Origin of the sequence: Anaeromyxobacter sp. SG17, from assembly GCF_022690695.1 — a bacterium.
Classification (GTDB): Bacteria; Myxococcota; Myxococcia; order Myxococcales; family Anaeromyxobacteraceae; genus Anaeromyxobacter; species Anaeromyxobacter soli.
Genome location: NZ_JALCYX010000019.1, coordinates 1 through 54,520, shown reverse-complemented (window position 1 = coordinate 54,520; position 54,520 = coordinate 1). Strand labels below are relative to the sequence as shown.

50 protein-coding genes, 2 tRNA genes and 1 pseudogene (1 of these 53 cut by a window edge) are annotated in these 54,520 nt (G+C 72.9%); 22 read left to right on the top strand and 31 right to left on the bottom strand.

Annotated elements, in window-relative coordinates:
- From MNY60_RS09855 to MNY60_RS09800, 12 genes are all read right to left on the bottom strand, one after another.
- Positions 1-844, bottom strand: partial view of a putative RNA methyltransferase gene (locus MNY60_RS09855; RefSeq protein WP_242334726.1) — the 5' portion only. Its footprint begins 14 nt before the window's first position; only the first 844 of its 858 coding nucleotides appear in the window; its start codon is at positions 842-844; its stop codon lies beyond the left edge, outside the window.
- 91 nt (positions 845-935) lie between these two features.
- Complete coding sequence (locus MNY60_RS09850) at positions 936-1,988, bottom strand: nitronate monooxygenase family protein (RefSeq protein ID WP_242360536.1); 1,053 nt, start codon at positions 1,986-1,988, stop codon at positions 936-938.
- A gap of 372 nt (positions 1,989-2,360) precedes the next feature.
- The gene (locus MNY60_RS09845) at positions 2,361-3,209 is read right to left on the bottom strand and encodes an ABC transporter permease (protein ID WP_242360535.1); all 849 of its coding nucleotides are present in this window, start codon (positions 3,207-3,209) and stop codon (positions 2,361-2,363) included.
- Complete coding sequence (locus MNY60_RS09840; protein WP_242334710.1) at positions 3,206-3,664, bottom strand: nitrous oxide reductase accessory protein NosL; 459 nt, start codon at positions 3,662-3,664, stop codon at positions 3,206-3,208. Before MNY60_RS09840 ends, MNY60_RS09845 begins: the two co-directional genes overlap by 4 nt.
- The gene (locus tag MNY60_RS09835; protein ID WP_242360534.1) at positions 3,661-4,584 is read right to left on the bottom strand and encodes an ABC transporter ATP-binding protein; all 924 of its coding nucleotides are present in this window, start codon (positions 4,582-4,584) and stop codon (positions 3,661-3,663) included. Before MNY60_RS09835 ends, MNY60_RS09840 begins: the two co-directional genes overlap by 4 nt.
- Positions 4,581-5,963, bottom strand: a complete 1,383-nt coding sequence (nosD, locus tag MNY60_RS09830) for a nitrous oxide reductase family maturation protein NosD (RefSeq protein ID WP_242360533.1) — start codon at positions 5,961-5,963, stop codon at positions 4,581-4,583. Before nosD ends, MNY60_RS09835 begins: the two co-directional genes overlap by 4 nt.
- Positions 5,960-6,640, bottom strand: coding sequence for a hypothetical protein (locus MNY60_RS09825; RefSeq protein WP_242360532.1), 681 nt, complete (start codon positions 6,638-6,640; stop codon positions 5,960-5,962). The genes nosD and MNY60_RS09825 overlap by 4 nt, the downstream gene beginning before the upstream one ends.
- A gap of 16 nt (positions 6,641-6,656) precedes the next feature.
- Complete coding sequence (gene nosZ / locus MNY60_RS09820) at positions 6,657-8,561, bottom strand: Sec-dependent nitrous-oxide reductase (protein ID WP_242360531.1); 1,905 nt, start codon at positions 8,559-8,561, stop codon at positions 6,657-6,659.
- Complete coding sequence (locus MNY60_RS09815; RefSeq protein ID WP_242360530.1) at positions 8,558-9,829, bottom strand: cytochrome c family protein; 1,272 nt, start codon at positions 9,827-9,829, stop codon at positions 8,558-8,560. Before MNY60_RS09815 ends, nosZ begins: the two co-directional genes overlap by 4 nt.
- A gap of 2 nt (positions 9,830-9,831) precedes the next feature.
- Positions 9,832-11,187: a cytochrome bc complex cytochrome b subunit gene (locus tag MNY60_RS09810; RefSeq protein WP_242360529.1), complete on the bottom strand. Its 1,356-nt coding sequence runs from the start codon at positions 11,185-11,187 to the stop codon at positions 9,832-9,834.
- A 9-nt stretch (positions 11,188-11,196) separates the two neighbouring features.
- Positions 11,197-11,697, bottom strand: coding sequence for a ubiquinol-cytochrome c reductase iron-sulfur subunit (locus tag MNY60_RS09805; protein WP_242334688.1), 501 nt, complete (start codon positions 11,695-11,697; stop codon positions 11,197-11,199).
- Positions 11,694-13,646 (bottom strand): FAD-dependent oxidoreductase, encoded by a 1,953-nt coding sequence (locus MNY60_RS09800; RefSeq protein ID WP_242360528.1) that lies wholly within the window; start codon positions 13,644-13,646, stop codon positions 11,694-11,696. The genes MNY60_RS09805 and MNY60_RS09800 overlap by 4 nt, the downstream gene beginning before the upstream one ends.
- A 274-nt stretch (positions 13,647-13,920) precedes the next feature.
- Between MNY60_RS09800 and MNY60_RS09795 the strand changes: the two genes are divergently transcribed.
- The gene (locus MNY60_RS09795) at positions 13,921-15,129 is read left to right on the top strand and encodes a glutathione-independent formaldehyde dehydrogenase (RefSeq protein WP_242353015.1); all 1,209 of its coding nucleotides are present in this window, start codon (positions 13,921-13,923) and stop codon (positions 15,127-15,129) included.
- Between the two features lie 218 nt (positions 15,130-15,347).
- Here the strand turns inward: MNY60_RS09795 and MNY60_RS09790 are convergent, their stop codons facing one another.
- Positions 15,348-15,890 (bottom strand): hypothetical protein, encoded by a 543-nt coding sequence (locus tag MNY60_RS09790; protein ID WP_242360527.1) that lies wholly within the window; start codon positions 15,888-15,890, stop codon positions 15,348-15,350.
- A gap of 393 nt (positions 15,891-16,283) precedes the next feature.
- Between MNY60_RS09790 and MNY60_RS09785 the strand changes: the two genes are divergently transcribed.
- Positions 16,284-17,219: a hypothetical protein gene (locus tag MNY60_RS09785; RefSeq protein WP_242360526.1), complete on the top strand. Its 936-nt coding sequence runs from the start codon at positions 16,284-16,286 to the stop codon at positions 17,217-17,219.
- A 46-nt stretch (positions 17,220-17,265) separates the two neighbouring features.
- Here the strand turns inward: MNY60_RS09785 and MNY60_RS09780 are convergent, their stop codons facing one another.
- The 4 genes from MNY60_RS09780 to MNY60_RS09765 all read right to left on the bottom strand — a co-directional run bounded on the left by MNY60_RS09780 (position 17,266) and on the right by MNY60_RS09765 (position 20,567).
- Positions 17,266-18,633 carry a sodium-dependent transporter gene (locus tag MNY60_RS09780; RefSeq protein WP_242360525.1) on the bottom strand — a complete coding sequence of 456 codons (1,368 nt, stop codon included), beginning with the start codon at positions 18,631-18,633 and terminating at the stop codon, positions 17,266-17,268.
- A gap of 200 nt (positions 18,634-18,833) precedes the next feature.
- Positions 18,834-19,199: a VOC family protein gene (locus MNY60_RS09775; protein ID WP_242360524.1), complete on the bottom strand. Its 366-nt coding sequence runs from the start codon at positions 19,197-19,199 to the stop codon at positions 18,834-18,836.
- Between the two features lie 105 nt (positions 19,200-19,304).
- Positions 19,305-19,937 carry an outer membrane beta-barrel protein gene (locus tag MNY60_RS09770; RefSeq protein WP_242360523.1) on the bottom strand — a complete coding sequence of 211 codons (633 nt, stop codon included), beginning with the start codon at positions 19,935-19,937 and terminating at the stop codon, positions 19,305-19,307.
- Positions 19,938-20,141: 204 nt separating this feature from the next.
- Positions 20,142-20,567: a DoxX family protein gene (locus tag MNY60_RS09765; protein WP_242334664.1), complete on the bottom strand. Its 426-nt coding sequence runs from the start codon at positions 20,565-20,567 to the stop codon at positions 20,142-20,144.
- A 137-nt stretch (positions 20,568-20,704) separates the two neighbouring features.
- Here MNY60_RS09765 and MNY60_RS09760 point away from each other — a divergent pair, with 137 nt between their 5' ends.
- From MNY60_RS09760 to MNY60_RS09745, 4 genes are all read left to right on the top strand, one after another.
- Entirely contained in the window at positions 20,705-21,040 is a 336-nt protein-coding gene (locus MNY60_RS09760) for a helix-turn-helix transcriptional regulator (RefSeq protein WP_242334661.1), read from the top strand.
- 83 nt (positions 21,041-21,123) lie between these two features.
- Positions 21,124-21,357 (top strand): hypothetical protein, encoded by a 234-nt coding sequence (locus MNY60_RS09755; RefSeq protein ID WP_242360522.1) that lies wholly within the window; start codon positions 21,124-21,126, stop codon positions 21,355-21,357.
- A gap of 135 nt (positions 21,358-21,492) precedes the next feature.
- A complete protein-coding gene (locus MNY60_RS09750; RefSeq protein WP_242360521.1) occupies positions 21,493-22,089 on the top strand; it encodes a TMEM175 family protein in 597 nt (198 codons plus the stop codon).
- A 132-nt stretch (positions 22,090-22,221) separates the two neighbouring features.
- Positions 22,222-23,103: a hypothetical protein gene (locus MNY60_RS09745; RefSeq protein WP_242360520.1), complete on the top strand. Its 882-nt coding sequence runs from the start codon at positions 22,222-22,224 to the stop codon at positions 23,101-23,103.
- A gap of 62 nt (positions 23,104-23,165) precedes the next feature.
- Here MNY60_RS09745 and MNY60_RS09740 read toward each other — a convergent pair whose 3' ends face one another.
- Positions 23,166-24,359: an MFS transporter gene (locus MNY60_RS09740; RefSeq protein ID WP_242360519.1), complete on the bottom strand. Its 1,194-nt coding sequence runs from the start codon at positions 24,357-24,359 to the stop codon at positions 23,166-23,168.
- Between the two features lie 230 nt (positions 24,360-24,589).
- On the opposite strand from MNY60_RS09740, the gene MNY60_RS09735 reads away from it, so the two are divergent.
- Positions 24,590-24,877 (top strand): hypothetical protein, encoded by a 288-nt coding sequence (locus tag MNY60_RS09735; RefSeq protein WP_242334648.1) that lies wholly within the window; start codon positions 24,590-24,592, stop codon positions 24,875-24,877.
- 20 nt (positions 24,878-24,897) lie between these two features.
- Here the strand turns inward: MNY60_RS09735 and MNY60_RS09730 are convergent, their stop codons facing one another.
- Positions 24,898-25,440, bottom strand: coding sequence for a YgjV family protein (locus MNY60_RS09730; RefSeq protein ID WP_242334646.1), 543 nt, complete (start codon positions 25,438-25,440; stop codon positions 24,898-24,900).
- Between the two features lie 211 nt (positions 25,441-25,651).
- On the opposite strand from MNY60_RS09730, the gene MNY60_RS09725 reads away from it, so the two are divergent.
- The 6 genes from MNY60_RS09725 to MNY60_RS09700 all read left to right on the top strand — a co-directional run bounded on the left by MNY60_RS09725 (position 25,652) and on the right by MNY60_RS09700 (position 30,873).
- Positions 25,652-26,512 carry an aldo/keto reductase gene (locus MNY60_RS09725; RefSeq protein ID WP_242334643.1) on the top strand — a complete coding sequence of 287 codons (861 nt, stop codon included), beginning with the start codon at positions 25,652-25,654 and terminating at the stop codon, positions 26,510-26,512.
- Between the two features lie 107 nt (positions 26,513-26,619).
- Positions 26,620-28,008: an aminotransferase class V-fold PLP-dependent enzyme gene (locus tag MNY60_RS09720; RefSeq protein WP_242334640.1), complete on the top strand. Its 1,389-nt coding sequence runs from the start codon at positions 26,620-26,622 to the stop codon at positions 28,006-28,008.
- A gap of 119 nt (positions 28,009-28,127) precedes the next feature.
- On the top strand, positions 28,128-28,922 hold the full coding sequence (locus MNY60_RS09715; RefSeq protein WP_242334637.1) for an SDR family NAD(P)-dependent oxidoreductase: 795 nt from the start codon (positions 28,128-28,130) through the stop codon (positions 28,920-28,922).
- Positions 28,923-29,623: 701 nt separating this feature from the next.
- A complete protein-coding gene (locus MNY60_RS09710; RefSeq protein WP_242334631.1) occupies positions 29,624-29,950 on the top strand; it encodes a helix-turn-helix transcriptional regulator in 327 nt (108 codons plus the stop codon).
- The gene (locus MNY60_RS09705; RefSeq protein ID WP_242334628.1) at positions 29,947-30,372 is read left to right on the top strand and encodes an SRPBCC domain-containing protein; all 426 of its coding nucleotides are present in this window, start codon (positions 29,947-29,949) and stop codon (positions 30,370-30,372) included. The genes MNY60_RS09710 and MNY60_RS09705 overlap by 4 nt, the downstream gene beginning before the upstream one ends.
- Before the next feature lie 30 nt (positions 30,373-30,402).
- Positions 30,403-30,873: an SRPBCC family protein gene (locus MNY60_RS09700; protein ID WP_242334625.1), complete on the top strand. Its 471-nt coding sequence runs from the start codon at positions 30,403-30,405 to the stop codon at positions 30,871-30,873.
- A gap of 121 nt (positions 30,874-30,994) precedes the next feature.
- On the opposite strand, the gene MNY60_RS09695 is transcribed toward MNY60_RS09700, so the two are convergent.
- A complete protein-coding gene (locus MNY60_RS09695) occupies positions 30,995-31,345 on the bottom strand; it encodes an antibiotic biosynthesis monooxygenase family protein (RefSeq protein WP_242334622.1) in 351 nt (116 codons plus the stop codon).
- Positions 31,346-31,503: 158 nt separating this feature from the next.
- On the opposite strand from MNY60_RS09695, the gene MNY60_RS09690 reads away from it, so the two are divergent.
- The gene (locus MNY60_RS09690; protein ID WP_242360518.1) at positions 31,504-31,911 is read left to right on the top strand and encodes a DUF6597 domain-containing transcriptional factor; all 408 of its coding nucleotides are present in this window, start codon (positions 31,504-31,506) and stop codon (positions 31,909-31,911) included.
- Positions 31,912-32,006: 95 nt separating this feature from the next.
- On the opposite strand, the gene MNY60_RS09685 is transcribed toward MNY60_RS09690, so the two are convergent.
- Positions 32,007-35,771 carry an NACHT domain-containing NTPase gene (locus tag MNY60_RS09685; RefSeq protein ID WP_242360517.1) on the bottom strand — a complete coding sequence of 1,255 codons (3,765 nt, stop codon included), beginning with the start codon at positions 35,769-35,771 and terminating at the stop codon, positions 32,007-32,009.
- Positions 35,772-36,173: 402 nt separating this feature from the next.
- Positions 36,174-36,602, bottom strand: a complete 429-nt coding sequence (locus MNY60_RS24235) for a Fic/DOC family N-terminal domain-containing protein (RefSeq protein ID WP_242360516.1) — start codon at positions 36,600-36,602, stop codon at positions 36,174-36,176.
- On the opposite strand from MNY60_RS24235, the pseudogene MNY60_RS24460 reads away from it, so the two are divergent.
- Positions 36,530-36,841: pseudogene (locus MNY60_RS24460) on the top strand (tyrosine-type recombinase/integrase); the annotation flags it as partial. The gene MNY60_RS24235 and the pseudogene MNY60_RS24460 overlap by 73 nt on opposite strands.
- A gap of 265 nt (positions 36,842-37,106) precedes the next feature.
- On the opposite strand, the gene MNY60_RS09675 reads toward MNY60_RS24460, so the two are convergent.
- Positions 37,107-37,183 (bottom strand) — tRNA-Asp (locus MNY60_RS09675).
- 16 nt (positions 37,184-37,199) lie between these two features.
- Positions 37,200-37,271: transfer RNA gene (locus MNY60_RS09670), tRNA-Val, on the bottom strand.
- Positions 37,272-37,418: 147 nt separating this feature from the next.
- Between MNY60_RS09670 and MNY60_RS09665 the strand changes: the two genes are divergently transcribed.
- Positions 37,419-40,115 carry an SNF2-related protein gene (locus MNY60_RS09665; RefSeq protein WP_242360515.1) on the top strand — a complete coding sequence of 899 codons (2,697 nt, stop codon included), beginning with the start codon at positions 37,419-37,421 and terminating at the stop codon, positions 40,113-40,115.
- Between the two features lie 38 nt (positions 40,116-40,153).
- Here MNY60_RS09665 and argE read toward each other — a convergent pair whose 3' ends face one another.
- Together argE and MNY60_RS09655 are read right to left on the bottom strand one after the other, a co-directional pair.
- Positions 40,154-41,269, bottom strand: coding sequence for an acetylornithine deacetylase (gene argE, locus MNY60_RS09660; protein WP_242360514.1), 1,116 nt, complete (start codon positions 41,267-41,269; stop codon positions 40,154-40,156).
- A 52-nt stretch (positions 41,270-41,321) separates the two neighbouring features.
- On the bottom strand, positions 41,322-42,716 hold the full coding sequence (locus tag MNY60_RS09655; RefSeq protein WP_242353041.1) for a formimidoylglutamate deiminase: 1,395 nt from the start codon (positions 42,714-42,716) through the stop codon (positions 41,322-41,324).
- Between the two features lie 31 nt (positions 42,717-42,747).
- Here MNY60_RS09655 and dapF point away from each other — a divergent pair, with 31 nt between their 5' ends.
- Genes dapF through MNY60_RS09635 form a run of 4 tightly spaced genes read left to right on the top strand, consistent with a single transcriptional unit; the run spans position 42,748 to position 47,703 of the window.
- Positions 42,748-43,548 carry a diaminopimelate epimerase gene (dapF, locus tag MNY60_RS09650; RefSeq protein ID WP_242353043.1) on the top strand — a complete coding sequence of 267 codons (801 nt, stop codon included), beginning with the start codon at positions 42,748-42,750 and terminating at the stop codon, positions 43,546-43,548.
- A 2-nt stretch (positions 43,549-43,550) separates the two neighbouring features.
- Positions 43,551-45,419: a response regulator gene (locus MNY60_RS09645; RefSeq protein WP_242353045.1), complete on the top strand. Its 1,869-nt coding sequence runs from the start codon at positions 43,551-43,553 to the stop codon at positions 45,417-45,419.
- Positions 45,420-45,428: 9 nt separating this feature from the next.
- Entirely contained in the window at positions 45,429-46,886 is a 1,458-nt protein-coding gene (locus tag MNY60_RS09640; protein ID WP_242353047.1) for a DUF4388 domain-containing protein, read from the top strand.
- Between the two features lie 22 nt (positions 46,887-46,908).
- A complete protein-coding gene (locus MNY60_RS09635) occupies positions 46,909-47,703 on the top strand; it encodes a PhzF family phenazine biosynthesis protein (protein WP_242353049.1) in 795 nt (264 codons plus the stop codon).
- On the opposite strand, the gene MNY60_RS09630 is transcribed toward MNY60_RS09635, so the two are convergent.
- The 4 genes from MNY60_RS09630 to MNY60_RS09615 all read right to left on the bottom strand — a co-directional run bounded on the left by MNY60_RS09630 (position 47,700) and on the right by MNY60_RS09615 (position 51,623).
- Positions 47,700-48,011, bottom strand: coding sequence for a hypothetical protein (locus tag MNY60_RS09630; protein WP_242334534.1), 312 nt, complete (start codon positions 48,009-48,011; stop codon positions 47,700-47,702). The two genes, MNY60_RS09635 and MNY60_RS09630, sit on opposite strands and share 4 nt — an antisense overlap.
- Positions 48,012-48,056: 45 nt before the next feature.
- Positions 48,057-48,515, bottom strand: coding sequence for a bacteriohemerythrin (locus MNY60_RS09625; RefSeq protein WP_242353059.1), 459 nt, complete (start codon positions 48,513-48,515; stop codon positions 48,057-48,059).
- 136 nt (positions 48,516-48,651) lie between these two features.
- Complete coding sequence (locus tag MNY60_RS09620; protein ID WP_242334528.1) at positions 48,652-50,073, bottom strand: pitrilysin family protein; 1,422 nt, start codon at positions 50,071-50,073, stop codon at positions 48,652-48,654.
- Positions 50,070-51,623, bottom strand: coding sequence for a HAMP domain-containing sensor histidine kinase (locus MNY60_RS09615; protein WP_242334525.1), 1,554 nt, complete (start codon positions 51,621-51,623; stop codon positions 50,070-50,072). The genes MNY60_RS09620 and MNY60_RS09615 overlap by 4 nt, the downstream gene beginning before the upstream one ends.
- Positions 51,624-51,788: 165 nt before the next feature.
- On the opposite strand from MNY60_RS09615, the gene MNY60_RS09610 reads away from it, so the two are divergent.
- Positions 51,789-52,616, top strand: coding sequence for a hypothetical protein (locus MNY60_RS09610; protein WP_242334523.1), 828 nt, complete (start codon positions 51,789-51,791; stop codon positions 52,614-52,616).
- A gap of 28 nt (positions 52,617-52,644) precedes the next feature.
- Here the strand turns inward: MNY60_RS09610 and MNY60_RS09605 are convergent, their stop codons facing one another.
- Positions 52,645-53,310 (bottom strand): DUF1054 family protein, encoded by a 666-nt coding sequence (locus MNY60_RS09605; protein ID WP_242334520.1) that lies wholly within the window; start codon positions 53,308-53,310, stop codon positions 52,645-52,647.
- Between the two features lie 81 nt (positions 53,311-53,391).
- Between MNY60_RS09605 and MNY60_RS09600 the strand changes: the two genes are divergently transcribed.
- A complete protein-coding gene (locus tag MNY60_RS09600; protein WP_242334517.1) occupies positions 53,392-54,399 on the top strand; it encodes a YafY family protein in 1,008 nt (335 codons plus the stop codon).
- Positions 54,400-54,520 lie beyond the last annotated feature (121 nt).

Here is a 54,520-nt window from a genome sequence, read left to right as displayed (position 1 = left end):
AGGTCCCGACGCGGACGGCCGCGCGGACTCGCACCGGCTCCGGCAGCGCGGCGATCCGGGCGGCGAGCGCGGCGGCGTCGGCGTGCCACGCGCTCGGGCCCATGCCGACGAGCGTCCGCACCTCCGCATGCTCGAGGGCGAGCTCGCGCGAGGCGAGCACCTCGCCCTGGAGCACGAAGCGCTCCCCCAGGCTCGCCTCGACGCGCTCGGCCTTCTCGGGGTCCACCGCGAGGAGCCCGAGCGCGTCCACGAGCGCGGCGAGGTGCTCGGGCGCGGGCGTGACGACGACGAGCGCGCCGCCCTCGCCGAGCACGCGCCGGAACTCGGGACCGTTGCGCGGCGCGAAGACGTCGAGGACGAGCCGCGCCGCGCCGTCCGCGACGGGCAAACCGCGCCACGTGTCGCACAGCGCGGCCGCGGCCCGGGGGTGGGCGCGCGCCGCGCGGCGGAGCGCCGGCTTCGAGACGTCGAGCGCGAGCCCCGCGGCCTCGGGGAGGGCGTCGAGCACCGCCGCGAGGTGGTGCCCGGTGCCCGCGCCCGCGTCCACCACGAGCCGCGCGGGCCCGGCGCCGCCGGACCACGCCTCGCGCGCCGCCGCGACGAGCGCGTCCGTCACGAACGCGTAGTGTCCCGCGGCGAGGAACGCCGCGCGGGCGGCGATCATCTCGCCCGAGTCGCCTGCGTGCGGGCGGCTGCCGGTGTCGAGGCTCACGTAGCCCTGCCGGGCGAGGTCGAAGCTGTGCCCGGCGGGGCAGCGCAGCGCGCGGCCGCTCCCGGCGGCGACCTCGGCGAGCGGCCCCGCGCAGAGCGGGCAGCGCAGGGCGTTCAGGATCTCGGGGAGCATCGGAGCCCGGCTTAGCACGAACCGGGACCGCGGGTGCCCCGACTCGCCAGCAGGCACGCATCGCGCCGGCCCGCGCGAGCGAGCGACGCCCTCACCCCCCGAGCTCCTCGACCAGGCGCCGGACGAGCTCGCGCGCGGGCAGCGCGCGCGCCCGCGCGACGCCCTGCCCGGCCCAGAGCGACAGGTGCTCCGGGTCGCCCTGCTGCGCCGCCGCGGCGCGCATCGGACGGGTGAGGGCGTTCTGGAGCGGGTAGGGGAGGATCGCGCCCGGCTCTGCGTCGACGAGGCGCATGAAGGCGTTCTCGAGCCCGCGCGCCGGCCGCCCCGAGAACGCGCGCGTGAGCGCGGTGGTGTCGGCGCGCGCGGCGAGGATCGCCCGCTTGTAGGCGGCCGACGCGCCGCACTCCGGCGTCACGAGGAACGCGGTGCCGAGCTGCGCCGCGGCGGCGCCGAGGCGCAGCATCGCCGCGACGTCGCGCCCGTCCATGAGGCCCCCCGAGGCGATCACCGGGACGCGCACGGCGGAGACGCTCTCGGCCACGAGCCGCGCGGTGGGGACGAGCGCCGCCTCGAACGGCCCGGCGAAGGTGCCCCGATGGCCGCCGGCCTCGGCCCCCTGCGCGACGACGGCGTCCACGCCGGCCCGCTCGAGCAGCCGCGCCTCCTCCACCGTGGTGGCGGTCCCCATGGTGAAGACGTCGCGCTCCCGGAGACGCCCGAGGACCTCCGCGGACGGGACGCCGAACGTGAAGCTGAACGCCGCGGGGCGCGCGTCGAGCACCACCGCGAGCTGCGCCTCGAACGCGTCCGCGGCGAGCGTGGGGACCGTGGGCGGCGGGAGGCCGAGGCGCTCGTGGACGCCCGCGAGGAGCTCGAGCATCCGCCGCGCGTCGCCCCCGGCGCTCGCGTCCCACCCGCCGGCGAACAGGTTCACCGCGAAGGGCGTGGACGTCCGCGAGCGAATCTCGCCGATCGCGTCCTCGAGCTGCTCCGGAGAGAGGTACGCCGCGCCGAGGCTCCCGAGCGCGCCGGCCTCCGAGACCTCCGCCACGAGGGTGGTCGTGGGGATGCCTCCGAGCGGCGCCTGGATGATGGGGTGCTCGAAGCCGAGCCGCGCGAGGAGCGCGTTCGCCTGGGCTGCCATGCGGTCTCTCCCTTGCCGAGCGGCGGCCGCCCCTCCGGGCGCGAGCCGAGGTCTCGGGAGGCTCTAGGCCGGAGGAGACGCCGCGGCACAGGCGCGAGGGGGGCGCCCCCGGCGGAGAGCGCGGGACCCTCGTCACGAGACACCTCGCGTGCGGGGGAGAGAGTAGGGCCGCGCACGCGCGCCCACCTCATGGCGCCACCCGCTCGCATGGAGCCTGCTGCGACGCACGCTGCCTGCCTGCGCCGGGCGGCCTCGTCGTTGCGCTCCTCGACGTGCCTTACAGGCACGCCTGCGGTGCTCCCTCCTCGGAGCGCCCGGCTCGGCGACGGCATCGCGCGTCTCGCGACGGCTCCACGCAAGCGACGGGCGCCATCACAGGTCGATCCGCCGGAGCCGATGAACCGCCGCCACGATGGGCAGGACGATCCACGCGAGGACCGAGGCGCAGAGGAGGAGCGCCGCGCCCACCGGTCCGCCGGTGAGCCGCAGGAGCGCGAGGGACGCTGCGCCGAACGCGGCGGTGCCTTGGACGGCGAGGAGCGATCCGACCCGGATCGCGCTCGCGGGGTTCACGACGACCGAGGCCACGAGGAGGCGCGACGCGGCCGTGGAGCGGAGCAGCGTCGCGACGCCGAGCGCGGCCACGTCGACGAGCACCGTCGCGGCGAACCAGACCACGAGGGCGAGCGCGAGCGCCCGCGTCCGCTTGCGCCCCACGGCGCCGGCGCCGACGAGCGCCGCGATCGCGAGGAAGACCGCGGTGAGCAGGACGGCCCCGAGCACGAGGAGGAAGTACGCGCCCGCGCCCTCCTCCCCGGCGTTCAGGAACACGACGAGCCCCGCCGCGCCGAACCCGATGAGCTCGGCGGCCGAGAGGGCGACGAAGAGGCCCGCGAGCTGCCCGAGCAGGACGACGCCGCGCCCGATGGGCTGCGAGAAGAGGAGCTCGGCGGTGCCGCGCTCCGGCGCGACGGCGAGCACGCCCATCACGAGCGCCGCGAGCGGCACCACCAGGACGACGAGCTGGACGAGCGACACGCTGGTGCGCGCGAAGTCCTCGAAGCCGCTGCCGCCCGAGAGGACGTAGCCGCTCGCGGCCACGCCCACGGCGAGCAGCGCGAACACGCCCGCGAAGATCGCCGTCCAGCGCGAGCGGACCGCGAGCGCGATCTCCTGGCGCGCGACGAGGGAGAGGGCGGCCAGCCGGGTCGGTGCGCTCATCTGCCGTCCGGTGGCCCCGCGGGGCCGAAGATCTCCGCGGCGGTCGCCGGGACGCCGCCGCGCGCGGCGGGATCCGCGTCGCGGGAGGCGGCGTCCGCGTGCGCGACGAGGTGCGAGCCCATCGGCGTCTCGAGCCTGGGATTCCGCGTGTACGTGGCGCGCGCCGTCCGGACCCACTCGCCGGTCCGGTGATCGGCGACCCAGGCCACCGCGCCCGCGTGGGGGCGGGACGCGGCCAGGTGGCGGGCGAGGCAGCCGAGGTCGTCGAAGAACAGCGGCTCCTCGCCCGGCGCCACGAGCTGCGCGGCGAAGTGGCGATCCGAGACGGCCATCCGGCAGAACGCGCAGGCGTCGTTCCGGGTGTCGAGGGGCGCCGGCGCGGGCGACCGGGTCCGGCAGGCGAGCGCGGCGAGGAGCGCCAGCGCGCCGAGCGCGCGCGAGAGGGAAGACGTCATGCCCGCACCTCCGTTCCGGAGCGCCCGGCGGCGCCGACGAGCTCGTCGTAGAGGAGGTCGAGCCGCCCCTCCTCCGAGGAGAGGCCGCGCAGCTCGGCGCCGCTCGCGCGCACCGCCTCCAGCGCGGCGGCGCGGACCGCGGCGGGCCCGATCACCACGATCTCGTCCCCGTGGAGCTCGGCGCCGGGCGCCAGCCGCTCGAGCTCGGACGGGAGCGCGGCCGGCGCGCGCGCGACGCGCAGGCGCAGGACCCCGCGCCGGGCGAGGCGCTCCGCGAGCTCGGCGCGATCGAGGTTCCCGACGAGCGCCCCGTCCACGAGCACGGCGACGCGGTCCGCGAGACGCTCGACGTCGGCGAGCTGGTGCGTGCTGAAGAGCACCGCGCGTCCCTCGCTGCGGCCGCGATCGGCGAGCGCGTGGGCGGCGGCGAGGCCGGCGCGGTCGAGGGAGGAGGTGGGCTCGTCGAGCAGGAGGATGGGCGCGTCGGCCAGCGCCACCACGGCGAGCCCGAGCCGCTGGACCATGCCGCCCGAGTAAGTCCCGACCGGACGGTCCGCCGCGCCCTCGAGCGCGGCCAGCCCCAGCGCGGCCTCGGTGCGCCCGCGGGCGGCGCCCCGCAGCCGGCGGTAGAACTCGACCACCTCGCGCCCGGTGAGCGCCTCGGGGAACGCCACCTTCTGCGGCAGGAACGAGACGCCCCGCCGGGCCTCGGGCAGCGCCGCGGAGCGGAGCGGCTCGCCGATCTCCACGCGGCCGTCGGTCGGCCTTACGAGCCCCGCCGCGGCCTTGAGGCACGTGCTCTTCCCGGAGCCGTTCGGGCCGAGGAGCGCCACGACCTCGCCGCGGGTCACCGCGAGGTCGACGCGCGAGACCGCGCGCTGCCGGCCGTAGCGCTTGCCGAAGGCGTCGAAGCGGATCACGGCGCCTCCACGTGCCGCCGAGGTCGCGCGCCGGCGAGCAGCGCCCCGCCGGCGGCGAGCGCCGCGAGCGAGCCCGCGAGCCCGAGCGGATCGGGCCTCCGCGGGCGCGGCGAGGGGCGGGGTACGGCGGGGAGCGAAGGCGGGCGCGCGAGGGGCCGCCGGTCGGCGACCTCGGACGGCGCGAGCACGGGGAACGCCCGCTCGGCGACCCCCAGCGCTGCGGCGGCGAGGCTCTGGGCGAGCAGATCGGCGGCGGTGAGGTTGCCGCGCAGGTGATCGAACAGGCTCCCGAGCACGAACGGCCGATCGGAGGCACCGTCGCCGTCGAGGTCGGGCTCGTCGTTGTCCGACCAGTAGTTGCCGTCGAGGACCGTGTCCGTCCGGCGGCCCACGAGCGTGAGGGAGGTCAGGTTCGCGATGAACGCGTTCCCCTCGATCCGGTTCTCGCCGCACGAGTCGTACACCACGAGGGCGGTGTCCGACTCGGCGACGACGTTCCTGCGCAGGAGGTTGCGGTAGGAGCCCTCGAGGAAGACGCCGCGCGCGTTGTCCGCGAGCAGGTTGTCCTCGGCGAGCGAGTCGTCGCAGGCCTTCAGGAGGAGGCCGACCGAGGCGAAGCCGCGGTTGTGGAGGAAGCGGTTCCGCCGGAAGACGAGCCGCCGCGAGTACATGAGCACGCCGCCGGCGTCCGAGCGCTCGAAGAGGTTGTCCTCGAAGACGTTGTCGTCCGAGTACATGAAGTGGATCGCGTAGCGCAGGTCGCGGACGGAGTTGCGGAGGATCGTGCCGTGCGGCGAGGACTGGATGTAGAGCCCGTCGCGGCAGTCGGCGATGTCGTTCCCCTCGAGCGTGAACCCGTCCGTGTTCCAGACGTGGATGCCCGAGCCCTTCTCGCCCGGATCCTTCCCTCGGACGCCGCGCACCACGTTCGCCTCGACGCGCGCGCCGGGCGCCTCCCGCAGGTACACGCCGAAGAGCGCGTTCGCGATCCGGTTGTCGCGCACCACGGCTCCCGGCGCGGAGACGTGCACGCCGGAGCTGTCGCGGCCGAGGTCGCCGCCGCCGCGCCCGTCCACGTCGAACCCGGCCACCGTCACGCCGGCCGCCCGGATCCGGACCACGCTCCCCTTGCCGGAGCCGCGCAGGAGCGGCCGCCCGCGCCCGACGAGCCGCAGCGGGCGGTCGATGACGAGGTCGCCGTCGTACGTCCCCGGCCCGACCTCGACGGTCGCGCCCGCGGGCGCCGCGTCGACGCGCGCCTGGAGCGGCGAGGCCTCGCCGGGGGGCGGCCGGCCCTCGAGCTGCCCCGGCGCGACGCTCGGCATGTCGCCCCCGGCCTGCGCCGCGATGAGGGCGGCGAGGAGCCCGGCCGCGGTCATGCGGGCTCGGCGGCGAGCTCGCGCCGCGCGCCCCGGACGGCGACGGCGAGCGCGACCGCCATCGCGACCGCGGCGACGATGATCGCCCAGGTCCCGACGCCGGGGTACGAGTACACCTCGAAGTTCGCGAGCTGCTTCGAGCCGAACACCGGCGGCATGAACGGCGGGACCTTCACGGGCGCGGTCGGCGCGAGCTCGTGGCCGTACGCCCACATCGTCTTCGCGAACGACCACAGGGAGAACGCGCCGACGTACATGGACAGGACCGTCACGTCGAGCACGTTCCCGACGGTCCCGAACACGGCGGCGCGGAGAAGCAGGAGCGCGAGGGCGCCGAAGACGAACGGCATCCACAGGAACTCCTTGAAGCTCTCCTGCGCGAGGTCGTGCATGCCGATGTAGTGGTTGAGGAGGTTGATCTCCTTCAGGTCCTGGCCGCCGTTGCCGCCCACGAGCTGCGAGGCGTAGATGTGCAGCCGCAGGCCGTCCTGGTACTGCGGCGCGAACATCGTCATGTCCCACAGCGGCTGCGTGAGCGCCACGACGAGCAGCACCGCCGCGAGCACGAGGAGCGCCCGCGGCGCAGCGCTGATCGGCGAGTCCAGCACCCGGTGGCTCTTCACGATGTAGCCGCGCAGCCGCCCGGCCGGCGGCGACATCGCCCGTTCCGATCGCATCACGCGCCCTCCGCCGTCAGTCGTGGCCGTTGTCGCGCTTGCGACCCTTCTCGTCGCCGCCCGCGCGCGGCTTCACGATGAGATAACCCTGCATCTCCTGGTGGAGCGCGGAGCAGAAGTTCGTGCAGTAGTAGGGGAACACGCCCGGCTTGTCGGCCTTGATGGTGACCGTCTTCGTCTCGCCGGGATCGAGGACGAGGTTGCGGTTGTACCCGAGCAGCCCGAACCCGTGCAGCTCGTCCGTCGTCTGCTCGATGTTGGTGATGGCGAAGGTGACGGTGTCGCCCTGGTTCACCTCCACGCTCGTCGGCGTGATGGTGGAGCGGACCACCACGGTGCGCACGATCACCTTGTCGCCCTCGCGCTTCAGGCCCGCCTCCTTCACGTCCCAGGTCGCGAGGGGGTGGTGGTTCTCCTCCTTCGGGTAGACCTCGATCGGCTTCACCTTGTCCGCCTTGATGATCTGCGCGTAGTGCGGCTCGGGCTCGGTGAAGGCGTCGTAGAGCAGCTTCATCTTCTCCTCGGTGATGTCGATGAGCTGCGACGACTCGGGCTGCGACGGCCCGAGCGACAGGTGCCGCCCGTGGGAGAGCTTGTTGAGCGAGACGACGTACTTGCCGTCGGGGCTCACCGTGTCGCCCTCGGCGGCCGCGAGGTGGCCGACCGAGTACGAGACCGGGATCTTGTCGACGACCTCCCAGGTCCCGAGCTTCCACTTCGCGATCGCGCTGTCGACGAACAGCGAGGTGTACGCGTAGCCGTCCGTGCCGAACTGGGTGTGCAGCGGGCCGAGTCCCACCGGCACCTCCGCGTCCTTGATCGACTCGTACTTGAGCACCGGGATCCCGTCCTCGTCGCCGGCGAAGTCCTTGTTCCGGATCGCGGTCTGCACCTTCTCGAAGTTGAACGCGGTGGTGACGCCCTGGAGCTTGCCCGAGCCGACGATCCACTTGCCGTCGGGAGAGACGTCCACGCCGTGCGGCGACTTCCCGCAGGGCATGAGGTAGATGAGGCCGGGGACGTCGCGCGGGTCGAGCACGCGCACGCCGCCGATCATCTTGCCCTTGCCTGCGGCGACGGACTTCTCGGCGAGCCGCCAGTCCACCGCGGCGATGTAGTCGCGGTCGCGCTGCGAGGCGGTCACCTCGAGCTTCCCCGTCGCGCGCTCCGAGTTGTAGCAGGTGAAGAACATCCACCCGTCGGACACGCCCTTGCCGGCGTCACCCAGGTCCCAGTCGAACGGCGGGGTCACGATCTCCCACCCGAGCGACATCTCGCCCGACTTGGGATCGATCTTCACGCCGACGACGACGCCCTTGTAGTCGGTGGCGTACTTCTCGATGGGCGCGTAGGTGCCGAGCGGGATCGGCACCGAGAAGCGCGAGGACATCATCGCGTACTCGGTGTTCGGCGTGACGAACGACGAGCCGTGGTTGCCCGAGACGTTCGGGATGGGGCCGAGGATCTGCTTCGTCTTGAAGTCGCGCAGGTCGATGCGCGCGACCCGCCCGTTCATGTCGTTGATGAAGAGCCAGCGGCCGTCGTAGTCGCCCTTCGTCTCCGAGAGGCCCGGGTGGTGAGCGTCACCCCAGGTGTACTCGCCGAGCATCTTCCGCGTGTCGTCGTCGAACCCGTAGCCCGTGCCGGGGTAGGGCGTGAACACGGGGATCGTGCCGAGGTGCCGCATCGAGGGCAGCCCGTACACGAACACCTGGCCGGAGTGACCGCCCGACGAGAACATGTAGTACTCGTCGAGATCGCCCGGGGCGATGTACGTCTTCTGCGCGGCCACCGCCGTGTCCGACGCGGCCGCCGGGGCGCGGCGTCCCCCCTTCGGCTTCGACGGCGCGCAGCCCGCGATCGAGATCATCGCGAGCGCGGCCGCCGCCATCGCGACGCGCCTGCTTCCTTGCACCGTCATGGCGTCCTCCTGATGTTCGCGGGCTCGACGCCCCGCTCCGTGGGCTTCGCGGCGGGCTCCGCGCCCTTCGCGCGCTCCTTCTGCCAGGCGGCGAACGCCTCGCGGAGCTTCGCGATCGCGACCTTCTTCTCCTCCGGCGTGAGGATGATCTGCCGGGAGAGCACCACCGCCATCGTGCCGGTCGGCGCCGCGAGGAAGTCGTCGAGGGTGCGGCCGAAGCGCTTCTGCACGTCCTCGACGGCGATCGACAGGTCCGGCCCGATCTGCGCGGGGCTCTTCACGCCGAGCGAGGAGATGCTGTGGCAGACGAAGCAGCCGGTCTTCACGAACCAGGCGCCCGGCCCGGTGCGCATCCGCTCCTCCTCCGCCACCTCCTGCTGCGTCTGCGGCTCGCTCCGCGGCGCGCCCGGGGCGAAGGACGTCGGGAGCGACGTGCGCTGCCAGGAGGTGACGAGCATGGCGAGCGCCTGCACCTCGCGGGTCGAGAACCCGAAGTTCGGCATCACCGTCTCCGGGACGATCGCCTTCGGCTCCTTCAGGTGCGCGACGTGCCAGGCGAACGCCGTCTTCTGGCCGAGGAGGCGCGAGTAGTCGTACTGCTCGGGCGCCTTGTCCCCGACGTAGGTCAGGTCGGGGCCGATGGTGCCGCCGCGGCCGTTCACGACGTGGCACGCCCGGCAGCCCTTGTCGCGCACGAGCTTCTTCGCGAGGTTCACCGCGTCGGCCCCCTTCGTCTCGCGCTCGAAGCGGTGGCAGAGGTTGCAGTTGATCTGGATGAGCGCGCCCTTGTCCTCCCAGGCGAGCGAGTACGCCTCGCCGAGGTACGGCCCGAGCACCGGCTCCTCCCAGTGCGGCGCAGGGCCGTGCGCCTCGTCGGCGTCGATCGAGTACCCCTGGCCGCCGTGGCAGGCGGTGCAGCCGAACCGCTCGACCGGGTGGGTCCGGAGGATCTCCGGCGGGTGCGTGCGAAACGGCTCCTCCGCGGCCTCGAACCCCTTCCACGGCCCGGCCTGGTGGCAGGTGATGCAGCGGTCCGCGCGGCGCAGCTCGGGCACCCAGATCTGCACGAGGCCGTCGTGCACCCCTCGCGCCTTCTCCTCGCCGAACTTCTCGGCGACGCGCCCGCGGAACTCGGCCTGGTACCAGCGCCAGTCCTTCGCGCGGTCACTCCACACGAACAGGATCGTCGAGACGACGAGCAGGACGCCGACGATCGCGAACAGGAGCCGGTCACGGGATGCGAACGGCGATGGCGTCACGGGTTCCATGGTCAGAACCGGGTCGGCATCTCGGGCCAGGCCTGCCACGGCCAGTAGAGGTGCCAGTAGGGGCCGCGAGAGAACGTGCCGACGATGGTGAGGAGGAGGACGATGGCGACGATCACGAGGAAGACGGCGTTCTGGGTGCGGCGGCTCCGGGGGAACCACCGCCCCGCCGCCGCGGCCGGGCTGCGATCGAGCCACGGCCAGACGACGAGGAGCGCGACGAGCAGGCCGGGCAGGATGACGCCGCCCACGAGCGCCCCGTTCACGGTGAAGGAGCCGACGCGGATCGTCGTGTCGGTGACGATCTCCTGCAGCCAGAGGAAGTACCAGGGGGCCTTCGCCGGGTTGGGCGTCACGAGGGGGTTCGCTGGCTCCTCGAGCGGCGACGGGACGAACACCGCCAGGATCGAGATCACCGCGACGGTGCCGAGCATGACGAGGGCGACGCGGCGGGTGAGCTCCGGGACCGAGCTGACCGTGGTCTCCGGCCGCTCGACGGACGAGGCGCGGATGAGCGGTCCCTGCCCGCGCGCGACGCCGAGGAGCGAGTACGTCTTGGTCCGGGTGCGCTCCGCCGGCACCTCGGCGGGCGCGGGCAGCCGCGTCGCGTGATCGGCGCGCGCGAGCCCGCCGTCCTTGCGGATGCGCCACATGTGGTAGGCGAACAGCACCCCGAGCACGCCGGGGAGCACGATCACGTGCAGGACGTGGAAGCGCGTGAGCGTCGGCTGGTCGATGGCGCGGCCGCCGAGGAGCAGCTCTCGCATCTGCGCCCCGACGAGCGGCACCGCCGAGGCGATGTTGGTGCCGACCGTGACCGCCCAGTAGGCGAGCTGGTCCCACGGGAGCAGGTACCCCGTGAACGACAGGAACAGCGTCACGAGGAACATCACGACGCCGATGACCCAGTTCCACTCACGGTTCTGGCCGCGGCCGACGCCGTTCTTGTAGGCGCCGGTGAGGAAGACCCGCACGAGGTGCAGGAAGACGGTCGCCACCATGAGGTGCGCGCCGAGCCGGTGCACCGCGCGCATCCACGAGCCGAACGTGACGACGTTCTCGATGTCCTTCACGGACCCGTAGGCCCGCTCGACGGACGGGATGTGCAGGAACAGGAGCGGGATCCCGGACGCGACGAGGAGGGCGAGGAGCGCGGTCGAGATGGTCCCGAGCCAGAGCGAGTAGCGCCACTCCATCGACTCCTTGAGCGAGCGCGCCGGGAACCAGTGGAGGATGAAGTTCGCGACGATCGCGTCGCCCGCCTCGCGATCGGAGGCGGGGCGCACGCTCCACAGGCGGCGGAGGTGGACGCCCGGCGCGGTGCGGGGCGCTTCCGGCGGGACGGTCGGCAGGACGGCCATGGCGCCTCCTCAGGCGGTCGTGAGGCGGAAGCTGCGCTCCACCGGCTTCGCGAGGTCCACGACGAGCTGCCCGTCGTCGGGCGCGATCGAGAGCGCCCACCACTCGAGCGGCCGCGGCGCCGGTCCGGCGACGTTCTGGCCGTCGCCCGTGTACTGCGAGCCGTGGCACGGGCAGAGGAACCGGTGCGTGAGGCGGAGCTCGGTGCCGCCGACCTTCTTCACCACCGGGGAGGAGAGCGCCTCCGCGCGGACGGTGCAGCCGAGGTGGGTGCACACGGCCGAGATCGCGTGGAAGACATTGCCCTCGCGGAACACGAACAGCCGCTGCTCCGGCAGGAACTTCATCCCCTCCGGGAACTCGGCGGGGATCCCGAGCTTCACGACCGTGGGCGCGTCGTAGGAGACGTTCGGGACGAGCGAGCGGAGCGACGCGAGCCCCTGACCGGCGACGGAGGCGAGCCCCACGCCGATCCCGAGCTTCTTCAGGAACTCCCTGCGATCCGAGGTCATGGCGTCCCCTCCGGCGCGGCCGCCGCGGTCCAGCGCTCCGTGAAGGTGAAGCGCTCCATCGTCATCGCGTCCGTCGGGCAGCGGATGGCGCAGAGCCCGCAGCGGATGCAGGCGGTGTCGTCCTTCAGCATGGCGGAGAGCGGCAGCCCGCCGGCCGTGGCGCGCGCCACCACCTCGGCGCGCTCCGCCTCGGGCAGCTCCACCTCGTCGAGCGGCACGAGCGCGAGGCAGTACTCGGGGCAGACGTCCACGCAGCGGTTGCAGAGGACGCACTTCTCCGGGTCGTAGATGGTCTGGACGTGGCAGACGAGGCAGCGCGCCCCTTGCTGCCGAGCCTGGAGCTCCGAGAACCCGACCTCGACCTCGGCGATCCCGGTGCGCCGGTCCACCGGCAGCGTCGGGGGCGCCATCCGATCGAGCAGCTCGAACCCGGCGATCATGCGGTAGTCGCGCGTCGGGATCTTCTCGACGTCGAGCCGCGTCTCGAGCCGGGCGCGCTCGCCGGCGAGGTACCGGTGGATGGACCGCGCGGCGCGCTTGCCGTTCGCGATGCCCTCGATGAGGTTCCGCGGCCCGAACGCGACGTCGCCGCCGGCGAACACGCCCGGCGCGGAGGTGGCGAGCGTGCCGGGGTCCACGCGGATCGTGCCGCCCGGCGTGAGCTCGACGCCGTCCTCCGGGTGGAGGAACGAGAGGTCCGCGCGCTGCCCGATGGCGAGGATGCAGCCGTCGGCCGGGAGGGTCGTCGTGTCCGCGTCGTCGTAGCGCGGCGCGAACCGTCCCGCCTCGTCGAACACCGACAGGACCTTGCGCAGCTCGACCGCGCGCAGCTTGCCGCCCTCGCCGAGGAATTGCCTGGGGCCGCGCCGTGGCAGGAAGCGGACGCCTTCGCGCTGCGCCTCCTCGAACTCCTCGTGGCCCTGCGTGGAGCGCAGGACCGGCATCTCCTCGAAGGCCTCGAGGGAGACGATCGTGACCTCCGTCGCGCCGCCGCGCAGCGCCTCGCGCGCGGAGTCGAGCGCCTCCTTGAGGCGCGCGTCCGCCTCGCCGCCGCTCTCGCCCGAGAGCGCCTTCAGCTCCTCCTCGCGGCTCACGCGCAGCGCGGTGCGGGCGGCGTCGAACGCCACGAACCCGCCGCCGATCACGACCACCCGGCGGCCCAGGTCGAGCCGGTATCCCTGGTTGGCGTTGAGGAGGTAGTCGATGGCCTTCACGACCCCGTCGAGCTCCACGCCCGGCAGCTGGAGCTCGCGCCCCTTCTGCACGCCGACCGCGAGGAAGACGGCCTCGAACCCCTCGGCGCGGAGCGCCGCGAGGCCGCGCTCCGGCGTGAGCGGCGTCTCCAGCCGGAGCGTGACGCCGAGCGAGAGGATCGCGTCGATCTCCGCCTGGATCAGGCTGCGCGGGAGCCGGTACTCCGGGATCCCGTAGCGCATCATCCCGCCCGGCTCGGGCGAGGCCTCGTAGACCGTGACCTCGTAGTCGAGCAGGGCGAGGTCGTGCGCTGCGGACAGCCCCGCCGCCCCCGCACCGATCACCGCGACCTTCGGCCGCCGCCGGGCCGGCGGGGCCTCGACGCGCTCGACCGGCAGGTGCCCGGCGTAGCGATTCCCCTCCCGCATCGGCTCGGTCCGGAGGCGGTTCTGCGTCTCGGGGTGCATCGACTCGACGCCGTGACGCTCGCAGACGGTCCGCTTGAGGGCGCGGATGGTGATCGGCGCGTCCACGCTCCCGCGCCGGCAGGCCTCCTCGCACGGCGCGGCGCAGACGCGGCCGCACACGGAGGCGAACGGATTCGGGGCGCGCGCGACGAGGTAACCCTCCTCGTAACGTCCCTCGGCGACGAGCTGGACGTAGCGCCCTGCGTCCGTGGCGACGGGGCAGCCCGCCTGGCACTTCACCTGCTCCTGCCAGTCGCGCAGCCCGGGTATCCGCGCAGTGATCCCCATCGGTGGGAAATTCTCCGCGCGACCCCGAGCCGGGCGGCTCATCCTGCTGGGCACTCCCCATCGTAGACGTCAGGACGCCCGGTCACTCCGGCTGGGCTCGTCGGCTCGGGTGTGGCACGACGCCGCGGAGCGCGCACTCTCGGAGCGGCACGCCGGCGTCGGCCGCCGAGGGGCCGTGCCGGGCGAGAGCGCCGCGGCGTGGGGCCGGACGGCCCCCGGCCCGATGCCGGCCGCGCCTCACGTGGCGAAGTTCGAGTCTTCCAGGAGGTCACACATGCGCGCGGTGGTGTGGAAGGGACCGGGGAAGGTGTCCGTCGAGCAGGTGGAGGATCCGCGGATCGAGAGCGCGACGGACGTGCTCGTGCGGATCAGCACCGCCGGGATCTGCGGCAGCGATCTGCACATGTACGAGGGGCGCACGGCCGCCGAGCCGGGCGTGGTGATGGGCCACGAGAACATGGGGGTCATCGAGGAGGTGGGGACCGCCGTGCAGCAGCTCCAGAAGGGCGATCGGGTGGTCCTGCCCTTCAACATCGCCTGCGGCACCTGCTTCAACTGCTCGCGCGGCTACACGAGCGCGTGCCTCGTGACGAACGACGAGGCGGCCGGGGCCGCCTACGGCTACGTGGGGATGGGCCCGTACAAGGGCGGTCAGGCGGAGCTCCTGCGCGTGCCGTGGGGCGAGGCGAACTGCATCAAGCTGCCGGGCAAGCCGGGCGACGAGCTCGAGGACGACTTCCTGCTCCTCTCGGACATCTTCCCGACCGGCTACCACGCGGCGGAGATGGCGCGGGTGCAGCCCGGCTCCACGGTCGCGATCTTCGGGGCGGGGCCGGTGGGCCTGCTCGCCGCCTACAGCTCCATGCTGCGCGGCGCCGCCGAGGTGTACGTCGTGGACGCGATCCCCGAGCGACTCGAGAAGGCGCAAAAGATCGGCGCCATCGCCATCGACTTCCGCAAGGGGCCGCCCGCCGAGCAGATCCGCAGCATGCGGCTCGCGAACCCGCTCGTGCGCGGGGCGATGCGCCGCGGCGAGGAGAAGATGGCGGGCGTGATGTGCGGCATCGACGCCGTGGGCTACCAGGCGAAGGACTTCGAGGATCCGAGCAAGGAGCACCCGACGTCGCTCACCGAGCAGCTCGTCGAGGTCGTGAACCCCACCGGCGCGCTCGGCATCATCGGCGTGTTCCTGCCCGAGGATCCCGGCGGCAAGGACAAGGCGGCGAAGCAGGGCGCCTACACGCTGCCGTGGGGCAAGCTGTGGGAGAAGGGGATCCAGCTCGGCATGGGACAGACGCCGGTGAAGAACTACAGCCTCGTGCTGCGCGATCTCATCATCGCCGGCCGGGCGAAGCCGAGCTTCATCGTGTCGCGGCGCATCCCGCTCAGCGAGGCGCCGGACGCGTACCGGAAGTTCGATCGGCGCGAGCCCGGCTACACCAAGGTCCTCATCAAGCCGGGCCAGGAGGCAGCGGCGCGCTGAACGCCCGATCGAGGCGCGCGATCCCGCTATCCGAAGACGCTTCGCGCGCCGTGCCCTCCGCCCGGGGGGCGGGCATCGGTGAGCCCGCGGGGCGCAGGAGCGGCGAGCCCCTCGCGCGCGGAGTCGTCGCGCGCGAGGGCTCTGGGCACGAACCGCCTCGAACGCCGACGACCCGGCGGATGGCCGGGTCGTCGGGGTACCGCGGGCGCTGGGCCGGGCTACGGCTTCGTCGCGGGCGGCGCCGGCGCCGGGGCAGGAGCCGGAGCAGGCGCAGCGGGGGCGGGCGCGGGCTCCGTCTCGATCCGCTCCTGCGCGGCCTTGGCCTTCTCCTCGCCCTTGGCCTTGGCCTCCGCAGCGGTCGCCTCGCCCTTCGCCTTGCCGGTCTTGGCCTTGGAGACGCCCTTGGCCTTGCTGGTCTTCGCCTTGGCCTTGGCGGTGGTGGCCGTCTCGTGGCCCTTGGCCTTCGCCTCTCCGGCCTTCTCGCCGGCCACCGCGCTCGTCTCGGCGGCCTTCTCCTCGGTCTTCGCCGCGGCGGCCTCGCCCTTCTCCTCGGCCTTGTTCGCGGCGGCCTCGCTCTGCGCGTCGGCCTTCTTCGCGGCCGTGTCGGCCTTCTTTGCAGCGGCGTCGGCGTGCGCTGCGGCGGCGTTGGCGCGCGCCGCGGCGGCGTCGGCCTTCGCCTTGCCGGTCTCCTGGGCGCGAGCCGGGGCAGCGAAGCCGACCAGCGCTGCGAACGCGAGCGTGACTGCGATCCTCTTCGTCATCGTCTGTGTCCTCTCCGAGTGCGGGAGCGTCATCGCTCCCTGGGTGAACCAAGCACGACCGCCAGGGCGGCCCAGGTGGGGCCAAAGAGACCGCGAGTAAACCACCCTCAATCGCCTGCGCTGGATCCCGGAAAGGGCCATCCGGGGCCAGACGGATCGTCGCAGGTCGGAAGGCCTCGGGCTCCGAGAACAGACGCGCCCGTCCTTCGTCTATTCACGCGGCGCCCGGAGACCGGTGAGACGGCTCGTTCACCGCTGCGCGATCCCCTGCGGCCCAGCGTCGAGAGCGAGCGCCGATTACACCCGGTCCTGCGCTCGCCGAGCCTGCGGCTCGCTGGTGACACCGGGCACGCGCGCCGATCGGAGGAGGGGATGTATCGCCAAGGGACCGAAATGGGGCGCCTCCATCCACTCACCGCGCGCCTCTGCCTCGCGGCCCTGGCGGCGGCCGGCCTGGCGGCAGCCCTCCCCGCGCGCGCCTGCTCCGTGTGCGCCTGCGGAGATCCGCTGCTCACGTCGAGCGATCCGGCCGCCATCACCGGCCTTTTCCGGTTGCAGCTCGACTCCGAGTACCTCCGGGTCGACGCCGGCAACGAGGCAGATCCCGCCCTCACCGACGAGCTCACCCAGTGGTCCTTCCGGCTCAACGCGGTGTACCGGCCGACGGACCGCCTCTCGCTGACCGGCACGCTCCCGCTCGTCCACAAGGCCATCGAGGCGGTGGGGCGCGGCGCGTCCACGACCACCTCCGACGCGACGGGCCTCGGCGACGCGGAGCTCGCGGCGCGCTATGCAGCCTTTCGGAGCGTGAACCTCGGCGTCGGGCGGGTGCAGGAGGTGGCGCTCACCGCGGGGACCTCGATGCCCACCGGGCCGAACCGCCTGCGCTCGGGCGGCGAGCGCATCGACGAGCACGGCCAGCCCGGCACCGGCGCCTGGGGGCCCTTCGCCGGCGCGAGCTACCGGTTCGAGCAGGGGAGCTGGCTCGCCTTCGGGAGCCTCTCCGGCCGGCTCCGCACCGAGAACGGCGCCGGCTACCGCTACGGCCGGGCGCTGCTCTGGAGCGTTCACGGTCAGTACTTTCCGGCGAGGCGGCTCGCGCTCGACCTCGGCCTCGACGGCCGCCACGCCGCGGCGGACGAGGCCGGCGGGGAGGCCGTCGTGAACACGGGCGGCACCGTGCTGTCGGCGTCGCCCGGCGTCTACCTGAAGGTGCTCGGCGAGGCCTGGCTGTTCGTGCGAGGCCAGCTCCCCTTCCTGAAGCGCTTCCGCGGGGAGCAGGGCCAGCTCCCCTCGGTGGTCACCGGCGTCCAGTACCAGCTCCTCTGAGCCGCGCGGCGAGGGCTCTCGCGCGGGTTCGCCGGCGCGAGGACGCCTACGAGAGCCGGATCACGCCGAGGCTGCTCAGGAGGATGAGCAGGATGAGCCCCGGCGCGACGAACCGGATGAACGCGTAGAACGTCCGGTCGTACCAGCTCGCCGCCGAGTGGCCCTTGTTCAGCTCCTCCACGAAGGCGCTCCGCGAGACGAGCCACCCTCCCACGATCGCGATGGCGAGGCCGCCCACCGGGAGGAGCACGTTCGAGGAGAGGAAGTCGAACAGATCGAAGAAGGTCTTCCCGAAGAGCTTCACGTCCGCGAGGACGGGCCCCTGCGAGAGCGTCGCGAGGAGGCCGAGCGCGAACATCGTGCCGCCGGTGATCGCGGCGGCGGCCGGGCGGCGAACGTGGCCCTTCTCGACGAAGAAGGCCACCGGGACCTCCATGAGGCTCACCATCGCGCCGATCGTGGCGATCGCCGCGAGGACGAAGAAGAGCGCCGTGAAGAGCCCGCCGAGCGGCATCCGGGCGAAGACGAGCGGGATGGTGTTGAAGAGGAGCCCGGGGCCTCCGGCGGGCGTGCCGCCGAAGGCGAACACCGCGGGGAAGATGGCGAGCCCCGCGAGCAGCGACACGAGCGTGTCGGCGAGGGCCACGCGGGTCGCGTTCGGCACGATGCGGGTCTGGTCCGGCATGTAGGACCCGTAGGTCGTCATGGTGCCCATGCCGAGCGACAGCTTGAAGAAGGCGAGGCCGAGGGCGGAGAGCAGGACGCTCGCCGTGATCTTCGAGGGGTCGGGGCTGAACAGGTAGGAGACGCCGGCGAAGGCGCCCGGGAGCGTGAGGGCGCGCAGGTCGCAGACGAGGAGGAGGCCGAAGAGGAGGGGCATGAGGGTCTTCGTGACCTTCTCGATGCCCTGGGAGACGCCGGCGGCGATGATGGCGGTCGTGACCACGAGAACGACCGCCTGCCAGGCGATGGGCTCCCAGGTCCCGCTCGCGAGGGCACCGAAGGTCTCCGGGGTGAGCGGCCTGCCGGAGACGAACGCACCCGCCGACTTGAAGACGTAGGCGAACACCCAGCCCGCGACGTCCGTGTAGAACGCCATGATGAGCAGGGCCGAGGCGAGGCCCGCCCACCCGATCGCCGCCCAGAACCGCTGGCCGGGGACCACCCGGCCATAGGCCCGCACGGCGTCGAGCCGCATCCTCCGGCCGATGACGTGCTCCACCGCCATCACCGGGATCCCGACGAGCGCCACTGCGAGCAGGTAGGTGAGCACGAAGGCGGCGCCGCCGTTCGAGCCGGTGAGGTAGGGGAACTTCCAGATGTTGCCGAGCCCGATCGCGGAGCCCACGGTGGCGGCGAAGGCGCCGAGGGTCGAGGCGAAAGCGTCGCGGCTGGCAGTCTTCGGTGCGGACATGCGGCTCCTCGGCGGGAATGGGCCGGGCTTCGGGCCGCCCATCTAACACCGCCGGGACCCGTCGATCTTGAGCGAGGACACGGCGCAGGGCCGCGCGCGAGGAAATCGACGACGGCGCGGCTCTCCCGGAGGACGCCCGTCGCCGCGAGCTCGAGGTAACGGAAGAGCGCCGGCGGCGCGTGAGCCCGGGGCCGCGCCGCTCACGGCCACGTGTTCGCGTCGTCCCCGAGCGGCCCGCGCTGCGGGCGGCAGACGCAGAAGCGCTGCCCGGTGGGCGCCTCCATCACCCACCAGGTCCGGACCTGCGCGACCCGCTTCGCCCCGAGCGCCTCGAGCCGGCGAACCTCGGCCTCTATGTCGTCGGTCTCGAGGTCGAGGTGAACCCTGCTCGGATGATCGACGCGCTGCAGCAGCACGATGAGCCGGTCGCGATCCTCGAGCGTCACGTAGTTCCCCTCGCGCTCGCGCTCGGGACGCCCGAGCGCCCCCGACCAGAAGCGCGAGGCCACGTCGAGATCCCCCTTCTCGCAGTCGATCGTCACCGCGCAGAGCCTGCTCTTGTGCATGTCACCTCCGGTGCGGACGATTCTAGCGAAGGCGGCGGTGCGCCGCCGCCACTCGTGGAGGCCCGCTCCCCCACCGGCGCGCCGGGGGGGAGCGCGAGCAAGAGCCTACAGGTCGAACCGCCCACGGATGCCGAACTGCAGCCACTCGTGCATCGCCTTCTGGTCGATCTCGCCGGAGATGGTCTGCGTGCCGTCGTCGATCGAGGTGTTCGAGTAGCGCGCGAGGCTGAGCCCGATGTAGGGCCCGAACGCGAGCTGCGGGCTCACCACGTAGTCCGCGCCGCCGGTGAGGTTCAGGAGCTCGAACCCGCGGAACGAGAAGGAGACCTTCTGGCCGCCGGCCTCCGCGCTCATGCTGCCCCACTCGTACCCGGCGCCCACGCCCGCGAACGGCCGGAGCTGCCCCATGGGCGCGAAGGTGTAGATGCCCTGCACGCCGGCCCGGACGACGCGCGTGGAGCAGTCGACCTGATCGCAGAGCTGGGCGAACTCGTCCCCGATCTGGCCGAAGCCGTAGGAGACGTAGCCGCCGAGGCCGAAGCTCGGGGTCAGCGCGTACGTGGCGTCGAGCTGGATCGGGATCTGGCTCTTGATGCCGTCGGACATCCTGGAGTCCTTCGCGGCGTCGCCGAGCGCCGGGCCGTAGCCCAGCCTGAGGCCGAGCGAGACCTGGGCGTGCGAGGCGAAGGGGACCGCGAGCAGCGTGAGGGCGAAAAGGGCAGGGAGCAGCTTGCGCATGGATCTCTCCTCGTGAGGTGGGAACCGCTGCGGCCCCGTCATTCACCCAGCGTGCCACGGACGGATCGTGCATCGGCTCACGAGCGATCTCCGCCGCTTCGGCCGCGCGGTGTGGGCTCGCCGGCCACGTCCTCGCACGTGAGCCCGGCGCACGGGCGCGGCACCCCCGCCACGTCACGCGATCGAGCCACAGCCGCCGGCGCGTCAGCGGCCGCGCGATCCGCGCAGCGCGTCGAGCGAGACCGCCCCGGGCCCGCGCGCGGTCACGTACAGGAACAGGAAGCAGTAGAGCGCGGCGAGCTCGCCCTTGTTCACGGCGGGGAGCCAGGCGAAGCCGGAGAGGGCGAGCTTCCAGTGGAACTGGACGTAGGCGACGGCCATCGTCCCCGAGGCCAGGAACGCCGCGGCGCGCGTGAAGAGCCCGAGCGCGATGAGCGCCCCGGCGACGAGCTCGATGAGGCCGCCGAACCAGAGCTGCGTGCCGGCCGCGGGGCCGGGCCCGGCGGCGAGCCAGCCGAGGATCTTCTGGGAGCCGTGGAACATGAACATCGCGCCGGCGACGAAGCGCAGCGCGGAGTAGCTGGGGGTCTCGAGACGCGCCGCGGTCGCGGCCAGTGCACGGGTGTCCATGGCCCGATACCTAACGCCGGGCCGGCGCCTGGCGAGCCTATTCGGCGGCGACGCGGTCTCCCACACGCGCCGGCCAAGGTGCGCCTTGACTCGCGAATCATCGACGGTTATCGATACCCGCCGGGGGGGGCGTCACCATGCCGGTCGGGCTCACCGACGAAGAATTCTGCAGCATCGCCAAGGCGCTCGCCGATCCGCAGCGCTGCGAGATCCTCGAGCGCGCGGCGGCGGCGGGCGGCGAGGTGCCATGCTCGTCCGTCGTCGAGTCGGCCGCGCTCTGCCAGTCCACGGTGTCGCACCACCTGAAGGAGCTCGTGAACGCGCAGCTCCTCGAGCGGCGGCGGGACGGGCACTTCGCCTACTACCGCTTCCGGCGGGACGTGATGGAGGCGTACCTCGACGCGCTGCGCGTGCGGACCCTCTCGGGCGCGAGCCGGCCCAAGCCCGCGGAACGACGGGCGCGCGGCCGCTGAGCGGACAGGAGGTGGCCTCACGCGGAAGCGTTTCGGTTGAAATCGACGGACGTCGATTTAAATAGAGGGGCCAGGAGCATGCGATGAACACCTGGTCCCTCGTCCCGATGCTGCTCGTCGATCCCGCCGTGCCCGCGGAGGCGCGTCGCGCGCTGCACGCCTCGCTCTACCTGAGCGACGCGGCCCGCGCCCGTGAGGCGCGCGTCTTCGCCGGCCGCGTCCTCGTCGAGCGCCGGCGGCTCTCCGCGCGCGACGCGGCGGAGCTGGTCGGGGTCGAGACGGGAGCGCTCGAGAAGAGCCTGCCGCTCGCGGCGTGAGCGGCGCCGCTCGAGGCCGCGAGCACCGCCGCCGTCCAGTACCACCGTGAGGCGGGGCATCGGCGTGTCGGCCACGAAGAGCCCGGCGAACGGCACGCGCGGCGCGCCGCCCTCGCGGCGGGTTAAGTACGACGCATGGGCAAGACCCGGCTCGAGGCGTTCAGCGACGGCGTGCTCGCCATCGTCATCACGATCATGGTGCTCGAGCTGCGCGTCCCCGAGGGAGGTCACGACCTCTCCGCGCTACGCCCGCTCGTGCCGGTGTTCCTGAGCTACGTGCTCAGCTTCGTGTACGTCGGGCTGTACTGGAACAACCACCACCACATGCTCCACGCCACGCACCAGGTGAGCGGGCGCATCCTGTGGGCAAACCTGCACCTCCTGTTCTGGCTCTCGCTCGTGCCGTTCACGACGCGCTGGGTGGGCGAGAGCCCGAGCGAGCCGTGGCCGGCGGCGGTGTACGGCTGCGTGCTGCTCTCGGCCGCCATCGCGTACTTCCTCTTGCAGGGCTCGATCGTCGCGCACGAGGGCCCCGGCTCGACGCTCGCCCGCGCCATCGGGAGCGACTGGAAGGGGAAGACCTCGCCCTTCTTCTACGCGCTCGGGATCGGGCTCGCGTTCGTCCACCCGTGGCTCTCGTACGCGCTCTACGTCCTCGTCGCGATCCTCTGGTTGATCCCGGACAGGCGGATCGAGCGGCGGCTCGACGCGCCGAGGGAGAGCGCCACCTGAGGCGTCGGCTCGAAGCGGTTGGCGTGCCCGCGGTGCGACATCCTGTCCGGAATCGTCGCGGCACGCGCTGGCTCTCAAGCTCGATCGACCGATCGCACGGTCGCGCGGCGCCGCCGCCAAAGGACCCCACCCATGAACCACCGGTTCGCTCTCGCCAGCCTGCTCCTCCTCGCCTCCCCGGCCCTCGCGGCCGACCCCACGATGAAGCCCTTCGTGCTCGCCTCGCGCGCGCCCGGAGACGTGGATGGTGCCGCGAGGACCGCCCGGCAGAAGCTCCAGGCGGCGGGCTTCGAGATCGCCGGAAGCTACGCGCCGTACCCCGGGGCCGTCGTCCTCGCGGTGACGAACGAGAGCCTGAAGTCCGAGGCTGCGAAGACGCCGTCCGGCGGCTATGCCGCCGCCCAGCGCGTCACGATCACGAAGGTCGGCGAGGAGGTCCAGGTCGCCTACACGAACCCGTCGTACATGGCGGCGGCCTATCGCCTCCCGGGCGACCTCGCTCCCGTCGCGGCCTCGCTCGAGGGCGCGCTGGGGCGGGCCGAGGAGTACGGGCCCTCCGAGGGCAAGAGCGCGAAGGACCTGCGCAAGTACCACTACATGGTCGGCATGGAGTACTTCGACGAGCCGTCCAAGCTCGGCCACTTCGCGAGCCACGACGAGGCGGTGAAGGCGATCGAGGCCGGCCTCGCCGAGCGGCGCGGGGGCGCGAGCAAGGTCTACCGCATCGACCTGCCCGGCGGCACGCAGACGGTGTTCGGCGTGGCGCTCTCCGACGGCTGCTCGGGCGACGCCCGCATCATGAACGAGATCGACTCCAAGCCGCTCCGCTCCACGGGGCACCTGCCGTACGAGCTCCTCGTCACCGGCGGTGACGTGCGCGCGCTCTACGCCCGCTTCCGGATCGCGGTGAACTTCCCTGATTTGAAGATGATGGGCTCGCACAGCTTCATGAACATCCGCTGCGCGCCCGACGCGATCGAGAAGGCGCTGAAGGCGGTGGCCGGGGCGAGGTGAGGCCGGCCGGGAGGCGAGCGCCGTCGACCGCGCAGGGCTCCGGCACCGGTCGGGCTCTGCTCCTAGCCCCTCGCCACCGCCTCGGAGGCCGCGACGGCGTGGCGATGACCCACCGTCGCCCACGCGACGATCGCGATCGCCGAGAACGCCGCCCCGGCGGCGCACACGGCGGACCAGCCGCCGGCGCTCCACGCCCACGCGCCGGCGGTCGAGCCGGCGGCGCCGCCCGCGAAGTAGGTCACCATGTAGACGGTGTTGATGCGGTTGCGCTTCTCGGCCGAGAGGCCGAGGACGATGGTCTGGTTCGAGATGTGGTTCGCCTGGGCACCGAAGTCGAGGAGCACGACGCCCGCGGCGAGCCCGGCGAGGCTCGTCCGTCCCAGCCAGAGCACGCCGAACGAGGCGAGCACCGCGAGGATCGCGCCGAGGTTCACGACCCGCGAGCCGTGGCGGTCGGCGAGGCGGCCCGCGACCGGCGCGGCGATGGCGCCCGACACCCCCACCACGCCGAAGAGCCCGGCGACGCTGGAGCCGTAGCCGAGCGGCGGGAGCGCGAGGTGGAAGGCGAGGGTGGTCCAGAACACGCTGAACGCGGCGAACGCGAGCGCGCCGAGGAGCGCGTGCCGCCGGAGCAGCGGCTCCTCGCGCACGAGGCGGGGCAGCGAGGCGAGGAGGTCCGCCCAGCGCGCGCGGGACGGCGGCTCCTGCGCCGGGAGCACGAAGCGGAGCGCGACCGCGAGGAGCAGCATCGTCCCCGCCGCGCCCGCGTACGTCGCGCGCCAGCCGAGGTGCGCGCCGAGCACACCGCTCACCGTGCGCGAGAGGAGGATGCCGACGAGGAGCCCGCTCATCACGAGCCCCACCGAGCGGCCGCGCGCGGCGGGGTCGGCGACCGCGACGGCGAACGGGACCACGAGCTGCGGCACGATCGTCGTCGCGCCGAGGAGGAAGCTCGCGGCGAGCAGCGCCCCGAGGCCCGGCGCGGCCGCGACGGCGACGAGCGCCGCGCTGACCGCGCCCGTCATCGCCACGATGAGCCGCCGCCGCTCGTGCCCGTCGCCGAGCGGGACGAGGAGCAGCATGCCCACCGCGTACCCGATCTGCGTGGCCGTCGAGACGAGGCCGGCGGTGCGGGGCGCGACGTGCAGCTCGGCCGCGATCATCGGGAGGAGCGGCTGGCTGTAGTACAGGTTCGCGACGGTGAGGCCGGCCGTGCCGGCGAGGAGCCACAGGAGTCGGCGGACGGGGGCGCTCATCGAGGCCCGCAGACATACCGCAGCGCGGCGGCGCATGTGGGTGGAGGTGACGCCCGGGCCGGCCCTGCGGAAGACCTGGCGGGGGGCCGCCTGACTTCCCGCTGCCGAATCCCTCGGCGCGACAGCATGTTCCAGGAGGGCGGGGAAGAGGCACGAGCGGCGTCGGCTCGAGGCGGATATGGTTGCGCGGCTCGCCGGGAATCCCGCGGCCAGCGGAGTGTTGAGGCGCCGTGCGCTATCGAATTCGCCACCGCTCCAACGGGATCACCGAGATCCGTCGCCGCACGGTGGCGGACGCGCTCCTCAGCCGCGAGCTCGCCGGGCTCGCGCTGCTGCTGGGCGTGTGGGCCATCTGCACCGTGGTGCTCGTCGAGGCGCTGGTCCTCCAGGCCGCCCTGACGAGCATGGTCGTCCTGCTCGGCGCCGTGTCGGTGTCGAGCGCGGTCGCGGCAACCCGGGCGAGCGACGAGGTGCCCGTCCAGCGCGGGCCGATGCCTCCCCCCGGACGCGCGGCGTGACCTGAGCGGTCGCGCACCCTTCACGGCGTCGCGCCTTCCGCCCCGGACCGCGCGCTCTCGGCGGCTGCCGCGCGCTCCGCGAGGGTCATGCGGAGGATGGTCGAGATGCTCGTGGCCGCGATGAGCGACTCGAGCACGGTGCCGCCGAGGGACCGGCTGAGGACGTTGTTCGCGAGCCACAGCGAGGTGCTCGCGAGCAGCACGAGCCGCATCGGGACGCCCCGCATCGTGAACACCGCGATCGCCCCGAGGCTCGAGCCCACGACGGGGATCCACCCGGCGCCGCGGGTCGAGAGCGCCACGGCGAGGCCCACGTTCACGGCGACGCTCGCGGCGGCGAGCCACGCCGAGCGGAACCGCACCGAGAGGAGCGTGCGAACCCCTGAGACGAGCGCGCTCGAGGCGGCCGGCGGGCGCCCGAGCAGCGTGAAGTGGACGACGTAGACGAAGCACTCGCTGGCGACGAGGAGCTTCATGCGGCGGTCGTCGCGCTGGAGAAAGCCGGAGACCCCCAGCACGAGAGCGACGTACCCGACCACCTGCGCCGGGGAGAACGGGTGCATGTCGCGAAGCTCCTCGACCGGACCGCGGGGCGCACGGTCGCGCGGGCATCGCGCGTGCGTCGCCCGGCCGGGCCGGGGCGCGAATGCTGCCACCGCGCCGCCGGAGGCGCAACGCGCCCGCGCGAGCACGTGACCCTCGAGATCCGCGAGCAGCGGGCCTCGAGTCCCGCTCCTGGTTGCGTCACGGCGAGGGCGATCCGATCGTCTCGGCATGCCAGCGTCATCGGTCTCCGGCGTGCGAACGATCGCGCTCCCGCTCGGCGAGCGGATCCCTGCCCTGGGGCTGGGCACCTGGTTCATGGCCGAGGATCCCTCCCTCCGGGCGACGGAGCGGGCCGCGCTCGAGCTCGGGTTGGACCTCGGCCTCACGCTCATCGACACGGCGGAGCTGTACGCCGACGGGCGTGCCGAGGAGCTCGTCGGGGAGGTCATCGCCGGGCGGCGCGACGAGGTCTTCCTGGTGAGCAAGGTCCTCCCGACGAACGCCTCGCGCGCCGGCACGATCGCCGCCTGCGAGCGGAGCCTGCGGCGGCTCGGGACGGACCGCATCGACCTGTACCTCCTGCACTGGCGCGGCGCGTTCCCACTCGAGGAGACCGTCCTCGCCTTCCAGGAGCTCGTCGAGGCCGGGAAGATCCGGCACTGGGGCGTCAGCAACCTCGACGTGCCGGATCTGGAGGAGCTGTCCGGCGTGCCGGGCGGGTCGCAGGTGCAGGCGGACCAGGTGCTCTACAACCTCTCCCGCCGCGGCATCGAGCTCGGCCTCTTGCCCTGGTGCCGCGCGCGGGGCATCCCGGTCATGGCGTACTCGCCCTACGAGCAGGGGCGCCTGCTCCGCGACGACGCCGCCCTCGCGAACGTCGCCGAGCGGCACGGCGCGACGCCGGCGCAGATCGCGCTCGCCTGGATCCTCAGGCTCGACGGAGTGAACGCCATCCCGAAGGCCGGCACCCCGGCGCACGTCGAGGAGAACCGCGCCGCGCTCGACCTCCGCCTGACCCGGGAAGACCTCGCCGAGCTGGACGGCGCCTTCCCGCCGCCGGAGGAGGAGCGGCCGCTCGAGGTGCTGTGAAGCCTTGACGAGGCGGGCGCTCGCGAACATGTCAGCGCTCCAGTCCGTCGCGCCGCGTCCCGGGCGCGCATGCGGCCCCGCGTACGCGGGCGCGCGAGGAGGGAACCGTGGATCGCGACGACGTGACCGGCAGTCTCCTGCAGGACGCAGCCACGCGTGCCTCGGCGTACCTCCGCGAGCTCCGGACGCGCTCCGTGGCGCCCTCTCCGGAGGCGGTGAAGCGGCTCGCCGCCCTGGACCGCGCGCTCCCCGCCGAGCCGAGCGACCCGAGCACGGTGCTCGCGGAGCTGGACGCGCTCGTGTCACCGGCCACCATGGCCATGGCCGGGCCGCGCTTCTTCGGGTTCGTGATCGGCGGGGCGCTCCCGGTCACGGTGGCCGCGAACGTGCTCGCGACGGCGTGGGACCAGAACTCGGCCCGGCGCGACGTGACGCCCGGAACGGCCGCGCTGGAGGACGTCGCGCTGCGGTGGGTCGTCGAGGCGCTCGGGTTGCCGCCCGGAACGGCGGGCGGGTTCGTGACCGGCGCGACGGTCGCGAACCTGACCGCGCTCGCCGCCGCACGGCACGCCGTGCTGGCGCGAGCGGGGTGGGACGTCGAGGCGCGCGGCCTCTTCGGCGCGCCGGAGATCGCGGTCGTCGTCGGCGCCGAGGCGCACCCGAGCGTGATGAAGGCCCTCGCGATGCTGGGCCTCGGGCGCGACCGCGTCGTGAGCGTCCCCGTGGACGGGCAGGGCCGGATGCGCCCCGAAGCTCTGCCCCGGCTCTCCGGGCCGACCATCGTCTGCCTCCAGGCTGGCAACGTGAACACCGGCGCGTTCGACGCCTTCTCCGAGCTCGTGCCCCGCGCGCACGAGGCCGGCGCGTGGGTGCACGTGGACGGAGCCTTCGGCCTCTGGGCCCGGGCCGCGCCCGGACGCGCGGGGCTCGCGAGCGGGATCGAGGGCGCGGACTCCTGGGCGACCGACGCGCACAAGTGGCTGAACGTGCCGTACGACAGCGGGATCGCGCTCGTCCGTGACGGCGCCCCCCTGCGCGCCGCCATGGGCATGACCGCCGCCTACCTGCCGGTAGGCACGGAGCGGGATCCGGCGGACTACACGCCGGAGCTGTCGCGCCGGGCGCGCGGCGTGGAGGTCTGGGCCGCGCTGCGCGCGCTCGGGCGCGCCGGGCTCGCGGACCTCATCGAGCGAAGCTGCCGCCACGCGCGGCGCTTCGCCGAGGGGCTCGCCGGGGCGGGGCACCGCGTGCTGAACGAGGTCACGCTGAACCAGGTGCTCGTGTCCTTCGGCGAGCCGGAGCGCACGCGGCGGGTGATCGCGGCGATCCAGGCGGACGGTACCTGCTGGTGCGGCGGCACCGTCTGGCAGGGCCACACCGCCATGCGGATCAGCGTCTGCTCGTGGGCGACCACGGACGACGACGTGGAGCGGTCGCTCGAGGCGATGCGGAGGGCGGCGGAGGCGGGGGAGCGAGGGCCCACCCGCGGAGCGTGACGGCAGGGGACCGCGACCGCGGCCCTCGACCACGGGGAGCGGGTGGCCGAACGGACCGTGAAGGGTCGGGTGCTCGACCACGCCGAAGCTTCGAGGATCAGGTCGGGAGGAGAGATTTCATGGATCTCGGACTCGCCGGAAAGAGGGTGCTCGTCACCGGGTCCACCGCCGGCATCGGCCGCGCGGCGGCGCAAGAGTTCGCGCGCGAAGGTGCCGAGGTGGTCGTGAACGGCCGCACCGAGGCCCGCGTGAAGGAAGCGGTGCAGGCCATCCTCCGCGCGGAGCCGCAGGCGCGCGTGCGCGGCGTCGCCGGGGACGTGTCGGTCGCCGCCGGGGTGGATACGCTCGTCCGCGCGGTCCCCGACGTCGACGTGCTCGTGAACAACGCGGGCGTCTTCGAGCCGGTGCCCTTCGAGCAGATCACGGACGAGGCATGGACGCGGATGTTCGAGACGAACGTGATGAGCGGCGTGCGCCTCGCGCGCCACCACTTCCCGCGGATGCTCGCGAGGGGCTGGGGCCGGATCGTCTTCGTGTCGAGCGAGTCGGCGCTCCAGATCCCGGTGGAGATGATCCACTACGGGGTCTCCAAGACCGCGCAGCTCGCGGTGGCGCGCGGGCTCGCCGAGCGCACGCGGGGCACGGGGGTGACCGTGAACGCCGTCCTCCCGGGCCCGACGAGCTCCGAGGGCGTCGTCGAGTTCGTGCGGCAGCTCGCGCAGGAGCGGAAGATCGGCGAGCAGGAGATGGAGCGGCAGTTCTTCGCGACGGCGCGGCCGACGTCGCTGCTCCAGCGCTTCGCCACCCCGGAGGAGGCCGCCCACCTCATCGTGTACGTCTCCAGCACGCAAGCCAGCGCCACCAACGGCGCGGCCCTGCGCGTGGATGGCGGCGTGGTTCGAGCGATCGTGTGAATCGGCCATTCCGGCCGTGGTGAGACGGGCCTCCCCGCGGAAGATGGGGAGCGTACGGTATACGAGAGTAATCCGCTGTCGCACGAAGCACGCGCACCGCTGTCGGCGGCCGTCGAGAATAGACGCGGCTCGCGCCTTTCGTTTACCCTGAGTCATGCGAGCTCCACGTGTACTCCTGCTTCTTGCCGTCGCCTGCGGTCGCGCCGCGACGCACACCGACGGAGGCGCGGCCGACGCGGCCTGCACGGGAGGCCCCTTCGCGGATGCCTGCGCAGCGATCGAGAGCGCCGCGTTCAGGTCGATCGAGCAGCACGAAGTCGGTCTCGGGCCGAATGGGCCGGTCCTCGGAAGCTGGGCCGTGAGCTTCGCGAGCGGGAGCTTCGTCTACGACCACTCCGACGTCAGCGAGTCCGGTACGTACACGTGCTCGGGACTGACCGTGACGGGCCGGTCGGGCGGCAGGACCTTCGCCGGAGTTTTCGACCCGGCCTGCCAGGTCCTCACCTGGGATGGCGTGACCTACGCGCGGTTTCAGGGGCATTGATCGCGACAGTCGACCTGTCGCGGAGCGGGCCAGAATCACCGAGGGCCGGGACCTTTGTTCAGGATCCCGGCCTCGTGCGCCGGTCGACCCGTGATCGCGGCCGCCTCCCGCACGTGCCCTTGACACCGCAGCGCCCCGTCCATATTCAACCGTCAGGTTGAACTACCGATCCGACATCGTCTTCGCCGCGGTCGCCGATCCGACCCGCCGGGCCATCCTGGATCAGCTGGCGCGCGGGCCGGCGCGGGTGACGGACGTGGCGGCGCCGTTCGCGATGTCGCTCAACGCGATCTCGAAGCACATCAAGGTGCTCGAGCGCGCCGGGCTGGTCCGTCGCACGCGTCGCGGCCGCGAGCACACGCTCGCGCTCGAGCCGGCGCCGCTGCGCGAGGTGGTGCGGTGGGCCTCGAAGCTCGAGCAGTTCTGGACCGAGCGCCTCGATCGCATGGAGGCGTTCTTCGCGGAGAAGAGGAAGCGATCATGAACGAGATCAAGACCACCGAGCTGACCGTGAAGCGCACCATCCCGGCGACCCCGGCGCAGGTCTACGACGTCTGGCTCGACCACCGGAGCCCGGGAAGCCCGTGGTACGGGACCGCCCGCGCGATCATCAACCCGGTCGTGGACGGCCTCTTCTACCATTCCGTCGATCACGCCGGCCGCTCCTGGGCGCACTACGGCCGGTTCGTCGCGCTCGAGCGCGCGAGGCGCATCCAGCACACCTGGATGTCGGAGGCGACGCGCGGCGTCGAGTCGGTCGTGACCGTCACGCTCGAGGCGCGGGGCAGCGACACCGAGGTGACGCTGCGGCACACGAACGTCCCGGACGACGAGATGGGCCGCATGCACGCGGAGGGCTGGAAGTACGTGCTCGGCGCGATGGCCGACCGATTCGTGAAGCGGTAGGCGGCGAGCACTTTTCTGCCGGAGGAGACCATGTCCGTTCGACGAGAGGGCAAAGGCGGCGATGCCTCGGAGCGCGAGATCGTGAGCTCGCGCACGTTCGCGGCTCCGCCCGAGCGCGTGTTCGAGGCGTTTCGTGATCCGTCGCGCCTGGCGCGCTGGTGGGGACCGCAGGGCTTCAGCAGCACCTTCGAGGTGTTCGACCTGCGCCCGGGCGGCACCTGGCGCTTCGTCATGCACGGGCCGGACGGCGTCGACCATCCGAACGAGAGCGTCTTCCTCGCGGTGGAGGAGCCGAGGCGCATCGTCTTCCGCCACCTGTCGGTAGGCCATCCCTTCGAGATGACGATCACGCTGGACGAACAGAGCGGTGGCGCGACCCGCGTCACCTGGCGCATGTGGCACGAGACCGCTGAGCACTGCGCGAGGGTGAAGCCGATCGTCGTCCCGGCCAACGAGCAGAACTTCGACCGGCTCGCGGCGGAGCTCGAGCGGACGACGTGAAGCACCGGGATGGCCAGCGCCGCGAGCCCCGAGCGTGCGCGGCGTGGAGGTTGGAGTCCCGACCCGGAGTCCCCGAGGTTTCGCTCGAGGTCCTTCCTGCGCCGCGCGCGCGGGTGAGGCTTTAGGGTCCGCGCAGGATCTCGTAGCCGCCGAGCTCGGACCGGACCTGCCACCGCTCCAGCGAGGCGGCCCGGTCGAACCCGATCCGCTCGTAGTGGGCGCGCACCGCAGTCGCGGCCCGGTCGATCGCCTCCTGGCTCTCCCAGACCGCGAGCGTCACCACATCGAAGGCGGTCTGCCCACCCCTCTTCCGGAAGACGAGGTGACCGCGGAAGCCGGGGAGGGTCGAGATGAAGTCCAGGTTGCGGCGGGTGGCCTCCTCGAACTCGGCCCGAGAGGCGGCGGGTACGCTGAAGCAGTCGATGCGGAAGCGCAGCCGGGGATCGTCGAGCGCGGTGGTCAGCAGGGTCATGGCGATGGCCTCATCGGGTGGCGCGGGGTGATGGAGCCCTCCGGTGCGAGGAGCACTCGGTGGACGTTCGCGGCACGTGACTTAGGAGCCTCGCTCGGGCGCGGCTTGTACGAACTCATTGCCTTGCGCGCAGGCCCGCGCGCCGGCAAGACGGGAGGGTGCAGGTGCGGTCCTTCCAGCCGAGCGCGCGCCTCGCGCCGTTCGTCCACGCCCTCGAGATCGTCGAGGCGCGGGAGGAGGCGACGCGCACGCTGCTCCCCGAGCCCGGGATCGTGATCGGCCTCCGCTACGCCGGCTCGGCGGCGCTGCTCGAGGGGGCGGAGGCGCGCCGTCTCCCCGACGCCACGGTCACCGGCCTGCACGGGACCAGCCGCCGCGTCCGCACGTCGGCGGGGGGCGGCGTGGTGCTCGTGAAGTTCCGCGAGGGGGGAGCCGCGTCGTTCCTCGGTGTGCCCCTGCACGAGCTCCGCGGCGAGACGCTGCCCATGGACGCGCTCGTGCCCCGCGACGCAGTGGAGCGCGCCGCGGCGCATGCAATGCTGCGTCTCGAAGTGCGACTGGGTTGAGCAAGAGACAGTGCCGCTGAGCGCGGTGACCCCGGTCTGTCGCGCCGCTTCTCGAGACGACAGGTGCAGAACATCAGTAAGCACGCACGCGGTCTCTATACGACTGAAGGCAAGCCAAGGCGACGCCAAACATCAGGATTCTCGAGTTGTGACGTCCTCTGCCTAACAGCTTTCAAAAGAGTATCGGCTACTCGGTTGCGCCAGAATACGGGTGCGGCATCCACGGGCCACGAATTGACCACGCTGGCCGCGATGGCCTCGAACATTCCCCGGCTGAAGGGAGACCCCCTAGAGAGCACGTCCGCGAATGGGCCGGCCATGTACGGAGCGCGCTCAAGCAGGCTGCACGCCTGTTCGGCAAAGCGTTCGGCTTCATCCAACCGAATTCTCCCGTAAATCATCTGAAGGCACATGCACGCCAGTTTGTTCGTGGGGCTTTCGAATCTCGAGGGATCGAAGAGCGCAGTGTCTAGTTGGGCGTCCGAGCTTGGTACTCCCACGCGAACTGCCAACTGAAGCAGCCCGTCGCTGTTCGGCTTGGACCAGAACTGCGACAGGACACGATCGATGACCTCTGAGCCTGACTTCGTACCGACTAGCCTGCGGACAAGTTTTCGCGTCCCAAGAACCTCGAGAACGGGCACCCATTCCTCATCTTGGGCGGCCGGCCAGGGCAGCTGCTTCAATGCCCCGGTGGTCTCGCATTCGCTAAGGATCCCGACCCATTCATCGACAGTGCCTGAAATTGCGGTAGCCCTGCTGAAGAAACACGAAGCAAGCCACTCCGTAAGTACGCGCCGAGGACCACCTGGTGCGGTGTTTCGAAGCGCGATCAAGCGCCCAACAAATTCGACAGAAGGATTCCGAGGGCCCCAGTCTAGTTTCGAAGCGGTAAACGGGAACCCGGTGTCATAAATGTCTCTAGAATACGGTAGGCCACCCGAGGTGGCGAAGTTCTCGAGTTCCTGGAGCGTCACGCCATGGGTACGCCAGCGTGCTTCTGCACGCACCCACTCGTGAGTGTCCCCAAGGTCGCCTCGTTCCGCAGCTTCAGCGAGTGCGATGAGTTGTCGGGGCTCTGTGTCCGATAGGCAGGCAGCCGCGGGCCAGGGGACGACGCGGTCGCGGAGTGCTCGCAGGGTTCGTTGAGAGGTGCACTTCGCCGTGGCCCGAAGCAAGGAGCCCAGCTTGCGAGAGTCGGGAGATGAGGCGAACAGCACTGCCGTGGCCACACACCTCCAGTTCTGGGTTTCTGGAAGCGTTCCAATGTCGACGCTACCGACTCTCGATGCTGTGTCTTGGAGTGAACGAAACCGCACGCGCCCGCGCCCCAGCGCGCCGGCGGCGAAACGAACGGAGTCCTCGGGTCGTACAGGATTGCCTTGGGCCCGGACGGCGCTAACGAACACTGGTGGAACGGCGGTCGCGGCGTCGAATGCCATTCGCTTGAAGAAGATCGGCCAGTCGGTGGGTGGCGCATCATACCGTAAGCTCAACTCCCACATCGCTGTCAGGAGTCGCGCGTCCCGCATGGTCAGCGGGCAGTCGTCGAGTGCGCCCCAAAGCGTAGCGCCACCAGAGATCCTGTTACGGAACAGTTCGAGTGCCCAGTCGTGCCCCAGTTCTGCGAGCGCTACAACGAGCCCCCACGCGGGTCGCTGAATATCCAATGCGCGCTGAAGTATGCGCATTGAAAGTTCTTGCTCAAAGACGGGTCGGAGCGAAACCTCATAGCATCCGGTTAGCCGTTCGATATCGCCATCCTCCGGCGTGTCGAGGACTCGAAGCGACAGCCGCGCGAACGCCGCGGCGTGGGTTGGGTGCTCCGACGACAAGCCTTCGTCCAATACGTCGAGCGCCAAACGCGAACCAGACAGTACCGCGCGATCTGAGCTGCTGGACTCGTTCAGCCGAACACACGTGGCGAGCAAGTCGTCAACCAGGTACTCCCGGTCCACAACGATCCGGCCGGCGGCGAAAAGAAGTACGTTGCGCCAGTGACTTGCGAGCGCAATGTGTGCCAGGCGATCGCGAAGTTGCTGGTCACTTCCTGTCGTGAGAGCCGCCGCTGCCATGAATTCCTGAAGCGAGCGAATTTCGAACCCGACGTGTCCTTCCGTCGGGGCGACCAAGAACACGAGGCGCTGCATCGCAGCATCGATGATTTGCTTGGCGATCACATCGGCAGGAGGCCCGCTGAAGCCGACCTCATTCAAGCGGCCGAGCACTAGGGCGGAAAAACTCTTCCGGTCCATAACGGCTTCAGCGCCGCCTGCGCGTTCACCCTCAAGTTGGAGTCGAAGTGCGACCCTTCGATGAATTGTGTCAATGTGCGTGCGATGGTCGCGCAACACTCTAGAGCTAGGAAGTTGTCGTTCGAGTTCACGCTCGTACATTACATCGTAGTACTTCTGGAAGAGGTTCCACCTCTGCCGCGGCGGTTCGCCGAACCTGTCCACAAGTAGCGCCATGATCGTCACCTGCAACGGACTTCGCATGAGACGGGCGGTGGCGGGCTCGGCGCTGGCAACCTCAAGCCTCGTTAAGATCTTCTGCTGGCGATCCTCGTCCGCTGCGTGTCTCACCTGAACCAAGCGGCACGCGTATCTCAGGGCGGTGGCCTGAGACAATGGCGCTAGATACAGGTGACGGTAGAGGCTTGGCACAAACTCATGCCCGTATCCCTGCGGCCGCGTGGTTGCCAACACGAACACGTCCGCCTGAAGGACGGCGGCGTCGGACCAGAAGTCAGTGATTCGGTCGATGACGTCCTGCCGGTTGCTCGACGGTGGTACCTCATCAAGTCCGTCCAGAACGAGCAACCATGGGTAGCGAGTCAGCCAGACGCGCAGATGCTCTTCGGTAACCGCTGTTCGAGCCGCGTTGCGAAGGCGCAAGGCCAGATAGGAGAGAAGTGATGTGGCACTTCGACTGGCTAGCGCATCAGCAAACTGGCTCAGGACGATTCGCACCGGAAAGCGACGAACCGTGGGGAGCATGAAGCCGTCGCGCTCGGTTTGCGACAGGAACTCCGAAAGCGCTTGCGTGGACTCCGCGGACATCTGCCGCTGCGGGACGTCGCGTAGGATGGCGGCACGGTGCAGCTGGCATACGTACTGGCCGAGGGTCGTCTTTCCTTGTCCGGGACCGCCTACGAGGACATAGCGTCCCGGCTCAGGACACTCAGGACCCCGGCCAAGAGCCGCAGCTCGTTCCGTAACCGAAGCTCGGTCTAGCTTCTGGGCAGCGCCTTGCAACAGTGTGTCAACGACGCCAGGCTCGATGTCCTCGCGGTCCGCATCCTCGAAATCATCGTCTTCTTCGGCGTCATCGACATCATCGAATGATTCCGGCCTTGGGTGAGCGGGTACATCGACGAACACCTGCGCGAGCCTGGTCTGCTCTTCGTTGGCGTAGCCTGCCTGCTCGAGCTTTACATACTGGTCTGCCCTGAGTTCTCGCTGAAGGAAGGCTGTTATCGTTTCGTGGAAATCAGGCGGCGCCGAAGTCCCGCGTAACGCTTCCGCGAGCACGTCTCCAGGAGTGATGAAGGTCGAGTATCGTGTGCGGACGTCCGCGTTGTTGTCGAGGAGGCGACAGAGCTTGTCATAATCCCAAACGTCCGTATCGCGAATGCCGAGGTCGGCGCACGCGTCAGCAAGACACTTCATTACACGGTCTTTGCCCCCGCTTTCGTGAGTGGGTGTCAGAACGACGTTCGTCGCCAAGATGTAGTATTCGGGTCGACGAAGGCGCCGGCCGCGTTCGCGAAACTTCTTAAGTTCACCGGAAAGCTCAGTCAGGAGCCACTGCGCGTCGTCGCGAGCATGTGGTCGCTGGCGGAACTTGGCCTGGATCACGACGTACCCGGACCATGTCGCGTCCGGAGCTCCGTACGCGGTGGGGCCGTCGCACGTCGCCTCTCGTGCGCCGTCAGGGCCGTCACCAAATGGCTGGACCTGCGGGCTAACGGCGTCCAGCGCGAGCGCCTGTACAAGGTGCTCGAATTCTCGCGTCGACAGGCCCGAGATTAAGTAGTCCGCCATCGCTCCGCCCCCTCAAGAATGCGAGCGAGTCTAGCAGGCTTGCGCCCTCACGGGTCCCGGGGGCTGTGTCCCGGAGTCACGAGGACTTGGAGCAGGATTCGAGTCAAGGTTGGGATCAGGGGTCGGCGATGTAACTCAGCGAGAACACGGCGGCGATCCAGTTCTGGTGCTCGCGGAGCCTGCCCGCGACAAGCTGGGGCGTGGTCGTGGTGAGCATCAGCAGAGCAGACGATGGATTTCGAGGACGTCCTTCAGCCGGAGCGGCTTCGCGCCGGCGCCGAGCGCGACGGCGTGCTCCATCGCGACGACGTTGCCGAGGACCGACAGGGCGGTATCGTCGGGCTCCTCGGCCTCGGCGCGTGCGAGGCGCCGCCGCGAGAGGACCAGGCCCTCGATGCGGGACGACGCGACGGACTCGGCGCGGAGCAGACGGCGGGCGAGGACCTCAAGGCTCGCGAGCCGCGGCGGGTCACGGTTCAGTCGACGGCGCGCTCGGCCGTCGAAACCGCGGCGGCGATGCTCGACGGGAGCGGGAGCTCGATGCGCGCGATCGGATCCGGGATGAAGGCGCGGTGCTGAGCGCGCGCCGTCCCGCCTTGACTCCGGTCGCGGAAGGGTTCGCGGGCCAGTGCTGCGTCTCGTCACCGGGTACACACACGTCTGTCGCCGAAAGACGTGCCGCTTCAGCGAGGAGCGGGAGGACGCAGTCGTCCGGCCCGTGCCCGCGCTCCGGGTTCAGGCTCTGGCCGAAGGGCAAGGTCCGGGAGATTCGCTTCCACGATCTCCGGCACACCTACGCGAGCGTGCTCCTAATGCTCGGCGCGCGGCTCGTCTCGGTGCAGAAGCTGCTCGGCCACTCGAATCCGAAGATCACCGAGCGGCGGTACGGGCACCTGCTCCCGGACTTCATGAAGTCCGAAGTCGATCGGCTGCGGTTCGGGCTGGACCAGCTCGCGCCAGCGGCGGACGACAGCGGCTCGCCCTTCGACAGGCTCAGGGCGAGCGGGAGCGGGGACGCGGCCGGATCCCGAGAAGACTCGGCTAGCTTTCGCCACCGTCAGCCGGTCCTTGGTATCCCATTTGGTGTCCGCCTCCGACTCCAGAAACACCAAGGCCGGGACCCTTGTTCAGGATCCCGGCCTCGAGAGGTGGCGGGGTGTAGGGGACTCGAACCCCTGGCCTCCGGCGTGACAGGCCGGCGTTATAACCGACTTAACTAACACCCCAAGTCGAACACTTGGATGGGCGGAACAGGCTTCGAACCTGTGACCCTCGCCTTGTAAGGGCGACGCTCTACCCCTGAGCTATCCGCCCAAGGCGCGAAAGCGGACGGGTTTCTAGCTTGAGCAGACCCGCATGTCAACGGTGGCCGCGCCTGGGACGGGCCGCCGCGGCGGGGCTCCGGCGGGAGGTGGTCACGCTGGACCGGCCCGGGTACGCATGGTAACGGGGGCGCCACGGATGGCCTGGAAAACGGGGACGAAGGTGATCCACCGCGCGCAGCGCGGCTGGGGCGTTGGGGTGATCGTCCAGATCGCCGACGAAGGGCGGCGCCTGGCGGTCCGCTTCGCCGGCCGCGAGGGCGTGACGGTCGTCTCCGGCCGCGACCCCGCGCTCACCGAGGTCCCGGCGGACACCCCGCTCGAGAAGGCGGGGGCCGGTGGACCGCTCGACGCCCTCGCCGCCGGCGAGCAGGCCTCCGCCGCCGCGTTCGCGCTCCGCACCCGCGTGAACCGGCTCGAGGCGCTCCGCCGCGCCGACTCGCTCGGCGCGCTGCTCTCGTCGCGCGTCCACGTGCTCCCGCACCAGGTCGGCGCCGCGGGCCGCATCCTCTCGGACCGGCTGCCGCGCTTCGTGCTCGCCGACGAGGTCGGCCTCGGCAAGACCGTCGAGGCGGGGCTCGTCTTCGCCGGCATGCGCCAGCTCGGCATCGCCGAGCGCGTGCTCGTGATCGTCCCCGAGCACCTCGCCTTCCAGTGGCTCGCCGAGCTGTTCCACAAGTTCAACGCGCTCTTCTCGCTGCTCACGCCGGAGCGGATCGCCGCCCTCGGCGGCGCCGAGGCGGCGCTCGCGCGCTCGCCCCACGCGATCGTCTCGTTCGAGGCGCTCCGCGACGACCCGGAGCTCGTGGACGTCGCGGCCGAGATCCCGTTCGACCTCCTCGTCGTGGACGAGGCGCACCACCTCGCCGACGACGCGCTCCACGCCGCCGTCGCGCCGCTGTGCCGCGCCTCCTACGGCGTGCTCCTCCTCACCGCCACGCCGGTGCGCCTCGATCCGCGCGAGTACTTCCGGCTCCTCTCGCTCGTCGAGCCGGTCCCCTCGACCACGCTCGACGAGTTCCTCGTCCGCCTCGAGCAGCACGACGCGTACGCGGACGTCGCGCGGAAGCTCCTCGCGGGCGGCTCCCCCGAGGACGCGCTCGCGCGGCTGCGCGAGCTCGCCCCCGGCGACGAGGTCTTCACCCGCGAGGAGCCCGCCGACCGCCTCACGCTCCTCTCCCACCTGGCCGATCGCTACAGCCTCTCCGCGCGCCTCATCCGCAACCGGCGCGTGAAGGTCGGCGCGTTCACCGCCCGCGTGCTGCGCCGCAAGGACGTCGGGGAGGGCGAGAAGCGCGCCGCGCTCGTGGAGCTCTGCGCCCGGCTCGCGAAGGGCGGCGAGAAGGTCCTCGTCTTCGGCCACGACGTCGAGGCGCTCCGCGAGCTGCAGGCCGGCATCGGCGGCGCCGGGCTCGAGGCGCTCCTCTACGACGACGCGCCCTCGCTCGAGGGGCGCGACCGCCTCGTCGCGCGCTTCCGCGATCCCGAGGGGCCGATGGTCCTCCTCTCCGGCGAGTCCGGCGGCGAGGGGCGCAACTTCCAGTTCGCGAGCCAGCTCGTCTGCGCCGACCTCCCCGAGTCGCCGCTCGTGCTGGAGCAGCGCATCGGCCGCCTCGACCGGCTCGGGCAGCACCGCCCGGTCGAGATCCACCTCGTGGTCGAGCCGGGCGAGGAGGCGTTCCTCGCCGACCTCTACGAGAAGGAGATCGGCATCTTCGAGGAGCCGGTCGGCGGCCTCGACGCGGTGCTCGCCTCGCTCCCCGAGGAGCTCGACGCGCTCCGCCGCAAGCGCACCGAGCGCACGCGCGAGGCGTTCCGGAAGGACCTCGCCGAGCGCGTCGCCGCCGCCCGCACGGCGCAGCACGAGGGCGACCCGCTCCTCGACATCCGCTCCGCCTCCCTCCCCGAGCTGTCGCGCCTCGTCACGAACGCGTTCGAGCGCATGGGCGAGGAGGTGCCGGAGGGCATCGGCGGGGCGCAGGCCGCGGGCGAGGCCGTGGAGCAGGCGCTCGTCACGCTCTCGCGCTGGCTCGAGGAGGAGCTCGAGGACCTCGCGACGGACGTGGGCCAGCGGATCGGCATGGAGGTGGACACCGACCAGAACGTCCACCCGTTCGAGGTCGCCTTCACGCTGGGCTCCGGCATGCGCATCGAGGCGCTCCCCGGGATGGAGATGCCGGAGGAGCCGGTCACCTACCTCGGCTCGTTCTGGCGCGAGACCGCGGTCGCCCGCGACGAGCTGCAGTGGTTCGCGACCGGGCACAAGCTCGTCGAGGCGCTGGTCGGGCTCGTCCGCGACGGCGAGGCGGGCCGCTCCGCCGCCTTGAAGCGCGAGTGGGCGCCCCGCCGCGGCGGGCTCTACGCGCGCTTCGAGCCGCGCCTCGCCTCGAGCGCAGACCTCGCGCCCGGCGCGCGCGTCGCCTCCCGCCAGGCGTCGCGCTACCTCGATCTCTCCCCGGTGTCGGTGCTCGTCGACCTGGAGGGCGTCCACAAGCACGTGCCCGGCGGCGCCCAGCGGCTCGAGGACGAGATCGAGGACGTGCAGGACGCGAAGGTCGGCGCCGCGCCGGCCGCGGTCCTCGAGGCCGCGCGCGAGGCGGCCGAGCGGGAGGCGCTCGAGATCCTCGCCCGGCGCCGCGAGGAGGCCCACGAGCTGCTCGCCTTCCACGCCGACTCCGAGGAGGAGCGGCTCATCGAGTCCGCCTTCCAGGGCGGCGCGCCGCGCGCCCGCATCGAGGGCGCGCTCGCCATCCTGCGCCAGCACCGCGAGATCGTGGCGCGGGCGATCGACAAGGCGAAGCTCGAGCTCGAGGCGGCGGCGGTCGTCGTTCCGTAGCCTCGGCGCACGATCCCTGCCTGCGACGGGCGGCTCCCCTAGGCGCAGAACCGTTCGATCGCGTGCGCCAGGATCTCCGCCGCCCGCTCGAGCTGCGCGATCTCCACGTACTCGCCGGTCCGGTGCGCCACGCGGATGTCGCCCGGGCCGAAGACGCACGCCTCGGCGCCGAGCCCGATCACCTCGGGCAGCTCGGTGCCGAACGGCACCGTCGTCGGCCGGTTCCCGCTCTCCGCCTCCAGGAAGCGCACGATCTCGGCCTCCGCGGGAGTGACCGCGGCGGCGTCGGTGCGGAGCGGCGTCACCTCGATCTGCACCTTGCCGCCGTTCGACCGCGCGAGCCGCGCGCAGGCGTCCTCGACGAGGCGCAGCGCCTTGCGCGGATCCTGCCCCGGGATCGGCCGCCACTCGTAGGTGAAGCGGCACTCGCCGGCGATGATGTTCCGCGCCTTGCCGCCCTGGATGACGCCGACGTTCCAGGTGGTGTGCGGCGGCGAGAACGCGCCGTCCGCCTCGGCGCGCAGCGCCTCGCCGATCTTCTCGAGCTCGGGGAAGAGCCGCCCGGCGGCGTGGATGGCGGAGGCGCCGACCTCCGGGTAGGCGCTGTGCCCCTCCACCCCGGTGAGCACCACCTCCACCGCGCAGTAACCCTTGTGCGCGCGCACCGGCGTGAGCGAGGTGGGCTCGCCCACGATCGCGTGGCGCGGGTGCACCCGGCCCTCCGCGAGGAGGCGCTTCGCGCCGAGGCAGCCGATCTCCTCGTCGGCCGTGAAGAGTAGGGAGAGCGGGTGCCGCCCCGGCGCCGCGCGCGAGGCGGCGACGAGCGCCGCGGCGAGGAAGCCCTTCGTGTCCGCCGCCCCCCGCCCGTAGATCCGCCCGTCGCGCTCCTCGCCGAGGAGCGCCTCGCCCCAGGTCGGGTCGAACGGCACGCAGTCCGAGTGACCGACGAGCGCGAGGCCGCCGCCCGCGGCCGGCCCGCGCCGGCAGACGAGGTTGCCCTTCTCGACGCCGTTCGCGTCCACCCAGGCCTGGCGGCGCGTCTCGAAGCCGAGCGCGCGCGCCTCGCGCTCGAGCAGGTCGAGCATGGGCAGGTTCGACCGCGTGGAGGTCGAGTCGATCGCGATGAGGGAGCGGAGGAGCGGGACGAGATCCATGGCGAGGAGCCTAGACGACCTGCGGCCGGCGCGCCGGCTTCTCGTCACCGCGTCAGCCGGCGCCCCACAGCCGGCCCATCGCCGCGCGGAAATCCGCGAGGATCCGCGCGGCGGGCACCCTCCCGGGAGCCGCGTCGCCGGCCGTGATCACCGCCTCGCCCGCGACGTGCACCTCCCGGATCGCCGTCCGCGCGAGCGCGAAGACCACCGTGGGGAGGAGCGCCTCGGGCGCCGCGCCGGCGATGGACGGGTCGTCGAGATCGACCGCCACGAAGTCGGCCGGCTCGCCCGGCGCGAGCGTCCCGCCGCGGAGCCCGAGCGCGCGCATGCCACCCGTGGTGGCGGCGCCGAGGAGCCGCGCCGCGAGCGTCCCCGCGGGCTCGTCGAGCACGTTGCGCTCCCCGCGCACGAGCCGGAGCTGCAGCTCGAGCGCGCGCGCCTCGCCGAGCAGGTCGATCTCCGCGAGCGAGTCCGCACCGAGCGCGAGCCGCGCGCCCGCCGCGACGAGCCGGTCGGCGGGGACGACCCCGTCGCCCAGGTTCCGCTCGGTGAGCGGGCACGCGCACACCGTCGCGCCCGCGGCGCCGATGGCGCGCACGTCGTCGTCGTCGAGGTGGATGGCGTGCACGAGCGTCGCGCCCGGGTGGAGCGCGCCGGCGCGGGCGAGGAGGGCGATCGGAGAGAGGCCGTGCTCGGCGCGGCAGGCGAGGACCTCCGCCGGTTGCTCGGCGGCGTGCACGTGGAGCGGGAGCCGCCGCCGCCGCGCCTCGGCGGCGAGCGCCGCGAGCCACGGCTCGGGGCAGGCGCGGACGCTGTGGGGCGCGACGCCGACGGTGGCGAGGGGATCGCCCTGGAGCTCCGAGGCGAGCTCGTCGAGCCCGGCGAGGTAGGCGTCCACGCTCGGCTCGACGAAGCGGCGCTGGAGCGGATCGGCCGGGAGGTCGTGGCCGGCGCGCGCGTAGGCGGCGCGCAGGAGCACGACCCGGAGCCCGACGTCGCGGGCCGCCCGCACGACCCGCAGGGCGAGCTCGGCGGGCTCGGCGTACGGGCGGCCGTGCGGGTCGCGGTGCAGGTAGTGGAACTCGCCCACCGCGGTGACCCCGGCGCGCGCGAGCTCGTGGAACGCCATCCGCGCGACCGCCTCGAGGTCGTCCGGGCCGAGCCGGTTCGCGGCGGCGTACATGGCGGCGCGCCAGCTCCAGAAGTCCTCGCGGCCCGCGCCGCGCCGCTCGGTCCGCCCGCGGATTGCCCGCTGGAAGGAGTGGCCGTGGGCGGAGACGAGGCCGGGGAGGAGGAGCCGGCGCGGGAGCGGGACCTGCTCGGCGCCCGGCGGCGGCTCGCCGACGGCCACGACCGCCCCGTCCCGGACGGAGAGCGCCGCGCCGGCGCGCAGCTCGCCGCCGGCGAGCAGGAGATCGGGCAGGTAGGCGCGCGTTGGGCCGGGCACGGGGGAGGCGCGGAGCGGCAGGCGAGCTATGATGCGCCTCGTGCCGCTCTCCTTCGTGAAGTACCACGGGCTCGGGAACGACTTCATCGTCGTGGACGGGCCCCTGATGGACCCCGACCGCGCCCGGCGCCTCTGCGACCGGCGCCGCGGCATCGGCGCCGACGGCGTCTTGACCGTCCTGCCTCCCCGGACGCCCGGCGCCGCCGCCACGATGCACATCTTCAACTCCGACGGCTCGGTGGCGGCCATGTGCGGGAACGGGATCCGCTGCGTCGCCCGGCACCTCGCCGAGACGCGCGGCCTCTCGGGCGAGCTGGTCATCGACACCGACTCCGGCCCGAAGCGCTGCGCCGTGCACCGCGACGCGGCCGGCGTCCCGTCCAGCGTCTCGGTCGAGATGGGGCCGGCGCGGGTCCTCGGGGACGAGGAGTTCCGGGTGGAGGGCGAGACCCTCCGCGCCGCGCGCGTCTCGATGGGGAACCCGCACGCCGTCCTCTTCGACGTCCCCACCCGCGAGCGCGCGGCCGCCATCGGGCCCGCGATCGAGCGGGCCGTGGCGGGCGGCGTGAACGTCGGCTTCGCGCGGCCGGGCCACGGGGGCGGGATCGACCTCGTGGTGTGGGAGCGGGGGGCGGGGCTCACCGACGCGTGCGGGACGGGCGCCTGCGCCGCGGCGGTGGCCGCGGTGCGCGCGGGCGCGGCGCCGGTCCGGACCCCGGTGGAGGTGCGGCTCCCGGGCGGCACCCTCGAGATCACCGTCGGCGAGGACCTCACGCGCGTGACGATGCGCGGCCCGGCCGCGCGGGTGTTCGCCGGCGAGGCGGACCTCTAGGGATGGCGACCGGCAGGATCCTCGTCGTCGACGACGAGCGGCTCTTCCTCGAGCTGTTCGGCCGCGCGCTCGCGAACGCCGGGCACGCCACGCGCACGGCCTCCTCCGCCGAGGAGGCGCTGGCGCTCCTCGCCGAGGAGCGCTTCGAGCTCGTGGTCACCGACATCGTCATGCCGGGCATGGACGGCGTCGCCCTCGTGCGCGAGGCGAAGCGGCGCGACCCCGAGCTCGAGGCGGTGGCGGTGACCGGGCGCGAGGACGTGCGGATGGCGGTCGAGGCCATGAAGGCCGGCTGCGCGGACTTCCTCACGAAGCCGGTCGAGCCCGAGGAGCTCGTCGCCGTCGCGGAGCGCGCGCTCGGCCGCGTGCAGCTCCGGCGCGAGCACTCGCAGCTCGTCTCCGAGAACCTCGACCTCACCCGCGCCCAGGCGCTCTACCGGCAGGGGCTGCAGATCCTCTCGACGCTCGACGGCGAGCGGCTCCAGGACCTGGCGCTCTCCGTGCTCGCGCGCGTCACCGACGCGCAGGGCGCGGCGCTCTGGACCGCCGGCGAGCGCGGCGAGCTCCTGCTCCGCGCCTACCGCGGCGTGGTGGATCGCGCGGCGCTGCCGGCGCGGATCGACCCCGCCGGCGCGGAGTGGGCGGAGCCGCTGCGCGGCGGCGCGCCGTTCGAGGCGCCGTTCGCCGGCGCGGGCGAGGCCATGCTCGTGCCGCTCGTCGCGGACGACGAGCCGGTCGGCGTGGCGCTCCTCTCCGATCGCGCCGCCGGCCCCTTCGGCGCCGAGGAGCACCAGGCCGCCGCGACCATCGCCGACTTCACCGCCATCGCGGTGAAGAACGCGCGCCGCTTCCAGGCGGTGGAGCGGGTGGGCCTGCGCGACCGCGAGACCGGCGCCTACAACCTCGCCTACTTCGTGGACTACGCGGGCAAGGAGTTCTACAAGGCCCGCCGCTACGCGCGGTCCTTCTCGCTCGTGGTCCTCTCCCTCGACAACGCCGAGCAGATGCGCAAGGAGGCGGGGCGCGAGCCGTACCGCCGCGCGGTGCGCGACCTCGTCGCGGCGGTGGCGCGCGTGGGACGGGACGCCGACATCCTCGCGAAGGTCTCGGAGAGCGAGTACTACGTGCTCCTCCCCGAGACCGACCACTTCGGCGCGCTCATGTTCCTGCGCCGCGCGGTCGAGGAGGTCCGGCGCGAGGACGCGATCCAGCGCGTCGAGGAGCGCTGCCCGGTGCTCCTCTCCATGGGCGCCGCGACGTTCCCGAAGGACGGGGAGGACTTCGACGAGCTGCTCCACTGGGCGCGCGGGCGCATCCTGGAGCAGCGCGGCTCGCTCGTCCGCCGCCTGCACCTCGACGACCTCGACCCGGCCGCGTTCTGGGAGCTCTCGGACCTGCTGCTCTCCGGCGCGGGCCCCATCCCGGAGAGCTCGCCCTCCGCGCGGGCGCGCGTCGAGGGCGACCTTCTCGCCGCCGCCCAGCGCGAGGCCGCCCGCGAGATCGCGCGCGACCCGCGGGCGCGGGGGATGCTGTACGTCGGCGGGCAGGGCGGGCGCGGGCTCGCGGCGCTCGTGCAGGCGCTCCCGCCCGGCGACGCCGCCGCGCGCGCCGGGGATCCGTCCGCGCGGGTGTACCTGCTCGGCCCCCGCGGCCGCGACGCGGCGCCGGTCGTGCACCCGCTCGTCACCGAGGTCTACCTCGACGGCGACAAGCGCTTCGCCGATCACGCCTTCGTGCTCTTCCTCTCCGAGCACTCCGCCTACGCGCTCCTCGCCGGCCCCGGGGGCCGGGTGTTCCACACCTCCGACGCGCCGCTCGTGGACGCGCTCGTCGCGAAGCTCCAGCACCTCTACGACCTGCAGCCCCTCTAGCGAGGCGAGATGGCCCCCGGTCGCAAGATCCTCATCGCAGACCCCGACGCCGCGACGGTGCGCGCCCTCGCCCCGGCGCTGCGCCAGCGCGGCTACCAGGTCCACGCCGCCCGCGACGCCTCGCGGGCGCTGCAGATCGCGATCCTCCGCTTCCCCGACCTCGTCCTCCTCGACGAGCGCGCGGGGCTCCTCGACCCGCGTACCTTCGTGCGCATCCTCCGCACGAACCCGCGCACCGAGCGGATCCCCGTCGTCCTCACCGGCGAGAACGTCGATCCGGAGCGCGCGCGCCTCGGCACGTTCCTGCGCAAGCCGTTCAACCTCGACGAGGTCCTCGCCCGCATCGAGCAGATCTTCCGCCGCGTCGACGCCGCCCGCGCGGTCTCCGGCGAGACCCGCGAGATCGAGGGGAACCTCGCGCAGATCCCCATCGCCGACCTCCTCCAGATCCTCGCCGGGAACCGCAAGACCGGCCGGCTCACCGTGGAGCGCGAGGGAGAGCGCGCCGAGATCGCGCTCTCCGATGGGCGCGTCGTGGACGCCGCGATGGGCGCGGCGGTGGGCGAGAAGGCGCTGTGGCGGCTCCTCACCCGGCGCGAGGGGCAGTTCGCGTTCGTGCCGGGCGCGCTCGCCGGGCCGCAGCGGATCGACCGGCGCGTCGAGGAGCTGGTCCTCGAGGGGCTGCGCCAGGCCGACGAGCTCGCGCGGCTCCTGCCGGCGCTCCCGCCGCCCGGCGATCTCGTCGAGCTCGCCGTCCACCCGAGCGAGATCCCCGCCGGCCTGCACCCGGTCACCGAGGAGGTGGTCGCGCTCCTCGCCGGGCCGCGCCGCTTCCAGGACGTGGTGGACCGCTGCCGCGCCTCCGACCTCGAGACCGTCCGCGCGCTCGTCGCGCTCCTCGAGCGCGGCTACGCGCGCCGCCTCGCCGGACCGGCCCCCGCGGAGGTCACGCCGCTGCTCGGCCCGGCCGAGCTCCACGCGCTGCGGGCGCGCATCGCGCGCGGCCGCTCCTCCGGCGCGCAGGCGGTGGGCAAGGTCGTCCTCGCCGGCGGCGGCCCGCTCGCGCGCCGCGCGGCGCTCCAGCGCTTCCAGACCGTCCCCGGCTTCCACGCGGAGGTCGAGGCCCCCGCCGGCTTCGGCACGCTCGGGCGCGTCACGCTCGGCGAGGGCGTACGCCTCGACCTGACCGAGCTCCCCGGCGAGCGCGCGCAGCGGCCGCTCTGGCGGCCCTTCGCGGCGGGCGCCGTCGGCGCGCTCGTCCTGCTCCCCGCCGACGACGACGCGCCGCTCCTCGCCGAGCTCGCGAACGTGCTCCGCCTCCCCGTGGTCGTCTGCGGGCCATCCGAGGCGGCGGTGCCGGAGTCGCTCCGCCAGGCGCCGGGCGGATTCGCCTTCGAGGGGAGCGACGCCGCGGAGGGGCTGCGCGCGCTCCTCGCCGGCGCGGGCGCGCGCGCCGCGATGTACTGAGCGGGCGCGGGAGGAGCTCCAGGTGCGGATCCCGATCTGGCAGGTGGACGCGTTCGCCGAGCGCGTGTTCGCCGGGAACCCGGCCGCCGTGTGCGTCCTCGACGGCTGGCTCCCGGACGACACGCTCCGCGCGATCGCCGCCGAGAACGCGCTCTCCGAGACCGCGTTCCTGGTGCGCGAGGGCGACGGGTACGCCATCCGCTGGTTCACGCCGACGGTCGAGGTGGACCTCTGCGGCCACGCGACGCTCGCCGCCGGCTTCGTCGTGCTCTCCCGGCTCGAGCCCGGCCGCGCGGCGGTGACGTTCCGCTCGCAGAGCGGCCCGCTCGCCGTCGCGCGAGGCGAGGGCGAGCGCCTCGTCATGACGTTCCCGCGCCGTCCCGCGAGGCCCGTCGAGCCGCCGGAGCCGCTCCTCCGCGCGCTCGGCCGCCGCCCGCTCGCGACGCTCCTCGCGCGCGATCTCGTCGCGGTCCTCGAGAGCGAGGAGGCGGTGCGCGCCGCGGCGCCCGACCTCGCGGCGGTCGCGGCGCTCGACGCGGCGGGGCTCGCGATCACGGCGCCGGGGAGCCGCGGCGCCGACTTCGTCTCGCGCTACTTCACGCCCCAGGCCGGCATCCCCGAGGACCCGGTGACCGGCTCGGCGCACTGCACCCTCGCGCCCTACTGGGCCGGGCGCCTGGGGCGCCGCCGGCTGCTCGCGCATCAGGTGTCGCGCCGCGGCGGCGTCGTCGAATGCGAGGACCGCGAGGACGCGGTGGTGCTCGCCGGGCGCGTCGCGCCCTACCTCACGGGCGAGCTCGAGCTGCAGGGTCGCTAGGGAAGGTCGGGGTCGCCGAGCGCGGCGCGGACGATCGGGCTCGTGCACAGGAGCCGGAACTCCGCGCGCGTGAGCCAGGCTGTGCGGGACGAGCGCTTCCCGCGCAGGACGAGGCGCACCCGCTCCGCGTCGTGCGCCACGGTCGCGGCCGCGCCCGCCGACAGATCCCGCTCGAGCGAGCGCAGGTGGCGGTGGATGCGCAGGGCCCGCTTTCCCTCGGGCGAGGAGAGCGCGTGGAAGTAGCGGTTCCGGCTGAAGCCGGGGTCCTGCCGGAGTCGCTCGACCGCGCGCGTGACGAAGTCCGCCATGGGAGCCCAGGACGTTAGCACCCGTCCCGGCGGCGGGCCACGGGATCACGCCTCCGAGGCGCGCCGCTGGCGCGCCGGGCTCCCGGTGACGGGCGTGGGCCCGGCCGCCCGCGCGAGCAGAAAGCGGGCGAGCGCATGGTCGGTCGAGTAGACGTGATCCTGCAGCCAGCCGGTCACCTCGCGCTCCAGCCGGAGCACGAGCCGCGCGCTCGCACCCTCCACCGCGAACAGGTTCGAGAGCGCGTCGATCTCGGCGCCGAAGGCGAGGTGCTCGGCGGCGTGGAGGGCGGCGTCGGGGTACGCCACCTCGCGCATGAGCCGCTCCTCCGCGGCGAAGTGATCGCGGGTGTAGTGCTGGAGGAAGCCGATGAGGCTCGTCGCCTCGCTGCGGTCGCGCCGGAGCATGGCGTCGAGGAGCCGGTCGAAGCGGCGGAACAGCTCCTCGTGCTGCGCGTCCAGTTCGGCCACGCCAAGCGACAGGGCCGACGTCCAGCGGAGCGCCATGGAATCTCCCCTCCCGCGCCATGGTCGCGCGGTCCTCTGACGGAGGGTACGAGCCCTGGAGCCCGCTGACACGCCCACGGTTGACGGACATCACGACCGCCCCGAGAGGAGCGGCGTGCGCGCCTTCGCCCACACTCTAAGTGGGGATGGCTGTCGTGGTCGCGACCAGCCGCGACAGGCTGGCGCGGTCGCGACGGCCGGAGGGGCCGACGACCACCGCGACGAGGTTCCGGCGCCGGAACGTCTCGGCCGCGACGCGCTGCACGTCGGCGGGGGTGACGCGCTCGACGCGGCGGCAGCGCTCCTCGAAGCTCTCGGGCGCGGAGAGCACCTCGCCCGCGCCGTACCAGCCGGCGAGGTCGGCCGCGCTGTCGAGCGAGAAGGCGAGGGTCATGCGGTGGCGCCGCTGGACGCGCAGCAGCTCCTCCTCCGGCATGGGCTGCTCGGCGAGCTGGCCGAGGACCCGCAGGACCTCCTCCAGCACGCGCGGGAGCTTGCGCGGGGCGCACGCGCCGTCCACGACCGTCATGCCCGCGTCGGCGAACGTGTCGATCCCGGCGTGCAGCGAGTAGGCGAGGCCGCGCCGCTCGACGATCTCGAACGGCAGCCGGGAGGAGAGCCCGTCGTCGAGGATGCGCCGGATGCAGAGGTGGACCGGGTAGTCGGCGTGGCGCTCCGGAGGGCAGGGGAACGAGACCGAGAACTCCGCCTGGGCGTCGTCGTGGTCCACGAGCTCGAGGCGCGGCCCGCCCGGCCAGGGCGGCGGCGCGAGGTCGGTGCTGGCCTTGCCGCGGGGCAGGCGTCCGAGGTGCTCCTCGGCGAGCTCCTCCACGTCGCTCGCCCGCACGGGACCCGCCACCGCCAGGACGAGGTTCGCCCCGCTGTAGAAGCGCTCGTGGTGCGCCCGCACGTCGCGCCGCGAGAGGCGCCGCACGATCTCCGGCGTCCCCGCGATCTTGTAGCCGAGCGGGTGATCGCCGAAGACGATGCGCTTCGAGAGGTTGTCCGGGTCGATGTCGCGGCCGTCGGCGTCCACCTCGTCGAGGATCTCCTCCAGGATCACCTCGCGCTCGACGTCCATCTCCTTGAGGAGCGGCCGGCGGATGAGGTCGCCGAGGATGGCGAGCCCGGTTCCGACCTCGTCCGGGTGGATGGGCGTGTAATAGCAGCCGTGGTCGCGCGCGGTGATGCCGTTCAGGCTCCCGCCGGCGCTCTCCACCGCCGCGTTCATCGCGACCGTGTCCGGCCAGGCCACCGAGCCTCGGAAGAACAGGTGCTCGAGGAAGTGCGAGACCCCGTTCCGCGCGGCGGTCTCGTGTCTCGAGCCGGCGCGCACGTAGAGCGCGATCATGGCCGAGTGGAGGCCCGGCGCGCGCGCCGTGAGCACGCGCAGCCCGTTCGACAGCACGGAGCGATGCACCTCCCCCCAGTTCTCGCGCGGGGGCCTCGGACGCGCCGCGACGCGCTGGCGGGGATCGCCGGCGCGGATCATCGCGCCGGCCTTCTGCGGAAGGAGCTTGCGGCGCTTCCGCCGGATCTCGTGCCTCGGCTGCCTCATCTCGTACTCACGACCTCCGTGGGTGTTGCAGTCTGCTCGTCCGCCGCCGCCGGCAGGCGGACGGCGAACGTCGTCCCTCGACCGACCGCGCTGTCGCAGCGGATCGAGCCTCCGTGCTCCTCTACCACCTGCCGGGTGAAGGCGAGACCGAGACCGGTGCCGCGCTCCTTCGTCGAGTAAAAGGCCTCGAAGATGCGCGTCAGATCCCCTGGGGGGATCCCCCCGCCCGTATCGGCGACCTCGGCCTCGATCGCTTCCCCCGCGCGGCGGGTGCGCACCGTCACGATCCCGCCCGAGGGCATGGCCTCCCGGCTGTTGCGGAGCAGGTTGAGGAACACGGCGCGGAGCTGGCCCTCGTCCGCCTGCACGGTGGGCAGCCCCGGCTCGAGCTCGCGATGGAGCTCGATCCGGGCGGCCGCGAGCTCCGGGGCGAGGAAGTCGAGCAGGCCAGCGAGGAGCTCGTTCAGGTCCTGGCGCTCGAGCGCAGGCTTCGGCAGCCGCGCGAACCGCAGGTACTCCTCGGCCACGCCGTTCAGGCGATCGACCTCGCGCGAGATGGCCGCCACGAGCTGCGTCGCCTCGCGGGGAGCGGACAGCTCCGCGAGCTCCTCGGCGAGGAGCTCGGCGTTGAGGCCGATCGCGTTCAGCGGGTTGCGGATCTCGTGCGTGATCTGGGCGGAGATGCGGCCGACCGCGGCGAGCCGCTCCGCCCGCCGGAGCTCGTCGCGCTGCCGCCCGAGCGAGGCCGCCATGGCGTTGAACTCGCCGGCGAGCAGGCCGATCTCGTCGTCGCTCCTCACGTCGACCATGCGCGTGAGATCGCCCGCGGCGACGGCCTTCACCCCCTCGGTGAGCGTCTGGATGGGCGCGAGGAGCCGCTGCGAGAGCAGGGCGGCGCCCACGCCGATCGCGAGCGCGCCGAGCGAGTAGAGGACGATGAGCGCCACCGTCCGGCCCTCCGCCCGCTCGGCCGCCCGGACACGATCGGCGGTCTGGCTCTCCAGCGCGACCTGGAGGAGCTTCACGTCGAGCGAGAGCCCCTTCTCGAGCTGGCGGACCTCCTGCGCGTGCGCCTCGAAGGCGGCGGCCGTCCGCGGATCCTGCCCCTCGCCGGCCTCGAGCGCGTCGAAGAGCGCGCGCGCCTTGGCGTCGTACTCCGACCAGCGGGTGCCGAGCGCGGCGAGCCGCCCCTGCACGTCGTCGAGGAAGCGCGCGTCCTCGTCGCGGGCGAGGAGCCGGGCGTCGGCGATGACGCGGTTCGCCTCCTCGATCTTCTCCCGGACGAGGGCCGGGAAGTGCGCGCGCGCCACCGGGAGGTACGCCTGGCGCGCGGCGCGATCGAGGGCCCGCGCCTCCAGCGCCCGGGCCGCGACCCAGTCCTTCGTCTCGAGCTGCGCCGCGATGCGGGTGAGCGGCTGGTAGCCCGTCGAGAGGAGGCGGAGGTCGCGGCGGGCGTCGTGCAGCCGGACGATGGCGAACGCGGCGACGGCGCCGAAGGCGGCGAGGGCCACGGCGAAGGTGAGGAAGATGCGGGTGGCGACGCGGCGCATTCGAGGGGCGGGGATCCTAGCGCGTCCGAAAGGCGCGGCCCCGCCGAATCGTTCCTAACCTCCCGCGGAGCGGAGCGCGGCGGCCGAGCGCACGCCCGCCGCGTTCCTTCCAAGAGGCTGGAAGGTCTGTTAGTTACGGAGGTCCTCCACCGGAGCACATCCGCCATGACCGGACTCTTCGCCTTCCTCGCCCTCGTCGGCGTCCTCGCAGCCGTCGCCTTCTTCCTCTCTGCCCGCGGTGCGCGCGCCGAGCTCGCCGCGCGCACCGGCGACCGCGCGAAGCTCGAGGCGGACGCCGAGGCGGCGCGCAAGGCGGCCCAGGACGCGCGCGCGGAGGCGAAGAAGACGCGCGAGGAGGCCTCGGCGCTGCGGGGTGATCTCGAGCGCGCGAAGAAGAAGGCCTTCGAGCAGGCGGAGGCCGCGCGGCGCGCGGGCGGCGCGCCGGCGCTGCGCGAGGAGATCGACAAGCTCGGGGCGCGGCTCGCGGAGGCGCGCGCCGAGGCGGCGCACCAGGCGGAGCGGGCCCGCGCGGTGGAGGGCGAGCTGCAGAAGGCTGCGGCCCAGCTCGAGCGCGCGCGGAGCCGCCCGGTCGAGGCGCCTCGCGCCCCGACCCCCGCGCCGGCCCCGGTCGCGGTGCCCGCCGCGGCTCCCGCCGTGGACGACGGCCGCCTCGCCGCCGAGAAGGATCGCGCCGACAAGGCCGAGTCGAAGCTCGCGGAGGCGCGCAAGCGGGTCGCCGAGCTGGAGCGAGATCTCAAGGCCATCCGCGGGCGGCTCGAGACCGAGAAGCGGGTCTACATGGTGCAGAAGGGCGAGCTCGAGCTCGCGGCCGACCGCTACACCGAGCTGCGCCGCCGCCACGACACGCTCCGCAAGGAGCACGACGAGCTCGTCGAGGCGGTGCGGCAGGCCGCGCGGGAGGAGCGCCGCCTCGCCGAGAGCGCCAAGGGGAAGGGCGAGGGGAGCGAGCCCGCCGGCGGAACCGCCGCGTAGCGGCGGGCCCGGGAACGCGCAGGCCTGCTCAGGCGGGCTGCGCCTCACCGCCGGTGATCGGGCTGCTCACGCTCGCGTTCGCGAGCAGCTTGAACACGGGCGCGAGGTCGCGGAACACGCCGAGGAGATCGCCGAGCGACAGGCTCCGCGCCTCCTCGCTCGTCCACGCGATCCCGACGTCGAGCCCCACCGCGCCGGGGGCGAGGTCCTCCGCGAGCTCCAGCCAGAAGGCCGCGGTGTGCGCGGGCGCGAGCTCGGGGAGCTCCTCGTAGTTCCAGTCCCGGAAGCTGCGGAGCTTGCGGAACGGCTTGCCCTTCCGCGCGAGGTTCGGCGCCTCGCGCGCGAGGGCGGCCTGCAGCGCGGCGCGCGACGGGGAGTCCCCCTTCACGCCCACGCGCGCGTGCAGGTGCTCGCGCGTCGCGACCACCGCGAGGTAGGGGATCCCGCGGTAGCCCTTCGGGCTCTCGCAGAACGTGACGAGCGCCTCGTCGGGGGCGACGCCCCGGCGGTGGACGATCTTGCCGGGGTGGACGAAGAGCTCCCGCCCGGCGACGCGGGACAGGCCGGAGAGGCAGTGGTTCCCGAGCTCGACGAGCTTCGGCTGAAGCTTTCCCGTGAGCGCGGCGGACCGCGCGTCGGGATCGTCGATCTCGAACATCCCGAAGTCGGGTGGACCGAGGCCGAGGCCTGCCATGAGCGCCCCCAGCGCAATTGGGCGGACGATCCTAACACACGTTGACGGCCCGGGCGGCGTGGGCCTAGGTTCACCCCTCCGATGCAGAAGGACCAGCGGCTCCTCGACCTCGCGGCGCTCCTGCTCAAGGCCGCCGAGCCCGTCTCCTGGCGCGAGATCCAGGAGCAGTTCCCCGAGGACTACGGCGGGAAGGGCGAGGCCGCGATCCGCAAGTTCGAGCGGGACAAGGCGGACCTGCTCGAGCTCGGGATCCCCGTGCGCTACGCCGCGGGGGACGAGGACCTCCCCGCCGGCTACCTCATCGAGCGGGACGAGTTCTACCTGCCCGACCTGCGGCTCCCGCCGGAGGACCTCGCCCTCCTCTACCTCGCCGGCTCGGCGGCGCTCGCGAGCGGGACGTTCCCCTACTCCCGCGACCTCGCCCACGCGCTCAACAAGCTCTCCTTCGCGGCGCGGGCGCCGGGCGCCTCCGAGGCCGCGGCGCTCGCGACGCGCCAGCTCTCCGCGCCCGAGGAGGGCGACGGCGTGGACGTCGGCGCGCGCGTGGAGGAGCTCTCGCGCGCGGTCGCGCACAAGAAGCGCGTCCACGTCGTGTACCTCGGCGCGGAGCGGCGCCAGACGACCGAGCGCGACGTCGATCCGTACGGTCTCTTCCAGCGCGGCGGCGCCTGGTTCCTCGCGGGCTTCTGCCACCTGCGCCAGGCGATCCGCACGTTCCACCTCAAGCGCATCGTCTCGCTCGCCATGAACCCGTCGGCGCCCCGCACGCCGGACTTCGCGACGCGCAAGGACTTCTCGCTCGCCGACTTCGCCACCCGCGAGATCTGGGAGTACGACGTCCACGGCGCGGTCCGCTGCCGGATCCGGCTCGAGCCGCCCGTGCCCGCCGAGGTGATCGCCTCGTTCGGCCCGCGCGCGAGGCTCGCGGAGGACGGCGGCGCGACGCTCGTCGAGGTGGACGCCACGAACGAGGAGGGGCTCTTGCGGCACGTGCTCGCGCTCGGCGATCGCGCGGAGCTCCTCCAGCCGAAGGCCTTGCGCGAGAAGGCGCGCACGGTGCTCGCCGGCCTCGAGCGGGGGCTCGCGTGAGCGCGGCGAAGGGACGCAAGGCGTCGCCCGCGGCCCCGGCGTCCCGCGCTCCGGCGCGGCGCGCGGCGCCGAGGTCCGCCGCGCCGAAGCCGGCCCAGGCCCCGGCCCCGAAGGCCGCCGC

What these genes read in the sequence shown, in the direction of transcription:
- MNY60_RS09750 (WP_242360521.1), top strand. Translation starts at nt 21,493, where the DNA reads ATGGGCAAGACCCGGCTCGAGGCGTTCAGCGACGGCGTGCTCGCCATC.
- MNY60_RS09615 (WP_242334525.1), bottom strand. Translation starts at nt 51,623, where the DNA reads ATGCGCCGCGTCGCCACCCGCATCTTCCTCACCTTCGCCGTGGCCCTC.
- MNY60_RS09610 (WP_242334523.1), top strand. Translation starts at nt 51,789, where the DNA reads ATGACCGGACTCTTCGCCTTCCTCGCCCTCGTCGGCGTCCTCGCAGCC.
- nosD (WP_242360533.1), bottom strand. Translation starts at nt 5,963, where the DNA reads ATGACCGCGGCCGGGCTCCTCGCCGCCCTCATCGCGGCGCAGGCCGGG.
- MNY60_RS09775 (WP_242360524.1), bottom strand. Translation starts at nt 19,199, where the DNA reads ATGCACAAGAGCAGGCTCTGCGCGGTGACGATCGACTGCGAGAAGGGG.
- MNY60_RS09630 (WP_242334534.1), bottom strand. Translation starts at nt 48,011, where the DNA reads ATGGCGGACTTCGTCACGCGCGCGGTCGAGCGACTCCGGCAGGACCCC.
- MNY60_RS09620 (WP_242334528.1), bottom strand. Translation starts at nt 50,073, where the DNA reads ATGAGGCAGCCGAGGCACGAGATCCGGCGGAAGCGCCGCAAGCTCCTT.
- MNY60_RS09770 (WP_242360523.1), bottom strand. Translation starts at nt 19,937, where the DNA reads ATGCGCAAGCTGCTCCCTGCCCTTTTCGCCCTCACGCTGCTCGCGGTC.
- MNY60_RS09840 (WP_242334710.1), bottom strand. Translation starts at nt 3,664, where the DNA reads ATGACGTCTTCCCTCTCGCGCGCGCTCGGCGCGCTGGCGCTCCTCGCC.
- MNY60_RS09640 (WP_242353047.1), top strand. Translation starts at nt 45,429, where the DNA reads ATGGCCCCCGGTCGCAAGATCCTCATCGCAGACCCCGACGCCGCGACG.
- dapF (WP_242353043.1), top strand. Translation starts at nt 42,748, where the DNA reads ATGCGCCTCGTGCCGCTCTCCTTCGTGAAGTACCACGGGCTCGGGAAC.
- MNY60_RS09755 (WP_242360522.1), top strand. Translation starts at nt 21,124, where the DNA reads ATGAACACCTGGTCCCTCGTCCCGATGCTGCTCGTCGATCCCGCCGTG.
- argE (WP_242360514.1), bottom strand. Translation starts at nt 41,269, where the DNA reads ATGGATCTCGTCCCGCTCCTCCGCTCCCTCATCGCGATCGACTCGACC.
- nosZ (WP_242360531.1), bottom strand. Translation starts at nt 8,561, where the DNA reads ATGACGGTGCAAGGAAGCAGGCGCGTCGCGATGGCGGCGGCCGCGCTC.
- MNY60_RS09850 (WP_242360536.1), bottom strand. Translation starts at nt 1,988, where the DNA reads ATGGCAGCCCAGGCGAACGCGCTCCTCGCGCGGCTCGGCTTCGAGCAC.
- MNY60_RS09600 (WP_242334517.1), top strand. Translation starts at nt 53,392, where the DNA reads ATGCAGAAGGACCAGCGGCTCCTCGACCTCGCGGCGCTCCTGCTCAAG.
- MNY60_RS09815 (WP_242360530.1), bottom strand. Translation starts at nt 9,829, where the DNA reads ATGGAACCCGTGACGCCATCGCCGTTCGCATCCCGTGACCGGCTCCTG.
- MNY60_RS09825 (WP_242360532.1), bottom strand. Translation starts at nt 6,640, where the DNA reads ATGCGATCGGAACGGGCGATGTCGCCGCCGGCCGGGCGGCTGCGCGGC.
- MNY60_RS09605 (WP_242334520.1), bottom strand. Translation starts at nt 53,310, where the DNA reads ATGGCAGGCCTCGGCCTCGGTCCACCCGACTTCGGGATGTTCGAGATC.
- MNY60_RS09760 (WP_242334661.1), top strand. Translation starts at nt 20,705, where the DNA reads ATGCCGGTCGGGCTCACCGACGAAGAATTCTGCAGCATCGCCAAGGCG.
- MNY60_RS09730 (WP_242334646.1), bottom strand. Translation starts at nt 25,440, where the DNA reads ATGCACCCGTTCTCCCCGGCGCAGGTGGTCGGGTACGTCGCTCTCGTG.
- MNY60_RS09810 (WP_242360529.1), bottom strand. Translation starts at nt 11,187, where the DNA reads ATGGCCGTCCTGCCGACCGTCCCGCCGGAAGCGCCCCGCACCGCGCCG.
- MNY60_RS09740 (WP_242360519.1), bottom strand. Translation starts at nt 24,359, where the DNA reads ATGAGCGCCCCCGTCCGCCGACTCCTGTGGCTCCTCGCCGGCACGGCC.
- MNY60_RS09785 (WP_242360526.1), top strand. Translation starts at nt 16,284, where the DNA reads ATGGGGCGCCTCCATCCACTCACCGCGCGCCTCTGCCTCGCGGCCCTG.
- MNY60_RS09695 (WP_242334622.1), bottom strand. Translation starts at nt 31,345, where the DNA reads ATGACCCTGCTGACCACCGCGCTCGACGATCCCCGGCTGCGCTTCCGC.
- MNY60_RS09645 (WP_242353045.1), top strand. Translation starts at nt 43,551, where the DNA reads ATGGCGACCGGCAGGATCCTCGTCGTCGACGACGAGCGGCTCTTCCTC.
- MNY60_RS09790 (WP_242360527.1), bottom strand. Translation starts at nt 15,890, where the DNA reads ATGACGAAGAGGATCGCAGTCACGCTCGCGTTCGCAGCGCTGGTCGGC.
- MNY60_RS09780 (WP_242360525.1), bottom strand. Translation starts at nt 18,633, where the DNA reads ATGTCCGCACCGAAGACTGCCAGCCGCGACGCTTTCGCCTCGACCCTC.
- MNY60_RS09845 (WP_242360535.1), bottom strand. Translation starts at nt 3,209, where the DNA reads ATGAGCGCACCGACCCGGCTGGCCGCCCTCTCCCTCGTCGCGCGCCAG.
- MNY60_RS09665 (WP_242360515.1), top strand. Translation starts at nt 37,419, where the DNA reads ATGGCCTGGAAAACGGGGACGAAGGTGATCCACCGCGCGCAGCGCGGC.
- MNY60_RS09795 (WP_242353015.1), top strand. Translation starts at nt 13,921, where the DNA reads ATGCGCGCGGTGGTGTGGAAGGGACCGGGGAAGGTGTCCGTCGAGCAG.
- MNY60_RS09625 (WP_242353059.1), bottom strand. Translation starts at nt 48,515, where the DNA reads ATGGCGCTCCGCTGGACGTCGGCCCTGTCGCTTGGCGTGGCCGAACTG.
- MNY60_RS09805 (WP_242334688.1), bottom strand. Translation starts at nt 11,697, where the DNA reads ATGACCTCGGATCGCAGGGAGTTCCTGAAGAAGCTCGGGATCGGCGTG.
- MNY60_RS09745 (WP_242360520.1), top strand. Translation starts at nt 22,222, where the DNA reads ATGAACCACCGGTTCGCTCTCGCCAGCCTGCTCCTCCTCGCCTCCCCG.
- MNY60_RS09725 (WP_242334643.1), top strand. Translation starts at nt 25,652, where the DNA reads ATGCCAGCGTCATCGGTCTCCGGCGTGCGAACGATCGCGCTCCCGCTC.
- MNY60_RS09765 (WP_242334664.1), bottom strand. Translation starts at nt 20,567, where the DNA reads ATGGACACCCGTGCACTGGCCGCGACCGCGGCGCGTCTCGAGACCCCC.
- MNY60_RS09700 (WP_242334625.1), top strand. Translation starts at nt 30,403, where the DNA reads ATGTCCGTTCGACGAGAGGGCAAAGGCGGCGATGCCTCGGAGCGCGAG.
- MNY60_RS09715 (WP_242334637.1), top strand. Translation starts at nt 28,128, where the DNA reads ATGGATCTCGGACTCGCCGGAAAGAGGGTGCTCGTCACCGGGTCCACC.
- MNY60_RS09800 (WP_242360528.1), bottom strand. Translation starts at nt 13,646, where the DNA reads ATGGGGATCACTGCGCGGATACCCGGGCTGCGCGACTGGCAGGAGCAG.
- MNY60_RS09705 (WP_242334628.1), top strand. Translation starts at nt 29,947, where the DNA reads ATGAACGAGATCAAGACCACCGAGCTGACCGTGAAGCGCACCATCCCG.